At 62.3% G+C, this 54,728-nt stretch carries 41 protein-coding genes and 1 riboswitch (1 of these 42 cut by a window edge); of the genes, 22 read left to right on the top strand and 19 right to left on the bottom strand.

Annotated elements, in window-relative coordinates:
- Nucleotides 1–839: 839 nt before the first annotated feature.
- From M0654_RS15635 to M0654_RS15615, 5 genes are all read right to left on the bottom strand, one after another.
- The gene (locus M0654_RS15635; RefSeq protein ID WP_248683900.1) at nt 840–1,679 is read right to left on the bottom strand and encodes a dipeptide ABC transporter ATP-binding protein; all 840 of its coding nucleotides are present in this window, start codon (nt 1,677–1,679) and stop codon (nt 840–842) included.
- Nucleotides 1,676–2,545 (bottom strand): ABC transporter ATP-binding protein, encoded by an 870-nt coding sequence (locus M0654_RS15630; RefSeq protein WP_248683899.1) that lies wholly within the window; start codon nt 2,543–2,545, stop codon nt 1,676–1,678. Before M0654_RS15630 ends, M0654_RS15635 begins: the two co-directional genes overlap by 4 nt.
- Nucleotides 2,546–2,547: 2 nt before the next feature.
- Entirely contained in the window at nt 2,548–3,459 is a 912-nt protein-coding gene (locus M0654_RS15625; protein WP_248683914.1) for an ABC transporter permease subunit, read from the bottom strand.
- Nucleotides 3,460–3,499: 40 nt separating this feature from the next.
- On the bottom strand, nt 3,500–4,504 hold the full coding sequence (locus tag M0654_RS15620) for an ABC transporter permease subunit (protein ID WP_248683898.1): 1,005 nt from the start codon (nt 4,502–4,504) through the stop codon (nt 3,500–3,502).
- Nucleotides 4,505–4,664: 160 nt separating this feature from the next.
- A complete protein-coding gene (locus M0654_RS15615; RefSeq protein ID WP_248683897.1) occupies nt 4,665–6,260 on the bottom strand; it encodes an ABC transporter substrate-binding protein in 1,596 nt (531 codons plus the stop codon).
- A gap of 566 nt (nt 6,261–6,826) precedes the next feature.
- Here M0654_RS15615 and M0654_RS15610 point away from each other — a divergent pair.
- The 7 genes from M0654_RS15610 (at nt 6,827) to M0654_RS15580 (ending at nt 22,370) form a co-directional block, all read left to right on the top strand.
- Nucleotides 6,827–8,260: a M20 family metallopeptidase gene (locus M0654_RS15610; protein WP_248683896.1), complete on the top strand. Its 1,434-nt coding sequence runs from the start codon at nt 6,827–6,829 to the stop codon at nt 8,258–8,260.
- 129 nt (nt 8,261–8,389) lie between these two features.
- Nucleotides 8,390–9,745 (top strand): aspartate aminotransferase family protein, encoded by a 1,356-nt coding sequence (locus M0654_RS15605; RefSeq protein ID WP_248683895.1) that lies wholly within the window; start codon nt 8,390–8,392, stop codon nt 9,743–9,745.
- Nucleotides 9,746–9,822: 77 nt separating this feature from the next.
- A complete protein-coding gene (cls, locus tag M0654_RS15600) occupies nt 9,823–11,283 on the top strand; it encodes a cardiolipin synthase (RefSeq protein ID WP_248683894.1) in 1,461 nt (486 codons plus the stop codon).
- A gap of 28 nt (nt 11,284–11,311) precedes the next feature.
- Entirely contained in the window at nt 11,312–12,142 is an 831-nt protein-coding gene (locus M0654_RS15595) for an endonuclease/exonuclease/phosphatase family protein (protein ID WP_248683913.1), read from the top strand.
- A gap of 79 nt (nt 12,143–12,221) precedes the next feature.
- Complete coding sequence (locus tag M0654_RS15590) at nt 12,222–13,196, top strand: threonine ammonia-lyase (protein ID WP_248683893.1); 975 nt, start codon at nt 12,222–12,224, stop codon at nt 13,194–13,196.
- A 176-nt stretch (nt 13,197–13,372) separates the two neighbouring features.
- Nucleotides 13,373–13,513 carry a hypothetical protein gene (locus M0654_RS15585; protein ID WP_248683892.1) on the top strand — a complete coding sequence of 47 codons (141 nt, stop codon included), beginning with the start codon at nt 13,373–13,375 and terminating at the stop codon, nt 13,511–13,513.
- A gap of 361 nt (nt 13,514–13,874) precedes the next feature.
- Entirely contained in the window at nt 13,875–22,370 is an 8,496-nt protein-coding gene (locus M0654_RS15580; RefSeq protein WP_248683891.1) for a GH36-type glycosyl hydrolase domain-containing protein, read from the top strand.
- 94 nt (nt 22,371–22,464) lie between these two features.
- Here the strand turns inward: M0654_RS15580 and M0654_RS15575 are convergent, their stop codons facing one another.
- Nucleotides 22,465–24,237: a glucan ABC transporter ATP-binding protein/ permease gene (locus M0654_RS15575; protein WP_118850980.1), complete on the bottom strand. Its 1,773-nt coding sequence runs from the start codon at nt 24,235–24,237 to the stop codon at nt 22,465–22,467.
- A gap of 297 nt (nt 24,238–24,534) precedes the next feature.
- Here M0654_RS15575 and M0654_RS15570 point away from each other — a divergent pair, with 297 nt between their 5' ends.
- The 5 genes from M0654_RS15570 (at nt 24,535) to M0654_RS15550 (ending at nt 32,394) form a co-directional block, all read left to right on the top strand.
- Nucleotides 24,535–25,275: a LuxR family transcriptional regulator gene (locus M0654_RS15570; RefSeq protein WP_248683890.1), complete on the top strand. Its 741-nt coding sequence runs from the start codon at nt 24,535–24,537 to the stop codon at nt 25,273–25,275.
- 102 nt (nt 25,276–25,377) lie between these two features.
- On the top strand, nt 25,378–28,851 hold the full coding sequence (pyc, locus tag M0654_RS15565; protein WP_248683889.1) for a pyruvate carboxylase: 3,474 nt from the start codon (nt 25,378–25,380) through the stop codon (nt 28,849–28,851).
- Nucleotides 28,852–28,997: 146 nt separating this feature from the next.
- On the top strand, nt 28,998–30,182 hold the full coding sequence (locus tag M0654_RS15560; protein ID WP_248683888.1) for an MFS transporter: 1,185 nt from the start codon (nt 28,998–29,000) through the stop codon (nt 30,180–30,182).
- 144 nt (nt 30,183–30,326) lie between these two features.
- Nucleotides 30,327–31,577, top strand: coding sequence for a flavodoxin-dependent (E)-4-hydroxy-3-methylbut-2-enyl-diphosphate synthase (gene ispG / locus M0654_RS15555; RefSeq protein ID WP_118850976.1), 1,251 nt, complete (start codon nt 30,327–30,329; stop codon nt 31,575–31,577).
- A gap of 157 nt (nt 31,578–31,734) precedes the next feature.
- On the top strand, nt 31,735–32,394 hold the full coding sequence (locus M0654_RS15550) for an OmpA family protein (protein WP_248683887.1): 660 nt from the start codon (nt 31,735–31,737) through the stop codon (nt 32,392–32,394).
- A gap of 23 nt (nt 32,395–32,417) precedes the next feature.
- Here the strand turns inward: M0654_RS15550 and M0654_RS15545 are convergent, their stop codons facing one another.
- Both M0654_RS15545 and M0654_RS15540 read right to left on the bottom strand, forming a co-directional pair.
- Nucleotides 32,418–33,062 (bottom strand): LysE family translocator, encoded by a 645-nt coding sequence (locus tag M0654_RS15545; RefSeq protein ID WP_248683886.1) that lies wholly within the window; start codon nt 33,060–33,062, stop codon nt 32,418–32,420.
- A 36-nt stretch (nt 33,063–33,098) separates the two neighbouring features.
- Nucleotides 33,099–34,013, bottom strand: a complete 915-nt coding sequence (locus M0654_RS15540; RefSeq protein WP_248683885.1) for a polyprenyl synthetase family protein — start codon at nt 34,011–34,013, stop codon at nt 33,099–33,101.
- Between the two features lie 127 nt (nt 34,014–34,140).
- On the opposite strand from M0654_RS15540, the gene mtgA reads away from it, so the two are divergent.
- From mtgA to rpmF, 3 genes are all read left to right on the top strand, one after another.
- Entirely contained in the window at nt 34,141–34,875 is a 735-nt protein-coding gene (mtgA, locus tag M0654_RS15535) for a monofunctional biosynthetic peptidoglycan transglycosylase (RefSeq protein WP_248683884.1), read from the top strand.
- Nucleotides 34,876–34,945: 70 nt separating this feature from the next.
- A complete protein-coding gene (locus M0654_RS15530) occupies nt 34,946–35,593 on the top strand; it encodes a glutathione S-transferase family protein (protein ID WP_248683883.1) in 648 nt (215 codons plus the stop codon).
- A gap of 146 nt (nt 35,594–35,739) precedes the next feature.
- Nucleotides 35,740–35,925, top strand: a complete 186-nt coding sequence (rpmF, locus tag M0654_RS15525; protein WP_118850970.1) for a 50S ribosomal protein L32 — start codon at nt 35,740–35,742, stop codon at nt 35,923–35,925.
- Between the two features lie 113 nt (nt 35,926–36,038).
- On the opposite strand, the gene phaR is transcribed toward rpmF, so the two are convergent.
- The gene (phaR, locus tag M0654_RS15520; RefSeq protein WP_118850969.1) at nt 36,039–36,614 is read right to left on the bottom strand and encodes a polyhydroxyalkanoate synthesis repressor PhaR; all 576 of its coding nucleotides are present in this window, start codon (nt 36,612–36,614) and stop codon (nt 36,039–36,041) included.
- 253 nt (nt 36,615–36,867) lie between these two features.
- On the opposite strand from phaR, the gene M0654_RS15515 reads away from it, so the two are divergent.
- Nucleotides 36,868–38,049, top strand: coding sequence for an acetyl-CoA C-acetyltransferase (locus tag M0654_RS15515; protein ID WP_248683882.1), 1,182 nt, complete (start codon nt 36,868–36,870; stop codon nt 38,047–38,049).
- Nucleotides 38,050–38,169: 120 nt separating this feature from the next.
- The gene (gene phbB, locus M0654_RS15510) at nt 38,170–38,898 is read left to right on the top strand and encodes a beta-ketoacyl-ACP reductase (protein ID WP_248683881.1); all 729 of its coding nucleotides are present in this window, start codon (nt 38,170–38,172) and stop codon (nt 38,896–38,898) included.
- Nucleotides 38,899–38,974: 76 nt separating this feature from the next.
- Here phbB and M0654_RS15505 read toward each other — a convergent pair whose 3' ends face one another.
- A complete protein-coding gene (locus M0654_RS15505; RefSeq protein ID WP_118850966.1) occupies nt 38,975–39,229 on the bottom strand; it encodes a YMGG-like glycine zipper-containing protein in 255 nt (84 codons plus the stop codon).
- Between the two features lie 41 nt (nt 39,230–39,270).
- On the bottom strand, nt 39,271–39,426 hold the full coding sequence (locus M0654_RS15500) for a DUF3309 family protein (RefSeq protein ID WP_118850965.1): 156 nt from the start codon (nt 39,424–39,426) through the stop codon (nt 39,271–39,273).
- Nucleotides 39,427–39,901: 475 nt separating this feature from the next.
- Between M0654_RS15500 and M0654_RS15495 the strand changes: the two genes are divergently transcribed.
- The 5 genes from M0654_RS15495 (at nt 39,902) to M0654_RS15475 (ending at nt 46,051) form a co-directional block, all read left to right on the top strand.
- On the top strand, nt 39,902–42,991 hold the full coding sequence (locus tag M0654_RS15495; RefSeq protein ID WP_248683912.1) for a helicase-related protein: 3,090 nt from the start codon (nt 39,902–39,904) through the stop codon (nt 42,989–42,991).
- A gap of 4 nt (nt 42,992–42,995) precedes the next feature.
- Complete coding sequence (locus M0654_RS15490; protein ID WP_248683880.1) at nt 42,996–43,403, top strand: RNA-binding S4 domain-containing protein; 408 nt, start codon at nt 42,996–42,998, stop codon at nt 43,401–43,403.
- 177 nt (nt 43,404–43,580) lie between these two features.
- Nucleotides 43,581–43,919, top strand: a complete 339-nt coding sequence (gene fdxA / locus M0654_RS15485) for a ferredoxin FdxA (protein WP_248683879.1) — start codon at nt 43,581–43,583, stop codon at nt 43,917–43,919.
- 391 nt (nt 43,920–44,310) lie between these two features.
- On the top strand, nt 44,311–44,883 hold the full coding sequence (locus tag M0654_RS15480) for a CarD family transcriptional regulator (RefSeq protein ID WP_118850962.1): 573 nt from the start codon (nt 44,311–44,313) through the stop codon (nt 44,881–44,883).
- Nucleotides 44,884–45,187: 304 nt separating this feature from the next.
- Nucleotides 45,188–46,051, top strand: coding sequence for an RNA polymerase factor sigma-32 (locus M0654_RS15475; protein WP_118850961.1), 864 nt, complete (start codon nt 45,188–45,190; stop codon nt 46,049–46,051).
- Between the two features lie 9 nt (nt 46,052–46,060).
- Here the strand turns inward: M0654_RS15475 and M0654_RS15470 are convergent, their stop codons facing one another.
- The 8 genes from M0654_RS15470 to M0654_RS15435 all read right to left on the bottom strand — a co-directional run.
- Nucleotides 46,061–47,575, bottom strand: a complete 1,515-nt coding sequence (locus M0654_RS15470) for a M48 family metalloprotease (protein ID WP_248683878.1) — start codon at nt 47,573–47,575, stop codon at nt 46,061–46,063.
- 243 nt (nt 47,576–47,818) lie between these two features.
- Nucleotides 47,819–48,526 carry a thiamine ABC transporter ATP-binding protein gene (locus M0654_RS15465; RefSeq protein WP_248683877.1) on the bottom strand — a complete coding sequence of 236 codons (708 nt, stop codon included), beginning with the start codon at nt 48,524–48,526 and terminating at the stop codon, nt 47,819–47,821.
- Nucleotides 48,519–50,141 carry a thiamine/thiamine pyrophosphate ABC transporter permease ThiP gene (thiP, locus tag M0654_RS15460; RefSeq protein ID WP_248683876.1) on the bottom strand — a complete coding sequence of 541 codons (1,623 nt, stop codon included), beginning with the start codon at nt 50,139–50,141 and terminating at the stop codon, nt 48,519–48,521. The genes M0654_RS15465 and thiP overlap by 8 nt, the downstream gene beginning before the upstream one ends.
- A 3-nt stretch (nt 50,142–50,144) precedes the next feature.
- The gene (gene thiB / locus M0654_RS15455; protein WP_248683875.1) at nt 50,145–51,155 is read right to left on the bottom strand and encodes a thiamine ABC transporter substrate binding subunit; all 1,011 of its coding nucleotides are present in this window, start codon (nt 51,153–51,155) and stop codon (nt 50,145–50,147) included.
- A gap of 36 nt (nt 51,156–51,191) precedes the next feature.
- Nucleotides 51,192–51,292, bottom strand: a riboswitch (TPP riboswitch).
- A 49-nt stretch (nt 51,293–51,341) separates the two neighbouring features.
- Entirely contained in the window at nt 51,342–51,740 is a 399-nt protein-coding gene (locus M0654_RS15450; protein WP_248683874.1) for a VOC family protein, read from the bottom strand.
- Between the two features lie 108 nt (nt 51,741–51,848).
- Nucleotides 51,849–52,301 carry a response regulator gene (locus M0654_RS15445; RefSeq protein ID WP_118850956.1) on the bottom strand — a complete coding sequence of 151 codons (453 nt, stop codon included), beginning with the start codon at nt 52,299–52,301 and terminating at the stop codon, nt 51,849–51,851.
- A 159-nt stretch (nt 52,302–52,460) separates the two neighbouring features.
- The gene (locus M0654_RS15440) at nt 52,461–54,281 is read right to left on the bottom strand and encodes an ABC-F family ATP-binding cassette domain-containing protein (RefSeq protein ID WP_248683873.1); all 1,821 of its coding nucleotides are present in this window, start codon (nt 54,279–54,281) and stop codon (nt 52,461–52,463) included.
- 1 nt (nt 54,282) lies between these two features.
- Nucleotides 54,283–54,728, bottom strand: partial view of a thiamine diphosphokinase gene (locus tag M0654_RS15435; RefSeq protein ID WP_248683872.1) — the 3' portion only. Its footprint extends 214 nt past the window's final position; 446 of the gene's 660 nt are visible here — the last part of the coding sequence; its start codon lies beyond the right edge, outside the window — the gene reads right to left on this strand; its stop codon occupies nt 54,283–54,285.

The following is a 54,728-nucleotide window of genomic DNA, read 5'->3' as shown; positions in this document are numbered from 1 at the left end:
TAACCGGTGTCGTGGAATAACCGGTGCTGGGAGCAGGCGCACTCGTCCCTTGGCGATCTCAAGAATTTTCAAAGAACCCTGGGCGAGGCCAGGTATCGGACGGGGCGCTGAAAGCTGCCTCGTAAGTTTTAGTTTATGTGACACCTCTCAGCGCCCCGTTCGGCGGTTTTTGCCCGCGACTTGGGTCTCTCTGCGAGGATCTTGAAGGACGGTGTTTTCCGCCGGTTGCCGGGCGCCTGGGTTTTCCGCCCCAGAACCCCCGTCGGACTTGAAGGTCCGGCGACACCATCATCCTCGACCCCCATGTGTGCCGCACAGGCACGTCCGACGCGCTCTTTCGGGCATCAGAAGCAGTGGGTGGTCCGTTCCCGCCTGCTTCCCCCGTCTCGCCGGAGGGAGACCATTTTCCGCGAACCCCGATGGTGAAGGTTCACGTCCTCCCTTCACCCCCGGCGCCGGCCCCGCGTGGCTGGCACGCCTGCCAGCGTATCCGATGCGGAACGGGGCCATTGTAGGAGCGGGTTCTGGGGGCGTGGAAAATCGAGGGTGGTTTTGCGGCTAAGTGATTGAGGATGCTGGAGGTAGGGTGCGAGATTTTCCACGGGGTGTGGGATGGGTGTAGCACCCCCTCACCAAGTTCGCCTTTCCAATCGGCTTCGCCTCTTGGGGGCTCACGCCTTCGCGCGGGACACGCTCAGGCCTCCGTTCGTTGAAATCAACTTCATTGATTTCTGGCCTTCGGCCACCACTCCGGAGCCTCTCCCTTGTGGGAGAGGAAGAAAAATCGCGAGCCTAGACCGAAGCGCCAAGTTCCGAGTTTTTCAGGTGGGGGAGGTCCTTCAGGCCGCGGCGGCGGCCTTCTTCTTGGCTATGCGGGCGCGGATCGATTCGACGTCGGCGCGCGGGGTCGCGGCAAACAGCGTGCGGGTATATTCGTGCTTCGGGTCCGAGAAGACCTCGTCACGGGTGCCGTATTCGACGGCCTCGCCAAAATACATCACCATCACCTCGTCGGCGATGTAGCGGACGACCGACAGGTCGTGGCTGATGAAGACGTAGGTGAGGCCGAATTCGTCCTGCAGGTCGGCAAGCAGGTTCAGCACCTGGGCCTGGACCGAGAGGTCGAGCGCCGAGACCGGCTCGTCCAGGACGAGGAGCTTCGGGTTCATCATCAGGGCGCGGGCGATGGCGATACGCTGGCGTTGGCCGCCGGAGAACATGTGCGGATAGCGGTTGTAGTGTTCCGGGCCGAGGCCGACCTTGACCAGCATCTCGGTGGCGCGCTCTCGCCGTTCGGCGGCCGACATGTTGGTGTTGATGGACAGCGGTTCACCCAGCACGTCGCCGATCTTCTGGCGCGGGTTGAGTGAGCCGTATGGGTTCTGGAAGACGATCTGCACCTTCTGGCGCATCTCGGGCGTCAGGTGGCCCGGGCGGGTATCCATTTTGTCGCCGTCGATATAGAGCTCGCCGCCGGTCGGCTCGTCGATGAAGGTCAACATGCGGGCGAGCGTCGACTTGCCGCAACCGCTTTCGCCGACGATGGCGAGCGTCTTGCCGCGTTCCAGCTTGAACGACACGCCCTTCACAGCGTGGATGATCTTCTTCGGCTTGAAGAGGCCAGCCGCCAGTTCGTAATCGCGCTTGATATTGCGCACTTCGAGCATCGTATCGGTCATGCTGTTACTCCCAATCCCTCACTCGGAGCCGGTTCAGGATTGCCGTCGAAGAAATCGGAAACGGTGGTGAGGCGGTCGCCGGTGGCGTTTTCCGGCAGTGCCGCCAGCAGCGCCTTGGTGTAGTTGCTCTTCGGGTTCTCAAAGAGGGTCAGCACGTCGGCTTCTTCCATCTTGCGACCCTTGTACTGCACCACGACGCGGTCTGCCGTCTCGGCCACCACGCCCATGTCGTGGGTGATCATGATGAGGCCCATGCCGGTCTTGGCCTGCAGCGCCATGATGAGATCGAGGATCTGCTTCTGGATCGTCACATCGAGCGCGGTGGTCGGCTCGTCGGCGATCAGGAGCTTCGGGTTACAGGCGATCGCGATCGCGATCATTACGCGCTGGCACTGGCCGCCCGACATCTGGTGCGGGAAGCTGTTCAAGCGCTCTTCCGGGTTGGGCAGGCCCACCTGGCGAAACAGCTCGATGGCGCGGGCACGGCGGGCCTTCTTGTCGAGGCCGAGGTGGATGCGCAGCACTTCCTCGATCTGGAAGCCGACCGTGAAGCACGGATTGAGGCTTGCGATCGGCTCCTGGAAGATCATCGCGATATCCTTGCCGATCATCTTGCGGCGATCGGCCGGGCTGATGCCGCGCATGTCGCGGCCCTCGAACAGCATGCGATCGGCGGTGATCTTCGCCGTCCAGGGCAGGAGGCCCATGACGGCCAGCATGGCCACCGACTTGCCCGACCCGGATTCACCGACGATGGCGAGCACCTCGCCCTTTTCGACGGACATGGAAACGCCGTCGACGGCGCGGAACCAGCCCGAAGCGGTCTCGAATTCGACGGTGAGGTTTTCGATTTGCAGAAGCGCCATGATCAGGACCTCTTCAGTTTCGGGTCGAGCGCATCGCGCAAGCCGTCGCCCATCAAGTTGATGGCGAGAACGGTGATGAGGATGGCAAGGCCGGGGAAGGTGACGACCCACCAGGCGCGCAGGATGAATTCACGGGCTTCGGCAAGCATGGTGCCCCATTCCGGTGCCGGCGGCTGCGCACCCATGCCGAGGAAGCCAAGCGCTGCGGCATCAAGGATGGCGTTGGAGAAGGAGAGCGTTGCCTGGACGATCAGCGGTGCGGTGCAGTTCGGCAGGATGGTCTTGAACATCAGGCGAACTGGACCGGCGCCGGCAAGGCGGGCGGCGGTGACGTAATCGCGTGTCTTTTCGGCCATCACGGCGGCGCGGGTGAGGCGCACGAAATGCGGCTGCAGGGTGATCGCGATGGCGATCATGCCGTTCGTCAGGCTCGGGCCCAGGATTGCGACCAGCACGAGGGCGAGCAGCAGCGACGGAAAGGCCAGGATGATATCCATCAGGCGCATGATGACGGTGTCGATCCAGCCGCGGTAATAACCGGCGATGAGACCGACCAGGATACCGCCGACCAGGGAGAGCGTTGTCACGAAGACGCCGATGAACAGCGAATATTGCGCGCCGTAGAGGAGGCGGGAGAGGATGTCGCGGCCAACCGGATCGGTGCCGAGAAGATAGGTGGCACTGCCACCGCTCGTCCATGCCGGGGGTTTCAGCACCGCGTCGCGGTACTGCTCGAACGGCGAGTGCGGGGCGATCACCGGTGCGAGCAGCGCGACGGCCACCAGCAGCACGAAGATGACGAGGCCAATGACGGCGCCGCGGTTTTCGGAAAAGTAGAACCAGAACTCCTTGAGCATCTGGCGGCGCATGGCGCCAGACGAAAGGACTTCGGGTGAATTGTCGATGTCTGTCATGGTATCGGCCATGGGATTTCTCCTTCTTCTTCTGCCGAAATCAGTGCCGGATGCGCGGGTTGATCAACCCGTAGAGCAGATCGACGATGAGATTGACGATCATGATGATGGCCGCGATCAGGAGCAGGCCGCCCTGGATGACCGCATAGTCACGCCGGAAGACGCTATCGACCATCCACTTGCCGATGCCCGGCCAGGAGAAGATCGTTTCGGTGAGGATGGCGCCCGCGAGCATGACGCCGATCTGCAGGCCGATCGTGGTGATGACCGGGATCATGGCGTTGCGCAGCGCGTGGATGCCGATGACGCGGAAGGGCGACAGGCCCTTGGCGCGGGCGGTGCGGACGTAGTCTTCCGACAGCACTTCGAGCATGGCCGAGCGCGTCTGGCGGGCGATGACCGCAAGCGGGATCGTGGCAAGCACGATCGACGGCAGCGCCAAGTGGCTGAGCGCCGAGGCAAACGCCCCCTTCTGGCCCGAAATCAGCGAGTCGATCAGCATGAAGCCGGTGACCTGCGGGAAGAAGAACATCAGCGAGATGCGGCCCGAGACCGGGAACCACTGCAGGATGCCGGAGAACAGGATGATGAGCAGCAGGCCCCACCAGAAGATCGGCATGGAATAACCGACAAGCGCGATGCCCATCAGGCCCTGGTCGAAGATCGAACCGCGCTTGACGGCGGCGATCACGCCGGCGGGAATGCCAAGCAGGATGGCGAGGATGATGGCGCAGACGGAGAGCTCGACGGTGGCCGGGAAAAGCTGCCAGAACTGGTCGAGGATCGGCTTCTTCGAGACGATCGAAGTGCCGAAATCGCCGGTCAGCACGCCGCCGAGATAATCGAAATACTGTACGACGATCGGTCGGTCGAAGCCGAGCTGGGCGCTGATCTGCGCGTGGCGTTCCGGGGACATGACGCGTTCGCCGGAGAGGAGGGCGACGGGATCGCCCGGCAGAAGCCGGATGAAGGAAAATGCAATGATGGAGACCCCGATGAAGGTCGGGATCAAAACGGCGAGACGCCGCAACAGCAAGCCAAACATTCGAAACCTTTTATGGTTCTGGTCCGTGGCCGGTTCACGACTTTGTCAAGCCATGGAAACGGCAATCGTGGCGTCTCCGCCTCATTTTTAAGGCGTCTCTTAAGAAAATGCCGCGGGAAACGCAACGCGTCCCGCGGCAAAATCGTAGTATAGGGCCGAATTACTCGGCGATATCGACGGCTTCGAAGGTGAAGTCGCCGAGCGGGCTCTGGGTAAAGCCGGTCACGCCCTTGCGCATCGGAACGACGGCAAGCGAGTGGTCGATGGTTGCCCAGGGAGCGTCCTTCTTGAAGATGACCTGTGCTTCTTCATAGAGCTTGGTGCGCTCGGCGAGGTCGGAGGTGACCTTTGCCTTCTTCACCAGTGCGTCGAACTCCTGGTTGCACCACTGGGCGCGGTTGTTGCCGCCAACGGCGTCGCAACCAAGCAGGGTGTCAAGGAAGTTGTCCGGGTCGCCGTTGTCGCCGGTCCAGCCCATGATGGCAGCGCCGTCACGGTCCTTTGCCTTGGAGCGGTTGAGGTATTCAGCCCACTCGTAGGAAACGATTTCGACCTTGACGCCGATCTTGGCGAAATCGTCCTGGATGATTTCGGCGGCGCGGCGTGCGTTCAGCATGTAGGGACGCGAAACCGGCATTGCCCAGACCTTCATGGAGAGGTCCTTGACGCCTGCTTCTTCGAGCATCTTCTTGGCTGCATCGAGGTCATACGTGTCGTCCTGGGTGGACTTGTTGTAGGACCACATGGTCGGCGGGATCGGGTTGACGGCCGGGGTCGCCATGCCCTGGAAGACGGCATCAACGATGGCTTCCTTGTTGATCGCCTTGTTGAGCGCCTTGCGGACTTCAACCTTGTCGAACGGAGCCTGTGTCGTGTTGTAGGCGAGGTAGGCGATGTTCAGGCCTTCCTGCTCCAGAACCTCGAGGTTCGGATCAGCCTTCATGGATTCGACGTCGGCAGCGTTCGGATACGGCATCAGGTGGCATTCGCCGGCCTTCAGCTTCTGGTAACGAACGGCAGCATCGGTGGTGATTGCGAAGACCAGGTCGTCGATCTTCGGAGCCGCGCCCCAGTAATCGGCGTTCTTCTTGTAGCGGATGACGGCATCCTGCTGGTAGCCAACGAAGGTGAACGGACCGGTGCCGACCGGCTGCTGGTTCAGCTGTTCCTTCTTGCCGGCCTTGTCGAGGCTGTCGGCATATTCCTTCGACAGGATCGAAGCGAACGGCATGGCGAGGTTGGCGAGGAACGGAGCTTCCGGACGGGTCAGGGTGACCTTGACGGTCAGGTCATCAACCTTCTCGACTGACTTGATGAGCTTCGGGAAGCCCATGCCATCGGCATATTCCCAGGTCGCGCCGTTGATGTACTTGTTCCAGGCGTTCTGTTCGTCGATCTGGCGGCCGATCGAGAAGATAACGTCGTCAGCGTTCAGGTCGCGGGTCGGCGTGAAGTAGTCGGTGGTCTGCCACTTGACGCCCTGGCGCAGCTTGAAGGTGTAAACCGTGCCGTCTTCGGAAATGTCCCAGCTTTCAGCGAGGCCAGCTTCCGGCTGCGTCGTGCCCGGCTTGAACTCGAGAAGGCGGTTGTAGATCGGGTGAGCGGAGGCATCGAACGTGGTGCCTGCAGTGTAGAGGCCCGGGTCGAAGCCTTCCGGCGAACCTTCCGAGCAGAATACGAAGGTCTTGGCGCTTGCAGCGCTGACGAAGCAGGTGGCCGACAGAAGGGCCGCCGCGAGTGTAAGCTTGTATTTCATCTAGGTCTCCCAATGACCAATGGGCGGCAGACATGCCTTGCCCGTACATTTCGATTGTTTGCGGCGCGCTCCCGAGCGCCAAGCCTTCTGCTGGTACGTCACCTCCTGCCAACGGCGTGTTACGCCATCAGCCCTATGCTGGTTTTCCTCGCGGTCTGCTTGAAGTCTTTCGACCCTGCAGCGCCATTGTTGTTCAGCCTCAAGACAGTATCCACGTTTCGTGCCGGCTCATGATCTTGGAAAACTGTACGCCGCAGATGGCTTGGCGCAATGGTTTTCTTCCCTCAAGAGCCGGTTTTGTGGGCGGTCCGGGCTGTGGCGCGGGAGCATAGCGATTATCGGGTCGTTGTCGAGATACTTACAACCCGTTGGACAGGGCGACCGATCACGAGGTCGCGCAAAGGTTCACGTCTCCTGAATCACTTGTTCTGAATCACCTTTGCGCAATCCGCCGGGTTACCGGATCGGACTATTTGATCACATGGGTCATTTGCCGGCATTGCCATCGGGGGAGAATTGAGTAGGTTCCGCGCCCATTGGGCAACTCCTTAGTCGAGGCATCACTTATGACAGCAAGCGAATCCAACCGTCCCCTGGTGTGGGACTTTGTCGACCGCAAGAAGCAGGTCTTTGCGGAGCTTGCGGACCGGGTCTGGGGAACGCCCGAGACCTGCTACATGGAGACGCTTTCGGCAGCCGCGCATCGCGAGATGCTGGAAACGCAGGGTTTCCGGATTACCGAAAACGTCGCCGGCATCCCGACCGCAATCGTCGGTGAGGCAGGCGAGGGCGGTCCCGTTATCGCGTTTCTCGGCGAATATGACGCGCTCGCCGGCTTGAGCCAGAAGGCAGGCGTGACGAAGCACGACCCGCTGACGGCCGGGGCGAACGGCCACGGCTGCGGCCACAATTTGCTTGGCTCGGGCTCGCTGCTGGCCGCTACCGCCGTCAAGGACTGGCTGGAGCAGACCGGCACGCCCGGCCGCGTGCGCTATTACGGCTGCCCGGCTGAAGAAGGCGGCGCGGCCAAGGCCTTCATGGTGCGCGCCGGCACCTTCAAGGATGTCGACATCGCGATCAGCTGGCACCCGAGCAACTTCGCCGGCGTGCAGCGCGAAACTTCGCTTGCCAACTGCCGCATCGACTTCACCTTCACCGGTCGTGCCGCCCATGCCGCTGCCGTGCCGGAACTTGGCCGCAGCGCGCTTGATGCCGTTGAACTGATGAGCGTCGGCGTCAACTACATGCGCGAGCACATGCCGTCCGAATGCCGGATCCACTATGCCGTGCTCGACAGCGGCGGGATTTCGCCCAACGTCGTGCAGGCGCACGCCAAGGTGCGCTACGTCGTTCGCGCGCCGGAGCTTGGCGGTCTCTTCTCCCTCATCGAGCGGGTGAAGAAGGTGGCGGAGGGCGCTGCCCTGATGACCGAGACGAAGATGGAATGCACCGTGCTTGCTGGCGTTTCCAACCTGATGGTCAACACGCCGCTGATGGATGTGATGCAGGACATCTGGGAAAGCATGGGCCCGCCGGCATTCGATGCGGCCGATCTCGCTTTCGCCAAGGAGATCCAGGACACGCTGACGCCGGAAGACATCGCCGCGAGCTGGGCGCAGGAACGCCTCGAGCAGCGGGACCTCGTGCTCGCCGACTTCATCCTGCCGCCGCATAACGATGTCAGGCAGATGGGCGGTTCGACCGATGTCGGCGACGTCAGCTGGGTTGTTCCGACCGTGCAGGCTTATGGCCCCACGCTTGCCGTCGGCACGCAGCTCCACACCTGGCAGGTCGTGGCGCAGGGCAAGAGCCCGCTCGCGCACAAGGGCATGGTCTCTGCCGCCAAGGCCATGGCGGCCACGGGTATTGCCGCGCTCGAAAGCGAGCAGTTGCGGGAGGCCGCCTGGTCCGATCTCATCAAGCGCCGCAAGGGCCAGGACTATCGCAGCCCGATTCCGGCGGAGGCCGAGCCGCCGGTCGCGGCCATGACGATCAAGTAAGCAATTCCGGTGATCGAACCTTCAAGTCTTTTGAAGGTTCGACGCCCGCCGCCCGCGTGATTGGGGGTGGGCACTGCGGCGATTTCCTCCTATGACTGGCACTATCTGCATGCCTACAGGAGGTCCGCCGTGACGGTTCAGCCAAACTCGATCGAAGCCCGCGACAAAGCGTATCATCTTCATTCCTATACCAATGCCCGGGCCCTGGAGCGCGACGGCGCGCTGGTGATCGATCGCGGCGAAGGCGTCTATGTCTACGACGTCAACGGCAAGAAATATATCGAGGCGATGGCGGGGCTCTGGAGCGTCGGCGTCGGGTTCGGCGAGCAGCGTCTCGTCGAGGCGGCCGCCACGCAGATGGCGAAGCTTCCCTATTACCACACCTTTACCGCTCGCGCGCACAGCCCCTCGGTGGATCTCGCCGAAAAGCTGATCGCCATGGCACCGGTGCCGATGTCGAAGGCCTACTTCACGAACTCCGGTTCGGAAGCCAATGACACCGCCGTGAAGATGGTCTGGTACCGTTCCAACGCACTCGGCAAGCCCGAGAAGAAAAAGATCATCTCCCGCATCAAGGGCTACCATGGCGTGACGGTGGCAAGCGCCAGCCTTACCGGCCTGCCGAACAACCACCGTTCGTTCGACCTGCCGCTGCCGGGCATTCTCCACACCAGCTGCCCGCACTACCGCGTCTTCAAGACAGACGGCGAGACGGAAGCAGCCTTCGTGGAGCGTTGCGCCAAGGAGCTGGAAGACCTGATCCTCAAGGAGGGTCCGGAAACTGTTGCAGCCTTCATTGGCGAGCCGGTGATGGGTGCGGGCGGCGTGATCGTTCCGCCGGCTGGCTACTGGGAAGCGATCCAGAAGGTTCTCAAGAAATACGACGTGCTGCTGATTGCCGATGAAGTGATCTGCGGTTTCGGCCGCACCGGCGAGATGTTCGGCACCACGACCTATGGCCTGCAGCCCGACATCATGACGCTGTCGAAGCAGATTTCCTCGTCCTACCAGCCGATCTCGGCGCTGCTGATCAACGACAACGTCTATGCCCCACTGGCGGACGAGTCGAACAAGATCGGCACCTTCGGCCATGGCGTCACGGCCGCCGGCCACCCCGTCGCGGCTGCGGTTGCGCTGGAAAACATCGCCATCATCGAGGAGCGTGATCTTGTCGGCAACGTCCGGGCGCTGGCACCGAAGTTCCAGTCGCGGCTGAAGGCGCTGGAAGGCCACCCGCTGGCAATCGAGGCACGTGGCGTCGGCCTTATCGGCGCGCTTGAGCTGAAGCCGCGCGACGGTTTTGCCGCTGGGCAGCTTGGGCCGAAGCTCTTCGCGATCATGACGGAAAAGGGCTTGATCTCGCGTGCCATCGGCGACTCGCTGGCGCTTTGCCCGCCGATGATCATCACCGAGCAGCAGGTCGACGACATCTTCGACCTGTTCGAGGCTTCGCTGGATGAGTTCCAGCGCCAGCTAAACGCTTGATATAGGGGCAGAAGCGGCCGCAAAGATCGGTATGGGAGGCGATTGCGCAAACCGCAGTCGCGCCTATATTCGGCTCCATGCTGGAAACTGCCGAAGCCTACTGGCCGCATATCCTGTTCATCGTATCGGTCGTGGCTGGAGCAGCTGCGGCCATCCATGCCGCGATGACAAAGGAAGAAGTCCGATCCGCGGTGGGCTGGGTCGGCGTGATCGTGCTGTCGCCGATCATCGGTGCAGTGCTTTACCTGATTGCCGGCATCAACCGCATTCGCCGCAACGTGATCAGTGACCGGCGCGCGCTGCTGCAGGGGCGCATCCGCGCAGACTTCGCCTCCTATGACGCGACCGATGACCTGGTGATCCGCCAATTCGGCAACCGCTTCCGGTCGATGAAGACGCTGGGTGACCGCGTCACGAACCACCACCTCACCACCGGCAACACGATCGTGGCGCTCGACAGCGGTGACGAAGCCTATGGCGCGATGCTGGAGGCGATCGAGGCAGCCGAGCGCAGCATCATTCTGGAGACTTATATCTTCGACCGCGACCGGATCGGGACGCGGTTTGCCCAGGCGCTGATTGCAGCCGTTCAGCGTGGGGTCGAAGTGCGGGTGCTGATCGATGCCGTTGGGGCACGTTATTCGGTGCCGAGCGTGCTCGGCATGCTGCGCGACGGCGGCGTAACGATCGACGTGTTCAACGGCAATGTCATCATGGGCCTGCGGCTGCCCTATGCAAACCTGCGCACCCACCGGAAGATCATGGTGGTCGACGGGCGGCTTGCCTTTACCGGTGGCATGAACATCCGTGAAGGTTTCACCAAGGAGTTCAGCGGCAACAAGTGCTCCTTCGACACGCATTTCAGGGTGAGCGGGCCGGTGGTGGCCGATCTCGTGGCGATCGCGGCGGCCGACTGGCAGTTCGCCAATGGCGAAACGCTGGAGGGCGACGCCTGGGCGTTGCAGACGCCGGAAACGCAGCCCGGGATGCCGGTGATCATGCGGGCAGTGTCTTCCGGTCCCGATCGCAGCGTAGAAACGAACCACAAGATGCTGATGGGCGCCTTCTCAGTTGCGCGCTCATCGATCCGTATCGTCTCGCCTTACTTCCTGCCCGACCGCGAATTGATCACCGCGCTGGTCACGGCGGCGCGGCGTGGCGTCACCGTCGATATCGTCGTGCCGACCTCCAACAACCTCGTGCTGGTCGACCGGGCGATGACCGCGCAGTTCGACCAGATGCTGAAGAACTATTGCCGGATCTGGCGGGCGTCTGGGCCCTTCAACCATTCCAAGCTGCTGGTGATCGACGGGCGGTGGGCTTTCGTCGGATCGTCTAATCTCGATCCACGTTCGTTGCGATTGAATTTTGAAGTTGATCTGGAAGTGCTAGACTGCGCTTTCGCCGAGGCGCTGGAGCGAAGGATCGATCTGGCAATTTCTTCGGCAACCGAAGTGACGCTCGAGGGTTTAAGGGCTAGGCCCTTCCTTGTTCGGCTTGTCGAGCGTGTCTTGTGGCTGGGGTCGCCCTACCTCTAGCAGTTCCGTTGAAGACAACATGAAAGCCATGCGGCAAAAGCGCCAGACCCTTCCAGCCAACATTATCGCCTCCATCCGCGCGCGCAAGAACCGCAGCATGGAAGCCTATGTGCAGGACGCGCGGCCGGAGGGCATGGTGATCGCCTCCTACAATGTCCACAAATGCGTGGGCGTCGACGGCAAGTTCGATCCCTCCCGCATCAGCCATGTGATCCGCGAAATCGGCGCCGACGTGATCGCGCTGCAGGAGGCCGACACCCGGTTCGGCGAGCGACGAGGCCTGCTGGACCTCGCCTGGATGGAGCGCGAGACAGGGCTCCTGCCGGTGCCGGTGTCGGGAGTGGCCAAGGCGCATGGCTGGCACGGCAATGTCATCTTCTTCCGGGAGGGGCTGGTGCGGGACGTGCACCAGATGAAGCTGCCGGGCCTTGAGCCGCGCGGTGCGCTGATGACCGAGCTCGAGTTCAAGGACGGCAGCAACCTCAGGGTCATTGCCGCGCATCTCGGCCTCCTCAACCGCTCGCGCCAGCAGCAGGCGCGGATGATCCTCGACATCCTGCAGGCCCGCGACGAGAAATCGACGGTGCTGATGGGTGACCTCAACGAGTGGCGGCTTGGCGACCGTTCGTCACTCAATACGCTCGCGACCGTTTTCGGCCTGCCGGCCGCGGTGCCGAGCTTTCCGTCGCGCCTGCCGGTGCTGGCGCTCGACCGTATCATGGCGAACCGCCCGGGACTGATCGAGAAGGTGATGACGCATGACTCGCCGTTGGCGCGGCTTGCCTCCGACCACCTGCCGATCAAGGCATTCATCAATGTCGATGCGTTGCGCGAAACCCCGCAGGTGAATGCCGGCTGAGTGCAGGCGGGGCGCTTTACGAACACCCAAGCCGCCGCTAGGGTCTCGATCATCCACCTGATCCCGAGACGGAACCCCAATGACCGATATTGCCATGATCGAAGCGGCGCAGGCGCGCCTGGATGGACATGTTCGCGTGACGCCGCTGCTGTCCTCGCCTTTCCTTGATGAGATTGCCGGACGCCGGGTTTTCGTGAAGCCGGAATGCCTGCAGCATACGGGATCCTTCAAGTTCCGTGGCGCGTGGTCGGCGATCTCGGCGCTGTCGCCGGAGGTGCGTGAGCGCGGCGTCATCGCCTTTTCTTCGGGCAATCATGCGCAAGGGGTGGCGTTTGCGGCGAAACTGCATGGGATCGCCAGCGTCATCGTGATGCCGTCCGACGCGCCAAGGATCAAGATCGAGAATACCCGCGCCTATGGCGCCGAAGTGGTTCTTTATGACCGGCAGACGGAGAACCGCGACGAGATCGGCGCGACGCTGTCGCGCGAGCGTGGCCTGACGCTGATCAAGCCGTTCGACGAGCCGCTGGTGATCGCCGGGCAGGCAACGTCCGGGCTGGAGATCGCCGCGCAGGCAAAGGAAGTTGGGCTCGACAAGGGCGAGGTGCTGGTGCCGGTCAGCGGCGGCGGGCTGTTGTCGGGCGTGGCGCTTGCGCTTCAGGCACGCGCACCCGGCTTCGTGGTGCGGCCCTGCGAGCCGGAAGGCTTCGATGACGTGACGCGTTCGCTCGCGTCCGGCAAGATCGAACGCAACGCGGCCCTTTCAGGCTCGATCTGCGACGCGATCCTGGCGCCGCAGCCGGGTGATGTCACCTTCCCGATCCTGTCCAAGCTTTGCGGACCGGGGCTCGTTGTAAGCGAAGACGAGGTGCTGCATGCGATGGCGCTTGCCTTCAACCGCCTGAAGATCGTCGTTGAGCCCGGTGGCGCTGTGGGACTTGCAGCGGCACTCTTCCACGGCGACCAGCTTGGCGACACGGTGATCGCCATCTGCTCGGGCGGAAATGTCGATGCCGACCTCTTCAAGCAGGCCCTCGACCGGCACCCGATCTGATCGCTTGAGGGGCGGGGCATAATAAACCGTTAACTCGCGCGAGGGGCCGTTAAGAAAAAAGGATTTTCTACGGAACGCCTGTAGAAGAAGAACATTATCTCTATCGGGTTGATCTAGATAAGGTAGAGTCAGCCGTGCTCCCAAGTGGGGCACGCGCTAGAACCCGGGAGACATCCATGCAGCATCTCGAGCATCAGACACGGCCCTTCCCAGTTCGCACCGCCCAAAGCCACAAGCTGCAATGGGCACTCAATACGACGCTTGTCGCTGCCGCCTTCGCCTTTGTCGGCGCAGTGACCCTCGGGCTCTTCCCGTAATCGTTCAGTCCTCCCAGGACCTCAAACGCCTCTCAGGTTCCGCAACCTAGGAGGCGTTTTTGTTTGCGCGCGGCCTGAGTTACTTGCGAATTGTCTAAAAAATCAATGCCATCAGCGGCATGAACCCGTTCAGCTTCCATTCAGCCCAGGCTCACTAGTGGCATGTGATGCATGAATCCGTGACCTACACGGAATCGTTGGTGGAGAGGCATTTGCCATATTCGGACCGCTCTCTATTTCCTCTCATTCGGATTGCCTCGAGCGGTACTCATCATAGCGCAAATGATGGCTAGCGCTCATCCGGCAGGCCTAGTAAGTCGAACCCGACTAAACTCTTAGTTTTCAATAAGAAGCCGTATCCATGTCATTTGAAAGCACGTCAGCTTCCCTGCGCGAACCAGAAGCCAAGCAGATCGATCATAACGACTCGATCCGCGCGACCTATTTCAATACCGAAGAATTGCGTGAATGCGGCGAAAGCCTTGGTCGGCAGGGAACATCAAGCCTACCAGGGCTGACGGATTTCGACTTCCTCAAGCGGCACAAGGAAAACGAAAAAGAGATCCTGCGCGTTTACCGCGCAACGGCCGTCGACGTGGATGCGGGCGCAACGATTACGCCCGCGGCCGAGTGGTTGCTCGACAATTACTACATCATCGAAGAAGCAATCCAGGAAGTACGTCGTGACTTCCCGCCGAAGTTCTTCCGGCAGCTGCGCACCACGACGGTCGGCAATATCGAAATGCCGCGGGCGCTGGCGCTTGCCTGGCTTTATGTGGCCCATACCCACAGCAGCCTTTCCAGCGAAAGCCTTGCCGCCATGGTCGAGGCCTACCAGTCCCAGGAGCCGCTGGAGATCGGCGAGCTCTGGGCGCTGCCGTCGTTCATCCGTTTCGTGCTGATCGAAAACCTGCGCCGGATCGCGACCCGCGTCGACCGCTCGCGCAACATGCGCCGCCGGGCGAACGAGGCGGCCGACGAGATCATCCGCCTCAACAACGAGGAGCAGAGCGCCAGCCTGCTGAAGAGTATTGAGGGGCTCACCACCGACCACACCTTTGCCGCTCAATTTCTCTATCGCCTGCGCAATGCGTCGCAGACCTCGGCCTTCGCCATCGCTTGGCTCGAGGGGCGGCTTGCGGCCGCCGGCACGACCGTTGACGAGGTGATGCAGGCCGAGCAGAGCCGACTGTCTTCCGGCAACGTGACGATGGGCAACATCGTCAAGAGCCTGCGCGAGATCAACGATACGGAATGGACGGTTTGGTTCGAGGAAGTCTCGCAGATCGACAAGATCTTCCGTGAGCGGACCGACTACCAGGCGCTCGACTTCGGCTCGAGGAACGCCTACCGCAACCGCATCGAGCAACTGGCGCGGCGCTCGCACAGCAGCGAGATCGAGGTGGCCGAAGCGGCGATCGCGCTTTCGGAAAAAGCTGCGTCCATGCCGGATTCGGATCCGCGCGAGACGAATATCGGTGCCTTTATCGTCGGGCGCCGTCGCCGAGAGCTTGAAGCAGCCGTCGGTTACAAGCCTCGCTTCGTGCAACGCTTCGTGCGCGTCGTCCGCAAGCTGAACTGGCTGGCAATTGCGGGGCCGGTAATCCTGATCACCCTGCTTGCCATGGCGGCTGCCGCCTGGTTCCTGGTGCAGGCGGAAATCCCGCTGCCGATCGTCTTCTTCTTCCTCCTGATGTTCTCGCTGCCGGCATCGGAAGGCGCAACCGGGCTCTTCAACACGCTGGTGACCTATCTGGTGCGGCCGGCGCGCCTGGTTGGCTACGAATTCAAGGAAGGCATTCCGGAAGAAGCCCGCACACTGGTGGCGGTGCCATGCCTGATCACCAATCGCGACACGGTCGATGAGCTGGTGCGCAACCTCGAGGTGCATTTCCTCTCCAACCCGCATGGCGAGATCTATTTCGCGCTGTTGAGCGACTGGCGCGACAGCAAGGTCGAGGAAACCGATGCGGACATCGAGATCCTTGACTACGCCAAGCGCGAGATCGCGGCGCTCAATGCGAAATATAACGAAGACGGGCGTACCCGCTTCTACCTCCTGCATCGCCGCCGTCTGTTCAACCCGAATGAAGGGGTGTGGATGGGCTGGGAGCGCAAGCGCGGCAAGCTGCATGAGCTGAACCTTCTGCTGCGCGGCGACCAGGACACGACCTATCTTCCGGGCGCCAACATGGTTCCGGCAGGTGTCCAGTATGTCATGCCGCTCGATGCCGATACGCGCCTGATGCGCGATGCCGCGACCAAGCTCGTCGGCAAGATGCACCACCCGATCAACCAGCCGATCCTCGATCCGGACACCAACCGCGTGGTGCACGGCTACGGCCTGATGCAGCCGCGTGTTACACCGTCGCTGACGACGGGCAAGGAAGCCTCGGTCTTCCAGCGCGTCTTCTCGGTGGGACGCGGCCTCGACCCTTATGTCTTCACCGTTTCCGACGTGTACCAGGACCTGACTGGCGAAGGCAGCTTTACCGGCAAGGGGCTTTATCATGTCGATGCCTTCGAAGCCTCGCTGAAGGGCCGCATCGAAGAAAACGCCATCCTGTCGCATGACCTGCTCGAAGGCTCGTTTGCGCGATGCGCACTCATCACCGACGTGGAACTGGTTGAAGACTTCCCGACCCGCTACGAGGTGGAAGTGTCGCGCCAGCATCGCTGGGCGCGCGGCGACTGGCAGCTTCTTCCCTTCATCATGGATCCGAAGCGCGGTGTCACCGCGCTTGGCCGCTGGAAGATGTTCGACAACCTGCGTCGGTCGCTGACACCGATCGCCTGGTTCTTCGCCTCCGTGCTCGGCTGGTATTTCATGGACCCGCTGAGCGCGCTGATCTGGCAGATCCTGCTGATCTTCTCGCTGTTCGTTGCGCCGACCATCAGCCTGATTACCGGCCTGCTGCCCGGCTCCGCCGATATCGTGCCGCGTGCCCATTTCTATTCCGTCTGGTCCGACATTCGTTCGGCCAACGCCCAGGTGGCGCTGCGAATCGTCTTCATCGCCGACTCCGCCTGCATCATGACGGACGCCATTGCGCGCTCGCTCTACCGGCTTTTCTTCAGCCGCAAGCTGATGCTGGAATGGCGCACCGCCGCGTCGATCCAGTCGAACGCGCAAGGGAGCCCGAAGGACTACTACCGCTCGATGTGGCACGCACCGACGATCGCGGTGCTGAGCGTCATCCTGTCGGCCATTCCCGGCGACAACGCCTTCCTCGTAGGCCTTCCGTTTGCGGTGATGTGGATCTTCTCGCCGCTGGTCGCCTGGTATGTGAGCCAGTCTGCCGAGACCGAAGACCGCCTGTTCGTGCCCGAGCCAGCAGCCGTCGAGCTGCGCAAGATCGCCCGGCGCACCTGGCGCTATTTCGAGACTTTTGTTACCGCGGAGCAGAACTACCTGCCGCCGGACAACTACCAGGAGCGGCCAAACCCATCGGTCGCCAAGCGCACGTCTCCGACAAATATTGGCGTCTACCTGCTGTCGATCGTCTCGGCGCGCCACTTCGGCTGGATCAGCTTTACCGAAACGCTTGAACGCATCGAGCAGACGATCGCGACCGTGGAGCGGGCCGAGAAGCTGCGCGGCCACATGTACAACTGGTACGAAACCGACACGCTGAAGCCGATGATGCCGCGCTATGTGTCATCCGTCGACAGCGGCAACTTCGCGGGCCACCTGATTGCGATCTCGTCGGCGCTGCGGATTTGGGCGGAAGCGCCCTCGGCACACCTGCAGGGCAATCTCGACGGCATCGGCGACGTGGCCGGTATCCTGGCGGAAAGCCTGAAGGCGCTGCCCGACGACCGCAAGACGGTTCGGCCACTGCGCCGCCGGCTGGAAGAGCGCATCATCGGCTTCGGCAACGCTCTGGCGTCCGTCAAGCGCGAGCACGAGTTTGCGTCGATCCGCATCATCAACCTTGCGGTGCTGGCACGCGATATCCAGAAGCTCGCCGTCAACCTCGAGCACGAGGTTCGCTCGCCGCAGAGCGAGGATGTCACCCGCTGGTCGGCATCGCTGGTCGCAAGCTGCGAGGCGCATATCGCCGACAGCGTCTTCGACAACGGCAATATCGAAGCCCTGCGCGAACGCTTGAGCGCGCTGCGCGACCGCACCCGCCAGCTCGCCTTCGCGATGGATTTCAGCTTCCTGTTCCGCAAGGACCGCCGGCTTCTGTCGATCGGCTACCGGGTGGAAACCAACGAGGTGGACGAGGCCTGCTACGACCTCTTGGCCTCGGAGGCACGTCTCACCAGCCTGTTCGGCATCGCCAAGGGCGACCTGCCGACCGAGCACTGGTACAAGCTCGGCCGCCAGGTGGTGCCGATCGGTACCCGCGGTGCGTTGGTCTCCTGGTCGGGTTCGATGTTCGAATACCTGATGCCGCCGCTCGTGATGCAGGAGCGGCAGGGCGGCATCCTCAACCAGACCAACAACCTGATCGTGCGCGAGCAGATGAACCACGGCCGCCGCCTCGGCACGCCATGGGGCATTTCGGAAGCCGCCTTCAACGCGCTCGACCACCAGATGAACTACCAGTACACCAACTTCGGTGTGCCGACGCTGGGCCTGAAGCGCGGCCTTGGCCAGAACGCCGTCATCGCGCCCTATGCCTCGATCCTTGCCAGCCAGTATGATCCGGTTTCGGCGCTGGAAAACCTCGGCGAACTGCGCGAGCTCGGGGCGCTTGGGCAGTTCGGGTTCCACGATGCTGTTGATTTCACCCCGACCCGCCTGCCGGAAGGCAAGCGTTGCGCGGTGGTCTACAACTATTATGCCCACCACCATGGCATGTCGATTGCCGCCGTCGCCAACGTGGTGATGAACGGCCTGCTGCGTGAACTCTTCCATGCCGATCCGGTGATCGAGGCGGCCGAACTGCTGTTGCAGGAGAAGGCGCCGCGCGACATTCCGGTGATGAGCGCCAAGCACGAGGAAACGCCGGGCAAGGGCCAGGGCGAACTGTTGCGGCCGGAAATCCGCACGATCAACAACCCGGCGACGAAGGACCGCGAGCTCGTCCTGCTGTCGAACGGCCATTACTCCCTCATGCTGACGGCGACCGGCACGGGCTACTCGCGCTGGAACGGCATGAGCGTGGCGCGCTGGAAGCCGGATCCGACCGAAGACCGCTTTGGCCAGTTCCTGTTCCTGCGTGACACGACCACTGGCGAGTGGTGGTCGGCAACCGCCGAACCACGCCGCATCGAAGGCGAGAAGACCAAGACGATCTTCAGCGACGATCGCGCTGAGTTCCAGAAGACGATCGGCGACCTGACGAGCACGGTGGAATGCATTGTTGCCACCGAGCATGATGCGGAAGGCCGTCGCCTGACGCTGCTCAACATGGGCAGCGAGGACCGCTTCATCGAGGTGACCTCCTACATGGAGCCGGTGCTGGCCCATGAGGATGACGACAACGCGCATCCGGTTTTCCAGCGCATGTTCATCCGCACCGAGATCGGCCGCCGCGGGGACGTGATCCGTGCCTGGCGCAACAAGCGCAGCCCGAGCGATCCGGACATGCTGATCGCACACCTGGCAGCCGACAATGCCGGGGCGGCGCGCCCGACCGAATTCGAGACAGACCGGCGCAACTTCATTGGCCGCGGGCGCACGCTCGCCGAGGCGGCAGCGTTTGATCCAGGTGCGAACCTGTCGAACACCGATGGCTTCACGCTCGACCCGATCCTGTCCTTGCGCCGTGTCGTGCGGGTGCCGGCGGGCAAGAAGGTGAGCGTGATCTTCTGGACGATTGCTGCGCCGAACCGCGAGGACCTCGACCAGGCGGTGGAACGTTACCGTCACCCTGATGCCTTCCAGACGGAGCTGACGCAGGCCTGGACGCGGACGCAGGTGCAGATGCGCCACCTCGGCGTCTCGTCGCAGGATGCGGCAGCCTTCCAGCACCTGGCGCGCTACCTCATCTACCCCGACATGCAGCTTCGGGCCGACCAGGCAACGCTGCAGGCGGGCATGCGGCCGCAATCGGGCCTGTGGCCATCCGGCGTTTCGGGCGACCACCCGATCTTCACGCTACGCATCAACGACGATGCGGACATGAATGTCGCCAAGGAAGCGTTGAGCGCGCAGGAATACCTGCGCTCGCGTGGCGTCGTGACGGATCTGGTGATCTTCAACGAACGGGCAGCATCCTATGCGCAGGACATGCAGCACGAGATCGAGTCGCTGTCGAAGAGTGCGCGGCGGCTGAGCAGTTCCGAAGGCCAGCGCCAGCATGTCTTCACGCTGCGGCGTGACCTGACCGACGAGGCGGCCTCCGAAGGCCTGATCGCGGCGTCGCGCGTCGTGCTTCACGCGCGCAACGGACGCATCAGCGACCAGTTGAGCCGCACCGCGAGCATCTTCGCGCCGCAGAAGGACCAGGAGGTCGAGATCGACCGCCGTCCGCTGCTCAACGGCGAGATCTTCAAGGCACCGCCGATCGATGCGCCCGAGGATCTCGACTTTTGGAACGGTTACGGCGGCTTCTCCAAGGATGGCAGCGAATATGTGGTGCGCCTGCACGGCGGCCAGTCGACGCCGCATCCGTGGATCAACGTCATCGCCAACGACAAGTTCGGCTTCCATGTTTCGGCGGAAGGGGCGGGCTTCACCTGGGCAAAGAACTCGCGCGACTACCAGCTGACGCCATGGACGAACGACCTGGTGCTCAACCGTCCGGGCGAAGGCTTCTACATTGCCGACCGGGAGAGCGGCGCGGTGATGACGCCATTTGCCGCCCTGTCGCGCAAGCCAGAGCTGAAGTTCGAGGCACGTCACGGTCTAGGTTATTCGGTCTTCTCCAGCGAGGATGAGGGCCTCAAGATCCGGCTGACGCAGACCGTCGACCGCAACCGGGCCGCCAAGCTTTCGCATCTCGTGCTGCGCAACAGCGGCTCCGAGGTGCGGCGCCTGCGGATCTATGGTTACGCGGAATGGATGCTGGGCGCCAACCCGGCCCGCTCGCTGCCGTTCATCCTGTCGAGCCGCGACGAGGACACCGGGGCGCTGTTTGCCACCAACGCCTACAGCATCGACTACCGGCGCATCGCCTTCCTGGCGATGAAGGAGCAGCCGACCGGCTACACCGTCAGCCGGCGGGAATTCATTGGCCGCTTCGGCTCCATCCAGATGCCGGCAGCGGTGATGGCTGCCTCGGCACTCACCGGCGCGCTCGACCTCGACGGCGATCCCTGTGCCGCGCTTGCCTATGACCTGGAGGTCGCGCCGGGCGAAGAGAAGACGGTGACCTTCTACCTCGGCGACGCGGAAACGCGCGAAGAGGCCCAGGCCTTGGTGGCCGAGCTTCGCGACGGCGATTTTGCGCAGATCTTCCAGGAGACGCGCGACTTCTGGACCGGATTTACCGGACGGGTGAAGATCTCGACGCCGGACAAGGCGCTCGACAATCTCGTCAACCACTGGCTGCCTTACCAGGCTCTCGCCTGCCGGATCATGGCGCGTACCGCCTTCTACCAGGCGTCCGGGGCCTTCGGCTTCCGCGATCAGTTGCAGGATACGCTTGCCTTCCTGCTGCACGAGCCGTCGCTGGCGCGACGCCAGATCGTCAATGCGGCCGGACGGCAGTTCCGGGAAGGCGACGTGCAGCACTGGTGGCTGCCTGGCAATGGCGCGGGCGTGCGCACCACCATCTCCGACGACGTCGTGTGGCTGGCGTATGCCGTCCACCAGTATATCTCGGTGACGGGCGACGCGACGCTGCTCGACGAGGAGATCCCCTTCCTCGACGGCCCGGCGGTCGAGAAGAACAAGCACGACGCCTTCTACGAGCCGACCGTCACGGACGAGACTGCAAGCCTTTACGAACACGCAGCGCGGGCGCTTGATCTTGCGGTGGCGCGGACCGGCGAAAAGGGCCTGCCGCTGATACTCGGCGGCGACTGGAACGACGGCATGAACCGCGTCGGTGCCGGCGGCCGAGGCATGAGCGTCTGGCTCGGCTGGTTCCTTGCTGCTGCCTTGCGCGATTTCATTCGCTATGCCGAAGCGCGTGGGGATGACGGGCGCGTGCAGCGGTGGAGGAAGCATATCGAAGCCCTGAAACAGGCGCTCGAAACAGCCGGCTGGGACGGCGGCTATTACCGCCGCGGTTACTTCGACGATGGCGCGCCGCTCGGTTCAATCACCAGCGACGAATGCCGCATCGACTCGCTTGGCCAGTCTTGGAGCGTGCTCTCGGGCTTTGGCGATGACGAACGCAAGACCACGGCCATGGACGCCGTTCTGGACCAACTCGTGGATGAGGAGGCCGGCATCATCCGGCTCTTCACGCCACCGTTCCAGGACACCCGCAAGGATCCGGGCTACATCAAGGCTTATCCGCCGGGCGTGCGTGAAAACGGCGGTCAGTACACGCATGCAGCCATCTGGGTGGTGCTGGCCCTTGCCGGGCTCAAACGCGGTGACGACGCCTGGAAGTGCTTCCAGATCCTCAATCCGATCAACCACGCGCTCGATCGCGAGGCGGCCGAAACGTACCGTGTCGAACCTTATGTCGTGGCGGCCGACGTCTATGGCCACGGAGCCTATACGAGCCGGGGTGGCTGGACCTGGTATACGGGTTCGGCAGGCTGGCTCTACCGTGCCGCGATCGAGGGCATCCTCGGCATCCGCCGACAAGGCGACAGGCTGCGCGTCGATCCCTGCCTGCCGAGTGGCTGGAACGGGTTCAAGGCAGAGGTGACGATCGAGGGCCAGGTCCACACGATCGTGGTCGACGGCGACACGGTGACTGTGGATGGTGAGGTGGCGGATGGCAGCGGAGAATTCGCGCTGTCAGCACCCGTGCAACGACTGCCTGAACCGACCGCAGGCTGAACCGACTGCCATTGCAGGTTAAAGAAACAAGAAAACCCGCCGCCATGATCCATGGCGGCGGGTTTTTCGTTCCCTGGACCCAAACCAGCAGCGCTTATGCCGGATGGCCAAGCTCCGCAGGCTTCTCCGCATGATCGTCTTCGTCGTCCAGCAGTCCGCTGGTGCGTAGCAGGGAGGCGAACCGGCCGCCGAGCTGGCTCAGTTCATCGTAGCTTCCGGACTCGATGATGCGGCCGTTGTCGAGGAAGATCACCTTGTTGGCGTCCCGCACCGTCGAGAGGCGATGGGCGATGATGAAGGTCGTGCGGTTCTCGCGCAGCCGGTCGATCGCCGCCTTGACGCGCGCCTCGGTCTCGACGTCGAGCGCGCTGGTGGCTTCGTCGAGCACGAGGATAGGCGCGTTCTTGAGGATCGCCCGGGCAATGGCAATGCGCTGGCGCTCGCCGCCGGAGAGCCTGTTGCCGCGTTCGCCGACGGTGGTGTCGTAGCCGCTGAGGCGACTTTCGATGAAGTCCGTTGCGGCGGCGGCTTCGGCGGCCTTGAGGATTTCCTCTTCGGTTGCACCCTCGCGGCCAAGGCGAATGTTCTCACTGATGGAGCGGTTCAACAGGCCGGCGTCCTGGAAGACCGTGGCGATGGAGTTGCGCAGCGACTTGCGGGTCACCGTCTTGATGTCGACGCCATCGATGAGGATCTGGCCTTCCTGCGGATCGTAGACCCGTTGCAGCAGGTTGATCAGCGTTGTCTTGCCCGCGCCCGTCGGGCCGACGATCGCCACCGTTTCCCCGGCATTGGCAGTGAACGAGACGTTGTGGACGCCCTGCTTGGTGTTGGTGAAGCCGAAGGTAACGTCTCGGAATTCAACCTCGCCACGGACGTTGGCAAGTTCACGTGCATTGGCCGGTTCGGCCCGCTCCTCGACGGAGTCTTCAAGCTTGAAGAAATCCTCGAGCTTGGCGCGTGCCTCGAAAATCTGGGTGGCGAACTGGCGCAGCAGGTCGAGACGGCCGATCAGCAGATTGGCAAAACCGATGAAGGCGACGACATCACCGACCCGCAACTCGCCCTTCTGCACGAGGTAGGTGCCGATCACCAGGATCACGCCCATGGAAACGGTGGAGGCGGTGCGGTTCAGCGCGCCGGCCAGCGCCCACCAGTCGAGCACCGGATATTGCGCGGCGAGCAGGTTCTTCGTGTAGTCTTTCAGCGCCCGCGTTTCAGCCTCGATGCGGTTGTAGCTGTGCAGTACCGAGACGTTGCTGATCGCGTCGCTCACATGCGAGAAGACCGTGTGGTAGTGGTTCTCGACCGAGGCCTGCCCTTCCTTGGTGCGGTTCATGACGGTCGCGCCGATGATCCAGTAAAGCACGCTCAAGACGAGCAGCACGATACTGAGGCGCCAGTCCATGGAGATGGCGGTCGGGACGAGCAGCACGAGTGCCACGGCGGTGGCAAGATGCGTGCGCATGAACTCGAGCCAGAGGCCGAACAGGCTTTCGGCGGCGCGCAGCAGCGTGTGCAGCGCGTTCGACGTGCCGCGCTGGTGGTGCCAGGAGAGCGGCATGGAGATGATGCGGCCAAAAGCTTCCGTCAGCAGCGAGGCGCGCCGTCCATGCGCCAGGCGGTCCGCTTCCCGCGCCACGAGAACATAGGCGATGGTGTTGAAGACGCCGAAGCCGGCCCAGGCCGCAAGCCAGGTCGTGACGTCGCCGCCGGACGAGATGGCATCGATGATGCGGCCGAAGAGGATCGGTTCTGCAATGGTGATGACGGCAAGCACGACGTTGGCGATGACAACGGCGGTGACGCGCCATTTGTTCTTCGCCAGGTATCTGAGAGCGCGTGCGTAAACCTGAAAGAGCGTCAAGTGGCGCAACCTCGTTGATGTGTAGCCGCCTTGCGCGGCCTCGTCTTGGCTACCTCTATAAATCGGAAAAGGCATTTCCGCGACAGCAGCAATTCTCTTCTGCCAGAAACGCTTGCCGCTCGGCAAGCGTGGCATATGTGATGGATCAAAACGGCAAGGTTTGTAGTTTGCAGCCCCGGTGTAGCTAGATTTTGGGATACGCCTTCAAACATTGATAACTATGCTGGCACGATTGTGCGCCAAGGCATTTTTCAGAACGATGACCATTGATTTGAAAAGGTTATTAGAGGGGGCAACTTGAGTATTCAGCTGATCGTCCAGTTCTTGGTCCTCGTCGAAGAGACCAAGACCGAAGCTGAATTGATTGCTCAGCTCGAAAGCGTGCTCAAGCCCTACGGCTTCGAGTACTACAGTATCCGTTTGCATTCCCGGCAGCACCAGAACAGCGGACATGACGTGCTTGCCGCGCACTGGCCGGAGGACTGGGAAGAGAACTACGCCTCGCGCCGGTACCCGATCGTCGACCCGACCGTGCGGATGCTCGGGATCGCGCAGCGGCCTTTCCGCTGGCGTGATGCGGTGCTGAAGCTGAAGACCGACCCGAACCGCGCCCGCATGCAGCGGATGATGCAGGATGCCGCCCGCAACGGGCTGCTCGATGGCTATACGTTTCCGGTGCAGGGCCGCAACGGGCTCCTGGGCCACGTGACGATCTGCGGCAAGGTGGTGGATCTTTCGCCGGCGGAAGTGGCGCTCTTCGACGCGGCGGCACGAAAAGTGTTCTGGCGTTTCCTCGAATTGCGGGAAAGAAGCGAGGAGCTGGAGGCTGTGCCCCAGCTCGAGACACGGCTGACGCGGCGCGAAATGGAAGTGATCGTGCTGCTGGCCGATGGCCTGACGTCAAACGAAATTGCCAAGGCCCTGGAAATTTCCAGCCATACGGTGGACTGGTACATCAACGGCTTGCAGGAAAAGCTGAAGGCCAAGAACCGCCAGCACGTCGTGGCATCCGCCTTCCGACTGGGGCTTACCACTTAAGCTGTCCCCGCGGCCGTTCGCGGCGCAAAATGACCTTGCTAAAACCGCGGCTTACTGATTTTCTGCAGTGCAGCATTTTTGATGGCGCCTGGGAGGTCTATTTTGCCGATCACAAAGCTACTTGTAGCGAATCGTTCCGAAATCGCGATCCGTGTGTTCCGGGCTGCCAATGAACTTGGCATCAAGACGGTGGCGATCTGGGCGGAGGAAGACAAGCTCTCGCTGCACCGTTTCAAGGCAGATGAAAGCTACCAGGTGGGCCGCGGGCCGCATCTGGAAAAGGACCTGGGTCCGATCGAGAGCTACCTGTCGATCCCCGAAGTCATCCGCGTCGCCAAGCTGTCTGGCGCCGACGCGATCCATCCGGGTTACGGCCTGCTTTCGGAAAGCCCTGAATTCGTCGAGGCCTGCAACGAGGCCGGCATCACCTTCATTGGGCCGACGGCGCAGACCATGCGCCAGCTCGGTAACAAGGTCGCGGCACGCAACCTGGCGATCTCCGTTGGCGTACCGGTGGTTCCGGCCACCGAACCGCTTCCGGACGACATGGCAGAGGTCAGGCGCATGGCGGCCGAGATCGGCTACCCGGTGATGCTGAAGGCCTCCTGGGGGGGTGGCGGACGCGGCATGCGCGTCATCCGTTCCGAAGCCGACCTTGCCAAGGAAGTGACGGAAGCCAAGCGCGAGGCGATGGCGGCCTTCGGCAAGGACGAGGTTTACCTTGAAAAGCTCGTGGAGCGGGCGCGCCACGTGGAAAGCCAGATCCTTGGCGACACCCACGGCAATGTCGTGCATCTCTTTGAACGTGATTGCTCGATCCAGCGCCGCAACCAGAAGGTCGTGGAGCGCGCGCCGGCACCTTACCTCAGCGAAGCGCAGCGGCAGGAGCTTGCGGCCTATTCGCTGAAGATCGCGGGCGCGACCAACTATGTCGGCGCCGGTACGGTCGAGTATCTGATGGATGCCGATACCGGCAAGTTCTACTTCATCGAAGTGAACCCGCGCATCCAGGTCGAGCACACGGTGACGGAGGTCGTGACCGGCATCGACATCGTCAAGGCGCAGATCCACATCCTCGAAGGCGCGGCGATCGGCACGCCGGAATGCGGCGTGCCGCGCCAGGAGGATATCCGTCTCAACGGCCACGCGCTGCAGTGCCGCATCACCACCGAAGATCCCGAGCACAACTTCATTCCCGATTACGGGCGCATCACGGCCTATCGTTCGGCCTCCGGCTTCGGCATCCGTCTCGACGGCGGCACGTCCTATTCGGGCGCCGTGATTACCCGTTATTACGACCCGCTGCTCGTCAAGGTAACCGCCTGGGCGCCGCAGCCACTTGAGGCGATCGCCCGCATGGATCGCGCTTTGCGCGAATTCCGTATCCGCGGGGTGGCCACCAACCTGACATTCCTGGAAGCCATCATCGGGCATCCGAACTTCTGCGACAATTCCTACACGACCCGCTTCATCGACTCGACGCCGGAACTGTTCGAGCAGGTGAAGCGCCAGGACCGCGCGACGAAGCTCCTGACCTATCTGGCGGACGTCACCGTCAACGGCCACCCGGAAACGAAGGGCCGGCCGGTGCCGTCCGAACAGGCGGCAAAGCCGGTGCTGCCTTACATCAACGGCCCCGTGCCGGATGGCACAAAGCAGCGCCTCGACCAGTTGGGGCCGAAGGGTTTCGCCGAGTGGATGCGCAACGAAAAGCGCGTGCTGCTGACCGACACCACGATGCGCGACGGCCACCAATCGCTGCTCGCGACGCGCATGCGCACCTATGACATCGCGCGCATCGCCGGTGTTTATGCCCGGGCGCTGCCGGACCTCTTTTCGCTCGAGTGCTGGGGTGGAGCGACCTTCGACGTCTCCATGCGCTTCCTGACCGAAGATCCATGGGAACGTCTCCACCTGATCCGCGAAGATGCGCCGAACCTTCTGCTGCAGATGCTGCTGCGCGGCGCAAACGGCGTCGGCTACAAGAACTATCCCGACAACGTGGTGAAGTACTTCGTGCGCCAGGCGGCGGCGGGCGGCATCGATCTCTTCCGTGTGTTCGACTGCCTCAACTGGGTCGACAACATGCGCGTCTCGATGGATGCGGTGAACGAAGAGAACAAGCTCTGCGAAGCGGCCATCTGCTACACGGGCGATCTCGGCAATTCGGCGCGTCCGAAATACGACCTCAAATACTACGTGAGCCTTGCCGAGGAACTGGAAAAGGCTGGCGCGCATATCATTGCGCTGAAGGACATGGCCGGGCTGCTGAAGCCGGCCGCGGCGCGCGTGCTGTTCAAGGCACTGCGCGAGGCAACCTCCCTGCCGATCCACTTCCACACGCATGATACGTCCGGCATCGCCGCGGCAACCGTGCTGGCGGCGGTCGAGGCGGGTGTTGATGTCGTGGATGCGGCTATGGATGCGCTTTCCGGCGGCACGTCGCAGCCGTGCCTCGGCTCGATCGTCGAGGCGCTGGCCGGGTCGGATCGTGATCCCAATGCCAACGGTGGCCTTGATCCGGAATGGATCCGCAAGATCTCCTTCTATTGGGAAGCGGTGCGCAACCAGTATGCCGCTTTTGAAAGCGACCTGAAGGGCCCTGCCTCGGAAGTCTATCTCCACGAAATGCCGGGCGGCCAGTTCACCAACCTCAAGGAACAGGCGCGTTCGCTGGGGCTGGAGACCAAGTGGCACAAGGTCGCCCAGACCTATGCGGACGTGAACCAGATGTTCGGCGACATCGTGAAGGTCACGCCATCCTCCAAGGTGGTGGGCGACATGGCGCTGATGATGGTCTCGCAGGACCTGACGGTGGCCGACGTCGAAAACCCGGCCAAGGATATCGCCTTCCCGGATTCTGTCGTTTCGATGCTGAAGGGCGATCTTGGCCAGCCTCCGGGTGGTTGGCCGCCGGTGCTGCAGAAGAAGGCGCTGAAGGGCGAGGAGCCCTATACGGCAGTGCCTGGCTCGCTTCTTGCGCCTGCCGATCTCGATGCCGAACGCAAGACGATCGAAGACAAGCTGGAACGTCAGGTGAGCGACTTCGAATTTGCCTCCTACCTGATGTATCCGAAGGTCTTCACCGACTTTGCGCTCGCCTCCGACACCTATGGCCCCGTCTCGGTGCTACCGACGCATGCCTATTTCTACGGAATGAAGGATGGCGAGGAGCTGTTTGCCGATATCGAACACGGCAAGACGCTGGTGATCGTCAACCAGGCGATGAGCCAGCCGGACTCGCAGGGCATGGTCACCGTCTTCTTCGAGCTCAACGGCCAGCCGCGGCGCATCAAGGTTCCGGATCGCGCCCACGGTGCTTCCGGCTCGGCAGTGCGTCGCAAGGCGGAAGCCGGCAACAGCGCGCATCTTGGCGCACCGATGCCGGGCGTCATCTCTCGCGTCTTCGTATCGCCCAACCAGGCGGTCAAGGCAGGCGACGTGCTTCTTTCCATCGAGGCGATGAAGATGGAAACCGCGCTGCATGCCGAAAAGGACGGAACGGTTGCCGAAGTGACCGTGAAGGCAGGCGACCAGATCGACGCCAAGGACCTGCTGATCGTCTTTGTGGAGTAATTGTCTGACGTCATCTCTTGGGGCGCCGCCTGCCGGCGCCCCATCTTATTGTGCTGCTGACATAAATCGTGAGAGCGCGGACCAGCGAGATGGTTGCGCATGCTAATCGATTTAAATAAATGCTGCGGCAACTGGAGGAGGATCAGATGGATTCGCAAGCCGTGCCCAAAGCTTCCGCTGCGGTGGTAACGCCTGCACGTATCGGAGTGTCGCTGCTCTTCCTCATGAACGGCTTCATGATCGGCGCCTGGGCGCCGAAGATCCCGGAATTCGCGGAGCGGCTTGGCCTGAGCGAAAGCACGCTTGGCCTGATGATCCTGACCTTCGGGCTTGGCTCCATCGTCATGATGCCGCTCGCCGGCATGCAGATCGCCCGGTTCGGCTCGAGCCGCGTGTCGAAGATCAGCGCCCTATTGTTGACGCCAACCCTGCTGCTGCTCACCTGGGTGGGCGGCATCTGGTCCGGTGCCGTCGCGATCTTCCTGTTTGGCGGGCTCATCGGGGCGATGGACGTCGCCATGAACGCGAACGCCGTTGCGGTGGAGAAGTCGATGCGACGGGCGATCATGTCGTCTTGCCACGCCTTCTGGAGCCTTGGCGGCTTGATCGGCTCTTCGACCGGCGGTTTCCTGATCGACCATATGGGCGTCGGCGCCCATGCGGTGCTGGTGACCGCTGTTGCAGCGCTGATGATCCTTGCCTCGTGGAAGATCGTCTTCCACGATGCTCCGCATCCCGACGAAGCTGCTGAAGGCAAGCGCGCCCGGCTACCGCGTTCGCCACTGCCGTGGCTGATTGGCATCATGGCGTTGTTCTGCATGGTTCCGGAAGGCGCGGTGCTGGATTGGGGCGCGCTCTACATGCGAAGCGAACTCGGTGCATCGGTAACGTTGTCGGGTCTCGCTTATGCGGCATTTTCGCTCACCATGGCGGTGATGCGTTTCGCCGGTGACCTGATCCGCGACCGGTTCGGTGCGGTCATGACGCTGCGCGCCTGCGTCGTCATCGCCATCTTCGGCATGCTTCTGATCGGCTTCGCGGAGAACACCTCGGTCGCCATTGCAGGCTTTGCGCTGGCGGGCATCGGCATCTCCAATATCGTGCCGATCTGCTTCTCCGCCGCCGGCAATCTCCCTGGAATGGCCGCCGGCGTCGGCTTGTCCGTGGTCACGACGATGGGCTATTCCGGCATCCTGGTGGCGCCGTCCGGCATCGGCTTCATCGCCGAGCATACCGGTCTCGCATCGATCTTTGCCGGTCTCTCGGCCCTCTTGGTGGTGGTGCTGTTCCTGTCGTCGCTTGCGCGCCATGCGGACAACGCGCACCACTAAAAAGTCGCAATGAGGCTTTGGTAGGAAGAGGAGCGTCCCGGTTGACTGCTGCCTGCGCACCGCCCGTTGACAAGGCGGCAGGCATACGCCACCTGAGAAGCAACTTTTTCTTGCATTTCCTCCTTCGAAGGCAGTGAGCAACCCATGCCGTCACCGATTGACTACGATCCCAAGCCACGCCGTTCCACCGTTGCCGTTGATGTCGGCGGCGTCATCGTGGGGGGAGGGGCGCCGGTCGTTGTGCAGTCGATGACGAATACCGACACCGCCGACATCGATGCAACGGTTGCCCAGGTGGCGGCCCTGCATCGCGCGGGTTCGGAGATCGTGCGCATCACGGTGGACCGTGACGAGAGTGCTGCGGCCGTGCCGAAGATCCGCGAGCGCCTGCTGCGGCTCGGCATGGATGTGCCGCTGGTTGGCGATTTCCATTACATCGGTCACAAGCTTCTCGCCGATCATCCGGCCTGCGCCGAGGCTCTGGCAAAATACCGCATCAATCCCGGGAATGTCGGCTTCAAGGACAAGAAGGACAAGCAGTTCGCCGACATCATCGAGATGGCGATCCGCTACGACAAGCCGGTCCGCATCGGCGTCAACTGGGGTTCGCTCGACCAGGACCTGCTGACCACGCTGATGGACCGCAATGCCGCGGAAGGTTCACCGCTTTCGGCCCGCCAGGTGATGCATGAGGCGATCGTCCAGTCGGCGCTGATCTCGGCTGAACTGGCGGAAAGCATCGGCCTGCCGCGCAACCGTATCATCCTGTCGGCAAAGGTCAGCCAGGTACAGGACCTGATTGCCGTTTATTCCATGCTCGCCGAGCGCTCCAACCACGCCCTCCACCTTGGCCTGACGGAAGCCGGCATGGGGTCCAAGGGCATCGTCGCCTCTTCTGCCGCCATGGGTTACGTGTTGCAGCACGGGATCGGAGACACCATCCGCGTTTCGCTGACGCCGGAGCCGAACGGCGATCGGACCCGTGAGGTTCAGGTGGCGCAGGAACTGCTGCAGGTCATGGGCTTCCGGCAGTTCATTCCCGTGGTTGCCGCTTGCCCCGGTTGCGGCCGCACCACCTCGACCGTTTTCCAGGAACTGGCGCAGAACATCCAGGACGACATCCGCAAGAACATGCCGGTCTGGCGCGAAAAATATCCGGGCGTCGAAGCGCTGAACGTTGCGGTCATGGGCTGCATCGTCAACGGGCCGGGTGAAAGCAAGCATGCCGATATCGGCATTTCTCTGCCGGGTACGGGGGAAACGCCGGCCGCACCGGTGTTCATCGACGGCAAGAAGGCCATGACGCTGCGCGGCCCGAATATTGCGAGCGACTTCGAGAAGCTCGTGGCGGACTATATCGAGAACCGCTTCGGCCGGAAGAGTGCCGCGGAATAAGCCGTTTTTGCTGCGATTGGCGGGCAGTGCGCCCGAATAATTGATGCAGGGAAAACACAGGCCGGTGCTCGCGTGCATGTGGTCGCGCGGCCTCCTCGCAAATGCCGCAATCTATGGTAAATGACGGGTCACCACTGACGACGGGGACCTCGATTACATGCTCAAGAAAATTGCGATCGTCGCGCTGAGCGCGACCTATCTTTCTGCCTGCACCACGACCGACCCCTATACCGGGGAACAGAAGGTATCCAACACTGCGGGCGGTGCTGCGATCGGCGCCGGCGTCGGCGCACTTGCCGGCGCGCTAACGGGTGGCCGCCATGCTGGCCGCAACGCGCTGATCGGCGCCGGCATCGGTGCGCTCGCAGGCGGCGGCATCGGCGCCTACATGGACAACCAGGAAGCCGAGCTTCGTGCCGAACTGCAGGGCACGGGCGTATCGGTAACCCGCATGGGCGACCGGATCATCCTCAACATGCCGTCCAACATCACCTTTGCAACCGATCAGGACCAGGTGATCCCGCCGTTCTACCGGACGCTGGATTCCGTTGCGATCGTGCTCAACAAGTTCAATCGTACCTTCATCGACGTGAACGGCCACACCGATTCGACCGGCAGCCTGCAGCACAACCAGGGCCTGTCGGAGCGTCGTGCGGCTTCGGTTGCGAACTATCTTGGCAGCCGTGGCGTCGACCAGCGCCGCATTTCGACCATGGGCTTTGGCCCGTCGCAGCCGATCGCATCCAACGCGACGGCGGAAGGTCGCGCCCAGAACCGCCGCGTCGAAGTGGCGATCGCGCCGATCACCCAGGGCTGATCCTCGTGAAGTGGCGAGCCGTGCTAGATGCGGCTCGTCAACAGCTTGAAGCCGGCGAGGCTGTAGACCACGGCCATCGTCGCCTCAATCGAGCGTCTTGCCGACTTGTAGACCCGCAACGCGCGCTGCGTTGAAAACAGCATCGCATATCCGGTGAAGACGAGCAGGCTCGTCGTGCTGCACATTCCGACGATCAAGACGATCGCCGAGGTCGGCGGATTGGCCGGAAGACCCAGTGAAATGATCGCAAGCCAGCCGAAGATTGCCTTCGGATTGGTGACGTGGATGGCGTAACCGCGCAGCCAGAGCTGACGGGCGGTGCGCGGCGCTGCCCGGGTTTCAGCCACCGCCTGCAGCGCGTCGCTGCGGCGTGCCGACTTGTAGGCTTTCCAGGCAAGATAGATCAGGTAAAGCCCACCGAGGACCTTCATCACCTCGAGCGCGACGGCATAGGTGCGCAGGATGGCGGCAAGGCCGAGTGCGGCCGAGATCGCCCAGGTGAGCGAGCCACAGAAGATGCCGAGCGCGATGATGAGGCCGGCGCGGCGTCCTTCCGAGATCGCCGTGCCCATGATGGCGAAGTTGGCGGGGCCGGGGCTCAAGACCGCGATGAGGAACGCGACATAAGCCGGCCAGATGTGCGGCAGGTAAACGAACACGTCCGGCATTCCAAACCTCCCATGCGCGCCGCTTGCGCTTGTCCGTCAGCTGGTGCGATCGGCGATGAACCGGGCTGCCTGCTGGAGGATAGCAGCCTTTGTCCCGTATGGCTCAAGGAGTGCGGAAGCTTCCTTCGCCAGCGTGTCGAGCTGCTGCTCGGCCCAGGCGGTACCGTGGAGCGAAACGAGCGTCCCCTTGCCGCGCGCAGCATCCTTACCGGTTGCCTTGCCCATGGTGGCGGCATCCGAGGTGACGTCCAGGAGATCGTCGGCGAGCTGGAAGGCGAGGCCGATCTTCTCGCCAAAGGCGCGCAGGCGCTGCCGGTCGTCTGCAGTAGCGCCGGCAACGATCGCGCCGCCTTCGCAGGCGAACCGCAACAGCGCCCCGGTCTTCATTGCCTGCAGGGTGACGATGCCGGCTTCGTCCGGCGTCACCTTCTCGGCGGCGAGATCCAGCGCCTGTCCGCCGGCCATGCCGCCGGCGCCGGCGGCGCGGGCAAGCGTCAGCACGAGCTCCGTCTTCAACCGGTCGGCAAGTTCGGTTTCCGGTGCGGCGATGATGTCGAAGGCGAAGGTGAGGAGGCTGTCGCCGGCAAGGATCGCGGTTGCCTCGTCAAAGGCCTTGTGCACGGTCGGCTGGCCGCGACGTAGGTCGTCGTCGTCCATCGCCGGCAGGTCATCGTGGATCAGCGAATAACAGTGGATGCATTCGAGGGCGACGCCAACCCGGAGGGCAGCGTCTTTCGGTCCGCCCAGCATCTCGGCCGCCTGCCGCAGCAGGAAGGGCCGCAGCCGCTTGCCGCCGTTGAGCGAGCCGTGCCGCATCGCCGCCATGAGGTTTTGCGGGCGGCCGATTTCATCGGGCAGGGGCGCCTCGGAAAGCAGCGATGTCAGCAGCGCTTCCGTCTCGGTTGCACTCTGCCGCAGGCGTGTTTCGAATTGGTCTGTCGCATCCGTCATGGCTGCTGTTTGGCACGGCGCCTGATGGCTGACAATGCGGATTCACCACGGGTGGTGAAGTTTGCCTTGGCGGACTCGCCATCGCCGGCATGTGCGGTTATGAAACGGGCAGGCAGGGACGAAGAGCTTGGATATTGCGCCGGAAGACAATGGAGCAGAAGAGCCCGCCGTCGAGCGACGGGGAGGGTGGCGCAGGATGATCCGGCGAATTCTGTTGGCCGTGCTTGCGGTGCTTGTGCTGCCCTACCTGTTGATCCTCGTTTACGCGCTGCCCTTCACCCGCCCGGTTTCGACCCTGATGCTTTCGGAACTGGCGCTGATGCGTGGCTATGATCGCCAGTGGATGAGCCTGGACGACATCTCGCCGAACCTCGTGCGCGCCGTGATGATGTCTGAGGACGCACGCTTCTGCCTGCATGGCGGCGTCGACTGGAACCAGATGCGCAGCGTGGTGGAGGACGCGCTGGACGGAGAAGCAACACGCGGCGCCAGCACCATTCCGATGCAGACGGCCAAGAACCTGTTCTTGTGGAATGGCCGCTCTTTCATTCGCAAGGCCCTGGAACTGCCGCTGGCGCTCGGCGCCGATTTCGTCTGGTCGAAACCGCGGATGATGGAGATCTACCTCAATATCGCCGAATGGGGGCCGGGCATCTATGGTGCGGAGGCCGCCGCACAGCGTCACTTCAAGACCTCTGCCTCGAAGCTCAGTACCAAACAGGCGGCGCTGCTGGCGGTGGCGCTGCCGAACCCGTTTACCCGCGTGGCCAGCAAGCCGGGGCGCGGCATGACGCGGCTGGCGGGCGTGGTGGAGCGGCGGGCACGTGCTTCCGGCGCCTATATCAAATGCATTTATCCCTGACTTCGCGCGAATTCATTGGTCGCCGTCCATTCCGCTGATTACAAGCTGATGGGCACACGGAGACACGCGCATGGAAAAGCTTACTCTCTACATCGGCAACAAGAACTACTCGTCCTGGTCCTTCCGCCCCTGGATCGCCATGACGGCGGCGGGCATCCCTTTCGAGGAGGTGCTGATCCCGTTTGATTTTCCGGCCGGCAATCCGCGTTTCGAGGATATTTCGCCAACCGCGCGCGTGCCGGTCCTGCACCATGGCGACGTGCGGGTGTGGGAGTCGCTCGCGATCATCGAGTACGTGGCCGAACTGTTCCCGGACAAGGGCATCTGGCCCTCTGCCGCCGCGGACCGTGCGGTGGCTCGCGCGGTGTCGATGGAAATGCTGTCGGGCTTCCGGGCGCTGCGTGGCGCCTGCCCGATGAACATAAGGCGGCCAAAGAGGGTGATCGACCTTCCGGCCGGTGTCATGGATGACGTAGCACGCATCGAGACGATCTGGCGCGAGCTCAGGCAGAAGTCCGGCGGCCCGTTCCTGTTCGGCCAGTTCTCGGGCGCAGACGCGATGTTCGCGCCGGTGGTCAACCGCTTCGATGTCTATGACCTTGTGCGCGACGAAGAGACGCTCGCCTACATGAACGCCGTGAAGGCGCATCCGGCTTGGCTGAAGTGGCAGGAAGCGGCGCTGCAGGAGACCTGGATCGTGCCGGAAGACGAAGCTTAGCGCTTATTTCGAAAAAATGCCGGCAGGTACTGGTCAAAGCCCTGCATGGCATGTATAAGCCGCCCAAATTTCCGAGATCGAGACATGATGAGTTCGGCCTCAGTTCCGGCCGGGAATCATGTTTTGCACGAAGTGGAGTAACCAAAATGGCTGTACCGAAGAGAAAAACGAGCCCGTCGAAGCGCGGTATGCGCCGCTCCGCAGACGCACTCAAGGCTCCGACCTATGTTGAAGACAAGAACTCCGGCGAACTGCGCCGTCCGCACCATGTCGATCTGAAGACCGGCATGTATCGCGGTCGTCAGGTTCTGACGCCGAAGGAAAGCGCATAAGCTTTTCTTGTTGGACTTTGATGAAGGGCCGGCTTTGCCGGCCTTTTTTCGTTTGTGGCCCGCGCTAAATTCGCCAAGGACCTGCTGGCGATCAGCGCGCCGGCCCTGTTGCCTCAGAGGTTGTCGAGGCGGCTCTGGAGGTTGCGCAGCTGTTCTTTCAACTCGTCGATGTCCTTGGAGTCGGCCTTTTTTGCAGCCGGTTGCGTTGCCTGGCCGTTGAACGGCGTGAACATCTGCACCGCCTGCCGGAACATCTCGGTGTTGCGGCGCACCTGCTCTTCCATCAGTTGCATCGGTACCTGCAGGTTCTTGGCCATCGGCGTGTCGCCGAGCGCCTTCGTCATCTGCTCGCGCATCTGCACCTGCTGGTCGGTAAACGCCTTCATGGACTGCTCGAGGAAGGTCGGCACAACCATCTGCATCTGGTCGCCGTAATAGGAGATCAGCTGGCGCAGGAAGGAGATCGGCAGCAGCGTATTGCCGGTCTTGGACTCCTGCTCGAAAATGATCTGGGTCAGCACCGAGTGGGTGATGTCTTCCCCCGTCTTGGCATCCTGGACGACGAATTCCTCGCCCTTCTTCACCATCTTGGCCAGGTCTTCCAGCGTCACATAGGTGCTGGTCCCCGTGTTATAGAGGCGTCGGTTGGCGTATTTCTTGATCGTGATTTCGCCGTCGGTCTTCGCCATACTTGCCTCCTGCTCCCGTCAAAACATGGTGCTGATTTTTATCGATGGCACTGTTCTCCCGTTACAAGTGTAAGCCGAAAGTCGGAGCAGTTACAAATGTTTTGTGCGGCGCGATGATTGTCATGTTGCGCAGCAACGATGCAAAAACAAAATGAGGTTGAGCGGCCTTGCCGAGACGCCCAAACCACGGTTTGACACGGCGTCGAAGCTTTGCCAGTCTCGCGCCAATTCATGAAATACAAGGACACATCCCATGGCCACCCCATCCATCGTGATCGCATCTGCCACCCGTACGGCAGTGGGTTCATTCAACGGCTCCTTCGCCAACACTCCGGCTCATGAGCTTGGCGCTGCCGTCATCAGGGGTGCCCTGTCGCGGGCCAGCGTGGATGCCGCGGAAGTCGATGAAGTGATCCTCGGCCAGGTTCTTCCGGCCGGCGAGGGGCAGAACCCGGCGCGCCAGGCGGCGATGAAGGCGGGCGTCCCGAAGGAAGCGACGGGCTGGGGCGTGAACCAGCTGTGCGGTTCTGGCCTGCGCGCCGTGGCGCTCGGCATGCAGCAGATCGCCTTGGGCGACGCCAAGATCATCGTGGCCGGTGGCCAGGAGTCGATGTCGATGGCGCCGCACTGCGCGCACCTGCGCGGCGGCGTGAAGATGGGCGACTTCAAGATGATCGACACGATGATCAAGGACGGCCTGACGGACGCCTTCTACGGTTACCACATGGGCATCACCGCCGAGAACATTGCTCGTCAGTGGCAGCTGTCGCGCGAGGAGCAGGACCAGTTTGCGGTCGCCTCGCAGAACAAGGCGGAAGCTGCCCAGGCGGCCGGCCGCTTCAAGGACGAGATCATCCCGTTCACGATCCAGACCCGCAAGGGCGACATCATCGTCGACAACGACGAATATATCCGCGCCGGCTCCACGCTCGACGCCATGGCCAAGCTGCGCCCGGCCTTCGACAAGGAAGGCACGGTAACTGCCGGCAACGCGTCTGGCCTCAACGACGGCGCTGCCGCCGCCGTGCTGATGAGCGAGGAAGAAGCATCGCGTCGCGGCATCAGCCCGCTGGCACGCATCGTGTCCTGGGCAACCGCCGGTGTTGATCCGCAGATCATGGGCGCCGGGCCTATCCCGGCGTCGCGCAAGGCACTGGAAAAGGCCGGCTGGCGGGTCGGCGACCTCGACCTCGTCGAGGCCAACGAAGCCTTCGCGGCCCAGTCCTGCGCCGTCACCCGCGATCTCGGGCTCGACCCGTCGATCGTCAACGTCAACGGTGGTGCGATCGCCATCGGCCACCCGATCGGTGCATCGGGCGCGCGCATCCTCAACACGCTGCTGTTCGAAATGAAGCGTCGCGGCGCCAAGAAGGGTCTTGCCACGCTCTGCATCGGTGGCGGCATGGGCGTCGCCATGTGCCTGGAAGCGATGTGATGAAGACACGGTGATGTTGCATTAGTCTGGCGCATCACCTGCTGCCAGACTCGTCCCGCCGAATGCCCGCATGAGAATGTCCGGTTACCCAAGAGCCGGATCAACAGAGGGAAAGACTGGATGAGCAGGGTCGCACTTGTCACGGGAGGGACGCGGGGTATCGGGGCTGCCATATCGGTGGCCCTGACGAAGGCCGGGTATAGAGTTGCCGCAAACTATGCCGGCAACGAGGAAAAGGCCCAGGCCTTCAACAAGGAAACCGGCATCCCGATCTTCAAGTGGGATGTCTCGAGCTACGACGCCTGTGTCGAGGGCATTGCCAAGGTCGAGGCTGAATTCGGTCCGGTCGAGGTGCTGGTCAACAATGCCGGCATCACACGCGACGGCATGTTCCACAAGATGACACCGGATCAGTGGACCGAGGTGATCGGCACCAACCTCAACGGCCTCTTCAACATGACGCATCCGGTCTGGAGCGGGATGCGCGACCGGAATTTCGGGCGCATCATCAACATCTCCTCGATCAACGGGCAGCGAGGCCAGATGGGGCAGGTGAACTATTCGGCCGCCAAGGCGGGCGATCTCGGCTTCACCAAGGCGTTGGCGCAGGAAGGTGCTGCCAAGAACATCACCGTCAATGCGATCTGCCCGGGTTATATCGGCACAGAGATGGTGCGGGCGATTCCGGAAAAGGTACTCGCCGAAAAGATCATTACGCAGATCCCGGTCGGACGGCTTGGGGAACCTGAGGAGATTGCGCGCTGCGTGGTGTTTCTTGCCTCGGACGATGCCGGGTTCATTACCGGCTCGACGATCTCGGCCAATGGCGGCCAGTTCTTCGCGGGCTGAGCCGCAATAGGCAAGACCCGCAAAGAAAAACCGGCGTCGATTGCTCGACACCGGTTCATTCATGCGAAGACGTTGATTAGCGGCAACGTGCTTCGTAGGTGCGGCCGTAGCGGTCGCGATAGACGCAGTAACCACGGCGTTCCGTGGACTGGCCAACAGCGGCACCAACGAGACCGCCGGCAACTGCGCCAACTGCGGCGCCGCCCCAGCTGTTGGTCACTGCGCCACCGATAACCGCGCCGGTGCCTGCACCGATTGCGGTGCCACGTTCAGTTGCCGTGCAAGATGCGAGGGCGCCAACCATGCTGCATACAAGTACAATCTTTTTCATATCCGTTTTCCCTTCCCTGTTTTACCGACGGCCGCGCCGTTTTAGATCCTGCCCATCAAGAGCAGGATGATGACGATAAGGACCACAAGCCCCAATCCTCCGGACGGCCCATAACCCCAGCCTCGGCTATAGCCCCAATTCGGCAACGCGCCAATAAGCAGGAGAATGAGGATGATGAGCAGTACGGTTCCGAGCATGACTTTCCACTCCGATAGATGATCCTGATGGAATCGGCGGGTCAACGTCGTCTACGGGAAATTGTTCCAGAGGCTCAGGCTCGTGCTTAAGCGCGGGTTAAGACAGCCGCCCATTTGGGGCTCTTGACTCTGCAATCGCGCCCTGTCGTGCCGGGTTGAGGAGGCTGGAAGAAGTGTTAATCGGCAGATTCAGGATCTCGTGGGACTCGAGAACCGCCGCAACTAGATCTTGCGAGAACAAAAGTTGAATCCGCTCGAGTCATCGATTCGTCGTCGATTCGTTCGCATCTGTTCCTTAACGCCTTGATGTGACTCGCGTTTCGGCCCTTCTTCGGGCGCATCTGCAGTTTATCTCGTTGCTTTTCGGCGGCTGGGCTTGCGTTTGACGGGCAGGATTGCCATGTGTTCGGTGGCCGAGACTTGCTTACCGACTTGGCCATTGAACTTGCGGAACTCGGCTTTGAACTTTCAGCCTATGATGCTTAGCGGGCGCGGCGTAACCGCCGTCCTCGGTCCCACCAATACCGGCAAGACGCATTATGCCATTGAACGCATGGTCGCCCACGGCACCGGCGTCATTGGCCTGCCGCTGCGTCTTCTGGCGCGCGAGGTTTATACGCGGCTGGTGGAAAAGGTCGGCGTGACGCAGGTCGCGCTTGTGACCGGCGAGGAAAAGATTTCGCCGCCGAACGCGCGTTTTTCGGTCTGCACCGTCGAGGCGATGCCGCGCGAGACGCGCGCCTCCTTTGTTGCCATCGATGAAGTGCAGCTCGCGGGCGATCTCGAACGCGGCCACATCTTCACCGATCGTATCCTGCATCTGCGCGGCCGCGACGAAACGCTGCTGCTTGGTGCCGGCACAATGCGGCCGATCCTGGAAAAGCTGCTGCCCGGCATCACCGTGATCGAACGTCCGCGCCTGTCGCAGCTCTTCTACGCCGGACAGAAGAAGATCACCCGCCTTCCGCAGCGCTCCGCCATTGTCGCGTTTTCCGCCGACGAGGTTTACGCGATTGCCGAACTCATCCGCCGCCAGCGTGGTGGTGCGGCCGTGGTGCTTGGGGCGCTGAGCCCGCGCACGCGCAATGCCCAGGTCGGGCTCTACCAGTCCGGCGATGTCGAGTATCTGGTGGCGACGGACGCGATCGGCATGGGCCTCAACCTCGACGTCGACCATGTCGCCTTCGCCCAGGACCGCAAGTTTGATGGCTACCAGTTCCGCAACCTGAACCCGGGCGAGCTTGGGCAGATCGCCGGCCGTGCCGGCCGCCACGTGCGCGACGGGACTTTTGGCGTGACGGGGCAGGTGGCGCCGTTCGACGACGAACTGGTCGAGCGGATCGAGAGCCACGAATTCGACCAGGTGAAGGTGCTGCAATGGCGCTCCAAGAACCTCGACTTCTCGTCGCTGCGCAGCTTGCGCGACAGCCTCGATGCGGCGCCGACGATCGCTGGTCTTTCCCGCGCCTTGCCGGCGACTGACAGTCAGGCGCTTGATCATCTTTCGCGTTATCCGGAGATCCGCGACGCGGCCAACAGCCCGCAGCGCGTCGAGCGCTTGTGGGAAGCCTGCGCCCTGCCGGATTATCGCCGGATTGCGCCCGCGCAGCACGCGGACCTTATTTCGACTCTTTTCTTCGATCTTGTGCGTCACGGAACGGTCAACGAGGATTTCATGGCGGAGCAGGTCCGCCGCGCTGACCGGACTGATGGCGAGATCGACACCTTATCCGCCCGCATTGCCCAGATTCGCACTTGGACCTATGTGTCGAACCGCCCCGGCTGGCTGGCTGATCCGACACACTGGCAAGAAAAGACTCGGGAAATCGAGGATAGGCTGTCGGACGCGCTACATGAAAGGTTGACGAAACGCTTTGTTGATCGCAGGACATCTGTGCTCATGAGGCGCCTAAGAGAGAATGCGATGCTGGAAGCTGAAATCAGTGTAAATGGCGATGTCTTCGTTGAAGGACATCACGTCGGGCAGTTGGCCGGATTCCGGTTCACGCCTGTCGCGGGTGCAGAGGGCCCCGATGCCAAGGCCGTGCAGGCCGCCGCCCAGAAGGCTCTGGCTTTGGAATTCGAAGCCCGTGCCGCGCGGCTTTACGCTTCCGGCAATGGCGACCTGGCTGTCGGTTCGGACGGCTTCGTGCGCTGGCTGGGCGATCCGGTTGCCCGCCTGTCTTCCAGCGACCACATCATGCGCCCGCGGGTGATCCTGCTTGCCGACGAGCAGCTGACGGGCAATGCCCGCGAGCATGTCGTGGCGCGCATCGAGCGCTTCGTGAACCATCACATTGCAACGGTCCTGAAGCCGCTTGACGACCTGTCGCGCGCTGAAGACCTGCAGGGCCTTGCCAAGGGCCTGGCCTTCCAGCTCGTCGAAAACCTTGGCGTTCTGTTCCGTCGCGATGTCGCGGAAGACGTCAAGGCGCTGGACCAGGATGCGCGCGCTTCCATGCGCCGCTACGGCATCCGCTTCGGTGCCTACCATGTCTTCATGCCGGCCCTGTTGAAGCCGGCGCCGGCCGAACTCATCACGCTTCTTTGGGCGCTGAAGAACGACGGTCTCGACAAGCCGGGCTACGGCGACCTCATTCCCGCACTTGCTGCCGGCCGTACTTCGGTTGTTGCTGATCCGTCTTTCGAGCGGATGTTCTACAAGCTCGCCGGTTTCCGTTTCCTCGGCAAGCGTGCGGTGCGCATCGACATCCTCGAGCGTCTTGCCGACCTCATCCGTCCGCTTTTGCAGTGGAAGCCGGGCACGACGCCGCGTCCGGAGGGTGCTTATGACGGCCGTCGGTTCACGACGACCACCTCCATGCTGTCGATCCTTGGCGCAACGCCGGACGACATGGAAGAAATCCTCAAGGGCCTCGGTTATCGCGCCGATGTCGTGAAGGCTGAAGAAGCCCAGGCATTCCTCGCCAGCCAGGACGGCAGCGCCGCTGCAAGCGCCCGGGCCGCCGACGCGCCGGCTGAGGCTACAGCTTCTGAAGCGACTGAAACAGCTTCAGAAGCTACGGCAACGGAAGAAACTGCAGCGGCCCAGCCTGCTGAAGCCGTTGAGGCTGCCGAACCCACAGTCGCAGAAGCCGCTACGGCAGAAGCACCGGCGGCAGAAGCACCGGCGACGGCACCTGCCGAAGCTGAAGAGCCGAAGCCAGTTCTGCTTTGGCGCCCGGGCACCGGTCGTGACAACGACCAGCGCGGTGGCCGTCCCCGTCATGGCGAGCGTCGCGGCTCCGGCCCCCGCAATGCGGGTGGCGAAGCAGGGCAGGCGACTGGTCGCCAGGATGATCGCCGTGGTGGTGACCGTCGCGAAGGTCGCCAGAACGGTGAGCGCCGCGAAGGTGGGAAGCCGAACCGCGACAACAATCGTCGTCCGGACAACAACAACCGTGCGGACCGCCACGAGGGCGGCGGACGGCCCGATCGGGGTGACCGCGGCAAAGGGTCGCAGCCCTCGCGCTTCGAGGCCAAGCCACCACGCAAGGAAAAGCCGATCGATCCGGATTCACCCTTTGCAAAGCTGGCTGCTCTCAAGGAGCAGATGAAGAAGTAGGGCGATGGCGGAGAAACAGTCACAACCCGGTCCGCGTCAGCGCATCGACAAATGGCTGTTCTTCGCGCGCATGGTGAAATCGCGTTCGCTGGCGCAGACCTTCATCGCTTCCAACAACGTCCGGGTGAACGGTGACCTCGTCACGCAGCCGAGCTTCCTTGTGAAGCCCGGCGACCGGATCAACCTAGCGCTTGAGCGCCGCGACCTTGTGCTCGTCGTCAAGTCAGGCGGCGAGCGTCGCGGACCGTTCGAGGAAGCGCGACTGCTTTATGACGACCTGACGCCTCCGCCGGAGGAGCAAAAACGCCTGAGCTTGTTTGAGCAGGCGCAACGGGCGCCGGGCAGCGGGCGCCCGACCAAGAAGGAACGGCGCGAGATCGACCGGCTCTTTCCGGATGTCGACGGCGATTAGAAAAAGCGATCTGGAAGGCCGTGTTTTTCTGCAAGCTTTCTCCTTGATAACGCGGGCCAAACGCTTTACCTGACTGTCGAAAGCCGGACCCCATTCCCTTCCCAAGGCATCTTCCGGCTGCGATGAGCCGGCCCTTCGCCTGCTTGCCGCGCATCCTCGATGGTCTGGAGTTTTCCCATGACGTATGTCGTGACCGACAATTGTGTTCGCTGCAAATATACCGATTGTGTCGAGGTATGCCCGGTCGACTGTTTCTACGAGGGCGAGAACTTCCTCGTCATCCATCCTGATGAATGCATCGACTGTGGCGTCTGCGAACCGGAATGCCCTGCCGAGGCGATCAAGCCGGATACCGAGCCGGGGCTCGACAAGTGGCTCAAGGTGAATGCCGAGTTCGCGCAGATCTGGCCGAACATCACGGTGAAGCGCGACCCGCTTCCTGAAGCAAAGGAAATGGACGGCGTCGACAACAAGTTCGACCAGTTCTTCTCGCCGGAGCCGGGCAAGGGGGACTGAGGGCTCCCTTCTGCCGCGAATCACTGCTGGCCTCCATATGGCCGCTTTGCCTCAATGTTGGGCAAAGGCGGGTGTGACGTTTTGCACACCCCCAAAAGCAAATTATTGATTTCCGCGCTTTTTTGTGGTAGATGAAAACTACTGTTCCACAAGACGGCACTCGCGTGCCCAAAAAACATCACGAAAGCAACAGATCATCCCGAACGCAGTTCTCGTGACATTGCTACGTCTCGCTGTTGTCGGTCGCACTTCGCGATGGAGTTTGTTTTTCGCGCGCGTTGGTCGGACCAGTATGGAGTGACCCGACGGTTTCCCCCGTCTCATCCGGGCCTGACAGACCCGGTTTCCCCGACCCGATAAACGGGTGAGTAACAGGGAGTTTGTGAATCGAATGACGACCCAGCAGAAAAAGAATTCGCCTGCACGCCAGGGCTTCAAGACCGGCGAAGCAATTGTTTATCCTGCACACGGTGTAGGTACGATTACAGCGATCGAAGAGCAAGAAGTTGCGGGCATGAAGCTCGAACTTTTTGTGATTGATTTCGAGAAGGACAAGATGCGCCTCAAGGTGCCGGTCGCAAAGGCCGTGAGCATCGGCATGCGCAAGCTTTCGGAAACGGATTTTGTCGAGCGCGCTCTCAAGGTTGTGCAGGGCAAGGCTCGCGTGAAGCGCACCATGTGGTCGCGCCGCGCCCAGGAATATGATGCCAAGATCAATTCCGGCGACCTTATCTCCATCGCTGAAGTGGTTCGCGATCTTTATCGCGCCGAAAACCAGCCTGAGCAGTCCTATTCCGAGCGCCAGCTTTATGAAGCGGCACTGGATCGCATGGCGCGTGAAATCGCCGCTGTGAACAAGATGTCGGAAACGGAAGCCGTTCGTCTGGTTGAAGTCAACCTTGCCAAGGGTCCCAAGCGCGGCAAGACTGTTGACGAAGACGAAGCACAGGAAGAAGCAGCGTAATTGCTTCCTTCAGATACTTTCCAAAAGAACCCGGCTTAAAGCCGGGTTTTTTATTGGAACTTTTGTCCGGACGCCGCGTTTACCCGCCGGAAGGCGAACCGATAGCTGTCGGGCCGCCTCCATTTGTGAAGGCGGGGGCGATGTCGGGCTTGGGCCCGATGGAGTTCTCCGTTCAGTTCAACGAGGGGAGCAAAAGCAGCGCGTTGGAATGCTTAGGTGCCGGTCATTGTTTAGAGAATGACGCGGCCGTTGGTGTTTCCGGAATGCTGGCTTTTGTCGGATCAGATCGTTCACGGAGAACACGATGACTGCCATGTCCGCAGACCGCACCATGATCAAGATAGCAATGTCCGCTCCCTATCTCGCCCGAGAAGAGGAGCGCGATCTCGCGGTCCGCTGGAAGGACGACAAAGACCAGGACGCGCGCAACCAGATCGCGCTGGCGCATATGCGTCTCGTCATCGCCATGGCTTCGAAATTCCGTGGCTTCGGTTTGCCGATGAGCGACCTCGTACAAGAAGGCTATGTAGGGCTGCTTGAAGCGGCGGCAAGGTTCGAGCCGGCACGTGATGTCCGTTTTTCGACCTATGCCAGCTGGTGGATCCGCGCTTCCATGCAGGATTACATCCTGCGCAACTGGTCGATCGTGCGTGGCGGAACGAGCTCTGCCCAGAAGGCACTGTTCTTCAACCTTCGTCGCCTGCGCGCCAAGCTTGCCCGCGGTGACTCCAACCTCACCGCCCGCGCCATCCATGAAGAAATTGCCGCCGCGCTCGGCGTCAGCGTTGCCGACGTGCAGACCATGGACGCCCGACTTTCCGGCAATGACGCATCGCTGCAGGCGCCATCCATCGCCGGTGACTCAGACAGCGGCGAGCGCCTCGACATGCTCGCCAGCGTCGAGCCGCTGCCGGACGAGCAGGTTTCCGGCATGATCGACGGCGAACGTCGCCTCAAGTGGCTGCAGGGCGCGCTGACCAAACTCAACGATCGCGAAAAGAAGATCATCCGCGCGCGCCGGCTGACGGACGAGGGCGCCACGCTCGAGGCGCTTGGTGCCGAACTCGGTATTTCGAAGGAGCGCGTTCGCCAGATCGAAAGCCGTGCCATCGAAAAGCTGAAGTCGGCGCTCGTTTCGGCCAACCCGCAGATGGCGGCCGTCTGCTGAGCAGGCGGCTTATTCCGAGATAATCTTGACCTTCTGGCCGGGCGACACCGTCGCGCCGGCTGGCAGCGCGTTGATGAGCTTGAAGAGATCAAGCTTGCGGTCGGTGCCCATCATGCGCGCCGAGAGCGACGCCAGCGTATCGTTGGCTGTAACGGTGAAGATACGGATCCTGAGTGGCTTCAGCGATGCGATCTCCTCTGGCGTCATCCGTCGGAAGGTGGAGCGCAAAGTCTCGGCCGTTGAAACCAGAGTGGTGCTGCCCTTCGGTACAGCCGTCAGGAAGCGGAAGATCTGGTCGTTGACCCGGATCACCGTCACATCGAAATCCCAGCGATCGGCAGAGGCGCGGGCGGTCGCGGCCGGCAGGCCATTGATCTGCAACTCGCGCACCGTCGACTGCTGAAGCCCGGCCACCCATCCGCTCGTCAGGTAATTCCTGAGGCTCGTCGTATCACCCGCAGCCACGCCATCGAAGCGGATGGCCGTTTCACCGGGGCCGGTCGCCAGAACCGCCTCGACCTTGTTGTCGATCCGGAATTCCGGCGGCACGTCAAAGCGGATGCCGAGCGTGCCATGCAGGAAAGTCTGGCCGCGCACATAACCTTCCTGTGGGCTATCGCCATAGAGCAGGCCGTCGATGCCGGCGATGTAATAGTCGCGCCCACGGTCACCCACGGTGCCTTCCTGGCCAAAGTTGCGGGCATGGCGGCGGGCAAGGTCGACGCGCTGCAGCGAGTTCGGGTGGCTCGACAGGAAGTCGAGGCTCTGGTCGCTGTCGGGGTCGACGGCGGAATAACGCGCATACGCCGCCATGGAATCGAGGAACCGGGCTGCCGCATAGGGGTCATAGCCCGCTTCACCCAACATCCGCACGCCAATCACGTCCGCCTGCAGTTCCTGCTGGCGGGAGAAGGCTGCAAGCCGCAGCTTGCCGCGCGCCAGGGCCTGCTTGCCGGCCAGATCGCTGGACAGCACCTCCGCCACCACACGGCTGGCGATGACTTCCGCCTCTTCGCGGCGCTGCCGCTCGATGCCATGGTTGGCCGTCACGTGGCCCATCTCGTGGGAGAGCACGGCTGCGACTTCCGAGGCATCGTTGGCAAGCGCCAGCAGGCCGCGGGTCACATAAAGATAGCCGCCCGGCAGCGCGAAGGCGTTGATGGCAGGCGAGTTCAGGATGGTGATGCGGAACGACTGGTTCGGGTTTTCCGAGACGGCCGTGAGGGCACCGGCGATGCGCGCCACCAGACGTTCGGTCTTGGCGTCGCGATATTCACCGCCGTAGCTCGCGACGATACGCGGATGCTCGCGCGCACCCATCTGTGCCCGGGGGTCGTTCTTCTGCACCTCGTCGACGATCTGCGGCTTATCGGACGGCGCAACATTGGGGGTATAGGCCTGGTCGAACACCGACTGGCAGGCGGACAGCAGCAGGCTTGTGCCCAGCAGGACGCAAAGCTTCCTGAGGCTCGAACGGGGACGGGCCGTTTGCAATACAGCGGGTGGAGCCGTGTCGCGCCTCATCGTCGTTTGCTTCTGCCTCTTCCAAACCAAGGGTTCTGTCAGCGGCAAGATGTTCCCCCGCCGCTGACTTCCGCTTAGCGATTTTCATCTCGCCTGCACAGATCGTCTTGCTGAAATAAGTCGTGCCCGTGCTTTTGCAAATAGATATCGCCCTGCAAGCCGCATGCCATCGTGTGACGGTCAAATTGTGGCAGTGCAATAACAGTCGGGTGAGCCGCCGTTGTTCGACCGCAGCGACCTGCCTCAGCCTTCGAGGAATTGCGCCAGCGACGGCAGGTCGTCGCGCTGCACAAATTCATCCACCGGGGCGTGAAGAAGGATGGTTTCGCGGTCGACAAAGATGGCCTCGTCCGCCAGCCGCCGAACCTCGTTCGGATCATGCGTGACGATCAGCACCGTGTTTCCCGTCTGCCCATGCAGGTCGAGGAGCAATTGCGCCATGGACTGGCGCAGACCGGGATCGAGCGCAGCAAAGGGTTCGTCCAGCAGGAGAACCGGCTTGCGCCTCACCAGCGCCCGGGCGAAGGCGACGCGCTGACGCTCACCGCCCGACAGGGTTCCGGGCAGACGCTTCTCGAAGCCATCAAGCCCGACCCAGCTCAACGCATCCGAAACGGCCTGCCGATACTCACCTGAAAGCTTCAGGGCCGGGTGGATGCCCAGGCCGACATTGGTGAAGAGGTCGAGATGGGCAAAAAGATTGTTGTCCTGGAAGACGAGCGATACGGGTCGCTCCGACGGATGCCGAAGCGTGGCGTCCCGGCCGCCGATCAGGATGCGGCCACTGTCGGCTGTCTCGAAGCCGGCAATCAGGTTCAAAAGCGTGGATTTGCCCGAGCCGGACGGGCCGGTGACCGCCGTGATGGAGCCCGGCTTGATCGCGCAGTTGAAGCGGAACGTCTTGGCCCCGACCCCAAGCTCCACATTGTCGAGCACGACGCTCTCACTCATCCTGATGGTGCCTTTCGCGTCCTGCCGTCCCGAGCATTGTCAGCAGCAGGCAAAAAAGCCCGAGCAGCAGTGCCAGCCCATCTGCATCATTGGTCCTGTAGCTTGAGAGGCGGCTATAGACCAGCCATGGCAGGGTGGTGAGTTCGCTCGAGCCGAACAGCGCGACCGCACCAAGGTCGCCAAGCGACAGCGCCATCGCGAAGGAGAGCGATGTCAGCAGCGGCTTTGCAAGCGGCGGAAGGTCGATGCGCATGAGTTTGGAGATGCCTGAGAGGCCCAGGCTGGCGGAAAGGCGCGCCGTGCGCCGCCTGTGGGTTGCCATTGCCGGCGACAGGACGCGCATCACGAACGGCAGTGCCATCAGTGCGTTGATGATGACGATCAGGACCGGCGCAAACCGGTTGACGTCGCCGAGCGAGCGCAGTGTCAGGAACCAGCCGGTGCCAAGCACGACGGGGGGCACCAGAAGCACCAGCGAACCCATGCCGCCGAGTGTCGCCGCGAAGGCTCTTGCGCCGGCGCCCGGCCGCTTCATGTCGTCGATTGCTTCCTGTGCCACGACGATCGCAACCGATGTCGCGACCGAAAGCAGGCCCGCGGCCACGGCAATGGCGAAACTTGTCAGCGCCGCCTGGTGGAAGGCCGGGCTTTTGAAGAGCCGCCAGAGATCCGCCTGGATGCCGGAGGCGACGATCGATGCGAGCGGCAGCACCAGGAAGGCCGTGGCAAAAAGGATGATGACGGCATCCCAGGATCTGGCACCTGCCGTCCTGCCGTCGAAGCGGCGCGATGCGCGACCGTGCAGGTTCTCATCGTCATCAGGTTTCGGCAGGGTGGAGATGACGGCGAGGATGATCGCGGTGATGCCGATCTGCAGGAAGGAGAGCGCGATTGCCCGCGGCGGATCGAAATCGAAGCGCAGCGATTGGTAGATGGCGACTTCCAGCGTGGTGGCCGCGGGTCCGCCGCCCAGGACCAGGACAAGCGTGAAGCTCGTCGCGCACAGCATGAAGATGAGACCCGCCACGCCCGGAAGAACGCGCAGCGTCGCCGGGCCCTCCACGAAGCGGAAGACCGAAAGCGGCTTCATGCCGAGGCTCGAGGATAGCAGCCAGTACTCCGCCGGTAGCCGTTCCAGCGCTGCCAGCAGCAGCCGGGCCGCCAGCGGCATGTTGAAGAAGACATGCGCGATGAGGATGCCGGACAGCCCATAGATGCTGATCGGCTGTTCAACACCCAGTGTCAGCAGCGTGTTGTTGATGATGCCCTGGCGACCCCAGATGCCGATCAGCCCAAGCGCGCCGATCAGCACCGGCAGGCCCATCGGCAGCGCCATCAGGCGAACGATCCAGATCCTGCCGAGGAATTTCGGTCGCCGCGCCAGCGCGAGCGCCACGGGCAGGCCGGACAGGATCGATAGGATCGTAGAAAGCGCCGCCTGCCAGAGCGTGAAGCGCAGGATCTGCCAGGTATAGGGTGTGAAGAACTGGCCGCCGGCGGCGCCGCTATCCCACAGGAGCAGCGCGGCAATTGCCGCACCAACGAAGAAGGCGATGCCGCCAAAGGCGGCAAAGCCCCAACCCAGGCTCCATTTTCGCTGAGCGGCTGTCAGCATGCGCTAGTTGAGGCTCATCGCTGCCAGCCATTCATTGATCCAGGCCTGGCGGTTCTTGGCCACCTCGTCGGATCCCATCAGGAAGGTCTTCTTCGGCTGCACGAGCTTGTTGAACGCTTCCGGCAGGGATTCGGAGGTCTTGGTCACCGGCATCATCCAGTTGGTCGTCGGGATGACGTCCTGAAAAGCGGGCGAGACCATGAAACGCAGGAAATCCTTCGCAAGGTCCTTGTCCTTTGCACCCTTCAGCAGTCCTGCAACCTCGATCTGGATGTAATGGCCTTCGGAAAAGGCGGCGGCTTGATACTGGTCCGACTTCTCCTCCACCATATGGTAGGCCGGCGAGGTCGTGTAGGAGAGGACCATCGGTACCTCGCCCTTGGTGAACAGGCCATAGGCTTCAGACCAGCCGGGGGTGACGGTGAGCACGCGCTTCTTGAGCTTGGCCCATGCTTCCGGTGCCTCGTCGCCGTAAACTGAGCGAATCCAGAGCAGCAGGCCGAGTCCGGGCGTCGAAGTGCGCGGATCCTGGATGACGATCTTCTGTGATGGGTCGCCCTCGACCAGTTCCTTCAGGCTCTTTGGGGGGGTCTTGATAGCCTTGGTGTCGTAGACGACGCCGAAATGGCCATAGTCATAAGGGATGAAGGTGTCGTCGGAATAATCACCCGGCACGTCCACTGCCGCCATGTCCAGCCCATGAGGCTCGAACAGGCCGGTGGCCTTGGCTTCCGAGATCAGGTTGGTGTCGAGGCCAAGAACCAGATCGGCCTTTGAATTTTCGCCTTCGAGCCGCAGTCGGGTCAGCAGGGCAACGCCGTCCGAGACGCTGACGAAGTCGACCCGGCAGGCGCAGGTCTTCTCGAAGGCTTCCTTGACCTTGGGTCCCGGACCCCATTCGGCCGTGAAGCTTTCATAGGTGTAGACGGTGAGCGTCTTTTCCTGCGCCAGCGCATGGGTGGCGACGGAAAATGCGGCCGCTGCCGCAAGAAGGGAAATGATAAACCCGCGCATCGGCGCCTCCAGTTTCAAGTGACGGGAATAGGCGCTGATCAAGAGCCGTCTAATCCCTCCGCCGGTGTTAACCGGATCAGGTTCCGCGGGTTGGCCAAGCCTCTCAGCCGCGATCAGCGGCACCCCGTTAGAGCGGAACAAGATTTACTGGCAGAGGGAGAAACTGGCAAGAGCGAGATGGGCGGCTCAGGCCGCCGCACCCATGTCCATGTACATGATCTCCCAGACGTGGCCATCGGGATCCTGGAAGGAGCAGCCGTACATGGGACCGAACTCCATGTTCGGCTTCCATTCGCTGCCGCCGGCGGCGAGCGCCTTCTTCTTGAAGTCGTCGACTTCAGCTCGGCTGCCGGCGGAAAGGCAGTTCAGCACCTGCGTGGATGTCCTGGCGTCGCTGATCTCACCATTGATGAAGCCCTTGAACTTCTCGTGGGTCAGCAGCATCACGTAGATCTGCTCGCTGACGATCATGCAGCTTGCCGTATCGTCGGAGAAGTCCGGGTTCCGGGTGAAGCCGAGCGCCGTGTAGAAACGCGTGGCGCCTTCAAGATCGGCAACCGGCAGGTTTACGAAAATCATCCGCATGTCAGTCTCCTCGTCCTTGGATGATGCGTTTGGTGCATGGCCCAAGGACGGGCGCGGCGTGGCCCAGCCGACAGCGGTCGCCGATTTATTTTCGACGTTTGCGGACGATCAGTGCCTGCTCTGCGGGAAGACCCGAAGTTCGCGTGGCACGACGGCCATGCCGCCCAGGCGGTTGGCAATCGCATAATCGATCGTCCGTTCCACCACCTCGGGCATGACCGGTTTGGTCAGCACGCCGAGCGGACCATCGACGCCATCCTCAACGTCTTCCGGGTTGCCTGTCATGAAGATGACGGTGACGCCATATTCCTGCGCCAGTTCGCGACCGATCTCCGGCCCGGTGCGACCGTCGGAAAGGTTGACGTCGACAAGGGCAATATCCGCATGGGCGCCGAGGGTCATGGCATGTTTGCGTCCGCTTGCGAAACCTGCGACCTGCAGGCCCATGCCCTCAACCGTTTCAGCGACATCGAGGGCAATCAGGAACTCGTCCTCGACGATCAATACGCGCTGGTTCATCGCTTCACTGGCCAGCCGACTACGCATTACATTTGTCAGCATGAGACGTCCCCATCCGTTCAGGGTTGTGAAACTGCCGAAGTCTCAACGTGATGTTTCGGCCTTTTCCTGCACATCGAACGGCGTGTGGGACAGAGTTGTTCCGGCTTGTGACAAATATTTCTGTGCGTAACTATTTGTTAAGCCTAACGAAATCTTAATCTAGCCTTCCAGCTCCTCGCGCAGCATCTCAAGCTCCAGCCATTCCTCTTCCATTTTCACCAACTTTTCCCGCAGCTTTTCCATCTCGGCTGCCAGACGGTTGAAGGTAGCGGGATTCTTGGTAAAGAGGTTGGGGTCGGCCATCTTCTGTTCGCGGGCTGCGATCTCTGCTTCCGCCTTCTCCATCTCCTTCGGCAGGTTTTCGAGCGCAAACTTCTGCTTGTAGGAAAGCTTGCCCTTGGCCTTTGGTGTTTCCGGAGCCGGCGCGGCGGAATCAGACTTCGCCTTTTCGGCCTTCTCCACCCGCCGTTTTTCCTCCAGCGCGCCGCGGCGCTGCGCCAGCATGTCGGTGTAACCGCCGGCATATTCGATCCAGCGGCCATCGGGCGCATCCGGGTTGGCGGGCGCAATCGTCGAGGTGACGGTGCGGTCGAGGAAGTCGCGATCGTGGCTGACGAGGATGACGGTGCCGCTGTAACCCGCGACAATCTCCTGCAGCAGGTCGAGGGTTTCGATATCGAGGTCGTTTGTCGGCTCGTCGAGGATCAGCAGGTTCGAGGGCTTGGCCATGATCCGCGCCAGCATGAGGCGGGCGCGCTCGCCACCGGAGAGGTTCTTGATCGGCGTCCTGATCTGCTCGGGCTGGAACAGGAAGTCCTTCATGTAACCCGCGACATGACGCTGCTCGCCGTTCACCAGCAAGGTCTCTCCGCGCCCGTCCGTCAGATAATGGGACAGGGTGTCTTCCGGATTGAGGTCTTCACGTTTCTGGTCGAGCGTGGCGATCTCCAGGTTGGTACCGAGCTTCACGGTGCCCGTGTCCGGCGCCAGCTGCCCGGTCAGCATCTTCAGGAGCGTGGTCTTGCCGGCGCCGTTCGGCCCGACGAGACCGATGCAATCGCCGCGATGCACGCGAATGGAGAAAGGCGCCACGATCGGTCGGTCGTAGCTCTTGGTGATGTTTTCCGCCTCGATCACCAGCTTGCCGGACTCACGGCCTTCGGTGATCTGTGCCTGCACGGTGCCTTGCGGACCCTTGTGGCCGCGGTAGTTGGCGCGCATCGTCTGGAGTTCACCAAGCCGGCGCATGTTGCGCTTGCGCCGCGCGGTCACGCCGTAGCGCAGCCAGTGCTCCTCGCGCTCGATCGCCTTGCCGAGCTTGTGCTGTTCCAGTTCCTCGGCTTCCAGAACCTCGTCGCGCCAAGCCTCGAAATGCGCAAAGCCGCGATCGAGGCGCCGTGATGTGCCGCGATCGAGCCAGACGGTGGCGGTCGATACCTTCTCGAGGAAACGCCGGTCGTGCGAGATGAGGACGAGGGCGCTCCGCGTCTTGCGCAGTTCCTCTTCCAGCCACTCGATCGTCGGCAGGTCGAGGTGGTTGGTTGGCTCGTCGAGCATCAGGATATCCGGCTGCGGAGCCATGACGCGCGCCAGCGCCGCGCGCCGCGATTCTCCTCCGGATAGCGTCTTGGGATCTTCCTGGCCTGTCAGCCCGAGATGCTCCAGTAGATAGGTGACGCGGTATGGGTCATCGCCAGGCCCGAGCCCTGCTTCGGCATAGGCCTGTACGGTATCGTAACCGCTGAAATCCGGCGCCTGCTCCAGATAGCGGATCGTCGAGGAGGGATGGCGAAATACCTCGCCCGACTGCGGCTCGACCATGCCGGCGGCGATCTTCATCAGGGTCGACTTGCCCGAGCCGTTGCGACCGACAAGGCAGATACGGTCACCCGGCTCGACCTGCAGGCCGGCGCCTGCAAGAAGGGGCGCGCCGCCGAAGCTCAGGAATATGTCATCGAGTTTGAGGATTGGGGGCGCCAAATCAGGCTCCTGTAAAATCAAAAGGGCGGGCGAGGATCATCGCCTTGCCGCTGCGTAGATGGAGTTCCACCCGGCCTTCCGCAACATTGGAAACGGTGCGCGAGGAGCCGAAGGGAAGCGTGAAGTCTTGAAGGGGATAGCGGGCTCCCCGGATGTCGAGGCCTTCGAGCCTGGAGAAGCCGATGACCGAGAACAGGGCGCCGGCCGGCAGGTCGAGCGTGCGGCGTTCACCGGCGATCAGGGGCAGGGCCTCCTCCTCGCCGGATGAAAGGGAAATCTCGAAGCCCTGCTCGGCCAGGCTTACTGCATGCAGCAGATGCTGGAGCGCGTGGTCGCTCCGTTCGCCGCCAAGCGCGCCGAGGAACACGAGCTTGCGGGCGCCTCTTTCGACCGCTTCCGCCGTCGCGATCTCGCCATCTGTTTCAGACTTGGCGGGCGGATAGGTCT

The organism is Neorhizobium turbinariae, assembly GCF_023223505.1.
GTDB lineage: Bacteria > Pseudomonadota > Alphaproteobacteria > Rhizobiales > Rhizobiaceae > Neorhizobium > Neorhizobium turbinariae.
The sequence above is the reverse complement of the archived record's forward strand: the minus strand, read 5'-3'. Positions and strand labels throughout refer to the sequence as shown.

What these genes read in the sequence shown, in the direction of transcription:
- fdxA (WP_248683879.1), top strand. Translation starts at nt 43,581, where the DNA reads ATGACGTATGTCGTGACCGACAATTGTGTTCGCTGCAAATATACCGAT.
- M0654_RS15515 (WP_248683882.1), top strand. Translation starts at nt 36,868, where the DNA reads ATGGCCACCCCATCCATCGTGATCGCATCTGCCACCCGTACGGCAGTG.
- M0654_RS15445 (WP_118850956.1), bottom strand. Translation starts at nt 52,301, where the DNA reads ATGCTGACAAATGTAATGCGTAGTCGGCTGGCCAGTGAAGCGATGAAC.
- M0654_RS15490 (WP_248683880.1), top strand. Translation starts at nt 42,996, where the DNA reads ATGGCGGAGAAACAGTCACAACCCGGTCCGCGTCAGCGCATCGACAAA.
- M0654_RS15610 (WP_248683896.1), top strand. Translation starts at nt 6,827, where the DNA reads ATGACAGCAAGCGAATCCAACCGTCCCCTGGTGTGGGACTTTGTCGAC.
- cls (WP_248683894.1), top strand. Translation starts at nt 9,823, where the DNA reads ATGCTGGAAACTGCCGAAGCCTACTGGCCGCATATCCTGTTCATCGTA.
- phaR (WP_118850969.1), bottom strand. Translation starts at nt 36,614, where the DNA reads ATGGCGAAGACCGACGGCGAAATCACGATCAAGAAATACGCCAACCGA.
- ispG (WP_118850976.1), top strand. Translation starts at nt 30,327, where the DNA reads ATGCCGTCACCGATTGACTACGATCCCAAGCCACGCCGTTCCACCGTT.
- M0654_RS15530 (WP_248683883.1), top strand. Translation starts at nt 34,946, where the DNA reads ATGGAAAAGCTTACTCTCTACATCGGCAACAAGAACTACTCGTCCTGG.
- M0654_RS15450 (WP_248683874.1), bottom strand. Translation starts at nt 51,740, where the DNA reads ATGCGGATGATTTTCGTAAACCTGCCGGTTGCCGATCTTGAAGGCGCC.
- M0654_RS15625 (WP_248683914.1), bottom strand. Translation starts at nt 3,459, where the DNA reads ATGACAGACATCGACAATTCACCCGAAGTCCTTTCGTCTGGCGCCATG.
- M0654_RS15500 (WP_118850965.1), bottom strand. Translation starts at nt 39,426, where the DNA reads ATGCTCGGAACCGTACTGCTCATCATCCTCATTCTCCTGCTTATTGGC.
- M0654_RS15465 (WP_248683877.1), bottom strand. Translation starts at nt 48,526, where the DNA reads ATGAGTGAGAGCGTCGTGCTCGACAATGTGGAGCTTGGGGTCGGGGCC.
- phbB (WP_248683881.1), top strand. Translation starts at nt 38,170, where the DNA reads ATGAGCAGGGTCGCACTTGTCACGGGAGGGACGCGGGGTATCGGGGCT.
- M0654_RS15620 (WP_248683898.1), bottom strand. Translation starts at nt 4,504, where the DNA reads ATGTTTGGCTTGCTGTTGCGGCGTCTCGCCGTTTTGATCCCGACCTTC.
- M0654_RS15545 (WP_248683886.1), bottom strand. Translation starts at nt 33,062, where the DNA reads ATGCCGGACGTGTTCGTTTACCTGCCGCACATCTGGCCGGCTTATGTC.
- thiB (WP_248683875.1), bottom strand. Translation starts at nt 51,155, where the DNA reads ATGCGCGGGTTTATCATTTCCCTTCTTGCGGCAGCGGCCGCATTTTCC.
- M0654_RS15580 (WP_248683891.1), top strand. Translation starts at nt 13,875, where the DNA reads ATGTCATTTGAAAGCACGTCAGCTTCCCTGCGCGAACCAGAAGCCAAG.
- M0654_RS15505 (WP_118850966.1), bottom strand. Translation starts at nt 39,229, where the DNA reads ATGAAAAAGATTGTACTTGTATGCAGCATGGTTGGCGCCCTCGCATCT.
- M0654_RS15595 (WP_248683913.1), top strand. Translation starts at nt 11,312, where the DNA reads ATGCGGCAAAAGCGCCAGACCCTTCCAGCCAACATTATCGCCTCCATC.
- M0654_RS15590 (WP_248683893.1), top strand. Translation starts at nt 12,222, where the DNA reads ATGACCGATATTGCCATGATCGAAGCGGCGCAGGCGCGCCTGGATGGA.
- M0654_RS15475 (WP_118850961.1), top strand. Translation starts at nt 45,188, where the DNA reads ATGACTGCCATGTCCGCAGACCGCACCATGATCAAGATAGCAATGTCC.
- M0654_RS15470 (WP_248683878.1), bottom strand. Translation starts at nt 47,575, where the DNA reads ATGAGGCGCGACACGGCTCCACCCGCTGTATTGCAAACGGCCCGTCCC.
- thiP (WP_248683876.1), bottom strand. Translation starts at nt 50,141, where the DNA reads ATGCTGACAGCCGCTCAGCGAAAATGGAGCCTGGGTTGGGGCTTTGCC.
- M0654_RS15630 (WP_248683899.1), bottom strand. Translation starts at nt 2,545, where the DNA reads ATGGCGCTTCTGCAAATCGAAAACCTCACCGTCGAATTCGAGACCGCT.
- M0654_RS15615 (WP_248683897.1), bottom strand. Translation starts at nt 6,260, where the DNA reads ATGAAATACAAGCTTACACTCGCGGCGGCCCTTCTGTCGGCCACCTGC.
- M0654_RS15635 (WP_248683900.1), bottom strand. Translation starts at nt 1,679, where the DNA reads ATGACCGATACGATGCTCGAAGTGCGCAATATCAAGCGCGATTACGAA.
- M0654_RS15585 (WP_248683892.1), top strand. Translation starts at nt 13,373, where the DNA reads ATGCAGCATCTCGAGCATCAGACACGGCCCTTCCCAGTTCGCACCGCC.
- M0654_RS15480 (WP_118850962.1), top strand. Translation starts at nt 44,311, where the DNA reads ATGACGACCCAGCAGAAAAAGAATTCGCCTGCACGCCAGGGCTTCAAG.
- M0654_RS15495 (WP_248683912.1), top strand. Translation starts at nt 39,902, where the DNA reads ATGATGCTTAGCGGGCGCGGCGTAACCGCCGTCCTCGGTCCCACCAAT.
- M0654_RS15540 (WP_248683885.1), bottom strand. Translation starts at nt 34,013, where the DNA reads ATGACGGATGCGACAGACCAATTCGAAACACGCCTGCGGCAGAGTGCA.
- M0654_RS15550 (WP_248683887.1), top strand. Translation starts at nt 31,735, where the DNA reads ATGCTCAAGAAAATTGCGATCGTCGCGCTGAGCGCGACCTATCTTTCT.
- M0654_RS15560 (WP_248683888.1), top strand. Translation starts at nt 28,998, where the DNA reads ATGGATTCGCAAGCCGTGCCCAAAGCTTCCGCTGCGGTGGTAACGCCT.
- rpmF (WP_118850970.1), top strand. Translation starts at nt 35,740, where the DNA reads ATGGCTGTACCGAAGAGAAAAACGAGCCCGTCGAAGCGCGGTATGCGC.